We start from the raw sequence: 54,841 nt of genomic DNA on the forward strand, positions 1-54,841 counted from the left end.
CATGCCCCGGACTCCCGTGACCCGGGCCCTCATAAGCCGGGCGCAGGGCCGGTGCCAGGGCCGGGGGCAGACTCGGCGGAGCAAGGGCCGGCGACCGGGCTGGGTCCGGGGGCAAAAACATGGCCGGGGGCGTTGCCGGGCAGGGCACCGGGGCTGCTGCTGGCCACAGGGCAGGTGCTGCCCGTCTCCGGCGTGCACCGCCTGGCCCGCACCTCCACCCTGGTACGCCTGGTGATGAACGCCGACGGACAGGTGCTCGACATGGGCCGCAAAGTCAGACTGGCCACCTCGGCCCAACGCCGGGCGATCTTCGCCCGCTACGCCACCTGCTGGATCGACGGCTGCCCCCTGCCCGCCACCATGTGCCAGATCGACCACGCCGATAACTGGAGCACCGGCGGGCTCACGGACCTGAAGCTGCTCGGCCCGGCCTGCCAGTTCCACAACCGTGACCGCTACCAGCACCCCGAGCGCTACACCCGCCACACAACCGGCAAAGACCGCTGGACCTTCACCTACCACCACCCCACCAAAACGCGGTGGTCACGGGCATGAGCCCGGACGTGAGCCGCCGCAGGCTGGGGAGCGGCCCGGCGGCACATCGGAGCGCCCCAGCCGTTCTTGGAGTGATCAGACCTCTTCCCAGGGGCCGACGTCGTCCTCCTTCCACTCCAGACGGTCGACGACGCCGATCGCGCTGTCCACCGCGATCCCGTGCCCGGAGCCCGGGGCCTCCGCGGCCGGCCGGGCGAGGGTCATGTCAGCCGGCTGCCCGGCGAGAACCGAACGAACGGAGCAGGCCGGACGCGGCCAGATCCCGCAGACCCAGGGCTGCGGCGGCGCAGGCCACCGGGACGGCGGGCAGCACGTAGCGGTGGTCGAAGTCGAGCGCGGCGATCGGGCCGAGGAACAGGAAGGCGGCCGCCGTCCACGGCAGCAGCGCCGCGCGCCACCGGCCGATCGCGCCGATCCCGCCCAGCAGCAGGGCCACACCGAACAGCGGCCCGTGCAGCAGGCCCGGGTAGCGGTAGACGCCGAGGACAGACGCGTACGGCTCGACCGAAGACATACCGCGGATGGCGGGGTCGTACTCGGCCCGCACCTTGTCGATGAGCGGGAAGGAGGAAAGCGGCCAGGAGCCGACGGGAAACGACAGCGCGGGACGCATGCGTGCGGGGTGCCGCACAAGGGTGACCGCGAAGGCCAGCGAGGCGTCGTGCGCCACCTCGCGTAGGTAGTCGAGCGGCTGCGCCGCGATGGCGCGCAGCGCGAACCGGCGGGCCAGGTCGTTGTGGGAGAAGCGGTCGCCGGGCAGCAGATTGAGTGAGGCGCCGGGTGCCCACACATACTCGGACGCCGCGTCCACGACGGTGCCGTTCGGGCACAGCCTGGCCTCGTCGGCCGGCGGCCTGATGACCGAGCAGTCGGCGAACGTCATCGTCCGCGCCCAGAGCGCCACCCCGTCGGAGCCGCTGAGTGCGAAACGTCCATGATGGGCCTGATACCAGCCCGCGTAGGCCGCCAGCGGCAACGCCCCCGCGAGGGCGAGCGCGGCCACCTGGCGCACCCCGGCCCGGCGCACGACCAGATGCAGCAGGACCAGGCCGAGCAGCGGCACCGCGGCGGTCCGGGTGAGCCCGGCCAGCGCGAGCAGCGCCCCCGCGACGGCCGCCGTCCGTACGGACGGCTGTGCCCGCCACATGAAGACGGTCAGGGCCGCGACGACGAGGAAGATCAGCTGGGTGTCGGAGAGCACGGCGTGCTCAAGGCGGACGAAGGACGGGTCGAACAGCACGGGCAGCGTCGCCAAGGTGGCGCCCCACGCGGGCAGCCGGTGGCGGCGCAGCAGCGCGTAGATCATCACGGCGATGCCCAGGCCCATGGCGTGCTGCGCGCCGGCTACCAGTTCGACGCTGTGGACCGGCCACAAAAGCCGTAGGAAGAAGGAGTAGCCGGCGGGATGGAACGCCCCGTCCGGCTTCAGATGGACGGCGTTGTCAAGATAGGTGAACGAGTCGTACCAGTAGAGCTGCGCGGTGTCGTACCCCAGCATGACGAGCACGCGCAGGGCCGCCGCCACGGCGAGCACGGCGGCGAACAGGCCGTGTCCCCTGATCAGCACCCGTTTCGCGCGGGCGCCCCCGAGCGGCACCGTCCGTGGGGCCGGTGTCGAGGTGAGCATGGACGATCCCCCGGGTCCGGGCCGGGGCGGCTCCCCGGCGACGTCCGGACAGTCCAGCGAAAGATCGATAAACTCTCCGTCACCTGATTCGGTTACGTCCTGGTTATGCCGCTCCTGGCAGCCTGGGGCGGTTTCGACGGGTGAAGGGGGCTTCGATGCGGGTGCTGGTCGCGGAAGACGAGCGCATGCTCGCCGACTCGATCGCCGAGGGCCTGCGGGAGGAGGCGCTCGCGGTGGACGTCGCCTACGACGGTGACGCGGCGCTGGAGCGCGTACGTGTGAACGACTACGACGTGCTCATCCTCGACCGGGACCTGCCGGGAACCCATGGCGACGACGTGTGCCGGGCGGTGGTGACCGAGGCCGCGCAGGTGCGCGTGCTCATGCTGACCGCCGCGGCCGACGTGCGCTCCCGGGTGGAGGGGCTGTCGCTGGGCGCCGACGACTACCTGCCCAAGCCGTTCGCGTTCGAGGAACTGGTGGCGCGGGTGCACGCGCTCGGCCGCCGGGTGCGGCCGGCGGACCCGCCGATCCTGGAGCGGGCGGGCATCCGGCTCGACTGGGCGCACCGGCAGGCTTTCCGCGATGGGCGATACGTCCCGCTCGCCCGCAAGGAGTTCGGAGTGCTGGCCGAGCTGCTGCGCGCGGACGGCGCGGTGGTCTCCAGCGAGACGCTGCTGGAGAAGGTGTGGGACGAGCACATCGACCCGTTCACCAACACCGTGCGCACGACGATGATGAAGCTGCGCCGCAAGATCGGCGATCCGCCGGTCATCGAGACGGTCACGGGAGCGGGATATCGCATCCCATGACGAAGAACCTGCGGCTGCGGTTCGCGCTCGCCTGCGGCGCCGTCTTCCTCTTCGCCGGCGCCGTCCTGATCGGGGTCGTCGCCTTCGTCGTACGGCAGACCCTGGAGCCCCGCGCCGGGCTGGGGCGGCCCGCGTACATGAGCGTTTCGAGCGGAATCTACCCTCCGTACACAATCGGGTACTCGGTCGCCCAGGAACGGGCCGAGCAGGTCAGGCGGGTCTACCAGGCCGAGACGGTCAAGAACGTGCTCGTCGCGGGTGCGATCGCCCTCCTCCCCGGGGCCGGGCTCGCGGCGCTGCTCGGCTGGCGTGAAGCCCGATGGACGCTGCGGCCGATGCGGTCGGTGACGGCGAGCGCGCGGCGGATCGCGCAGAGCCACGACCTGACCGAGCGAATCGCGCACGACGGCCCGGACGACGAGGTCAAGGAGCTGGCCGACATCGTGGACACCGTGCTGGGCCGCCTCGCCCGCTCGTTCGACGGCCAGCGGCGCTTCGTCGCCAACGCCTCGCACGAGCTCCGCACTCCGCTGACCATCAACCGCACACTCGTGGACGTGGCGGTCCGCCGCGCCGACGCGAGCGAGGACGTCAAACGGCTCGGTGAGTCGCTCTTGCTGGTCAACGCCCGGCACGAACGGCTGATCGACGGCCTGCTCGCCCTGGCCGAGGGCGAGCAGAAGGTGCTCGACCGGCGGCCCTTCGACCTGACCGACGTGGCCGAGCACGTGCTCGACGCCGCCGCCGAGGAGGCCAAGGCCGCCCAGGTTACCGTGCACCGGCTGCTCGACCCCGCGCCGACGGCGGGCGAGCCGGTGCTGATCGAGCGGCTGGTGCAGAACCTCGTGGAGAACGCGATCCGGCACAACCATCCCGGCGGCGAGGTGTGGGTGTCGACCCGGCGCAGGGCCGACCGGGTGGAACTGGTGGTGGCCAACACCGGCCTGCCCGTGCCTCCGTACGAGATCGAGACGATCTTCGAGCCGTTCCGGCGGCTGCACGGCGACCGGCTGCGGTCCGAGCGCGGCAGCGGCCTCGGGCTGTCGATCGTGCGGGCCGTCGCCGACGCCCACGACGGCGTGGTCACCGCCACCCCGCGGGAGGAGGGCGGCCTCACCCTCGCGGTCGAGCTGCCCTGCGTTGAACCCTCCTAAGAGTCGAACCCTTCTAGGAAAGCGGCCGAGCCGCGCCGACCACGAAGGACTCCAGCCGGTGCAGCAGGGCGGCCATCTCACCCTTGGGCAGGCGGGTGGTGTCGGCGCTCAGCTCCACGCCGAGCGTGCCTTTCCAGCGCATCAGCGCCAGGCAGAAGTGACAGCTGCGCTGGTCCGTGCCGGGGAGCCATTCCAGCTCGGACTCCCCGTCGACGTCGCCGGCGCTGCCCGGGTCCTCGCCGGGGCGCAGGTCGTTGAAGCAGCACGACGGGAACACGGACACGCCCCGGTCGGCGCTCACTCGGTCGACCATCGCGTCGAAGGCCAGCGTGTCGAAGCGGGCGCGCCGGTACGACGCGAGAACCGCCGGATAAGCGCTCACGAGTGTCTCGGCGAAGCTTCCGCACGGCCCCAGGGTGAACAGTCCCAGCTGGTTCAAGCTGGTGACCAGGTCCCGGGTCCGGTCGTCGAAGCGGTTGTGCACGATCGGGGTGATCGCGCACACCTCGTGCCCTGTCAGCTCGCGTAGCTGCATGGTGACCGCCACCAGCAGGACCGTGGCGGTGCTGACGCCGGTGCGGCGGGCGAGCACCTGCGCGGCGTGGTTGAGCCGGGGCGACGACAACACGGCGCGCGCGTACCTCGGCGTCGAGCCCGCCGCGACCGCCTTCGGGAACATGCTGGACGGCACGGTCCGCAGGAGCGTCTCCCACTGCGCGATGGCCCGGTCCGAACGGGCCGACGCCGCCTTCTCCTCCCGGACCAGGTCGAGCAACTGCGACGACGGCGGTCGCGCGATCGCGCCGCGCAGCAGCAACATCCGCAGGTCGCGCACCACGACGTCGGCCGCGTGCCAGTCCGCGACGACATGACTGATCACGAGCACCACCTGCGTGACGGCGCCGTCGCAGACCACGAAGCCGGCGCGCAGCGGCTGCTCACCGTCGGCGAAGGATCGCCCGGCCAGGCGGGCGACGAGTTCCGCCGCGGCGTCATCCGCGTCGCCGCGTGCGGCGTCCACCAGCTCGATCGGCAGAGTGCCGGTCGCCTTCACCTCCTGGTACGGCCCGTCCACGCCGAGCCGTACGAGGGATCGCAAGGCGTCGTGCCGGCCCACCACCTCGGCCAGGGCGGCCGCCACGTCGCCGGGACCGCGCGGGCCGCCCGCGCGCGGGACGTCGAGCAACCGGGGCACGTTGAAGTAGTGCGCGTCGTCCTGCCCCACACCGTCGATGGCTCTCCAGATGGCCCGCTGTCCCCAGGCGAGATCCGCCGTTCCGGAGCGGTTGGCCGCGAAGTCCACCGAAAGCCGCATGACTCTCCTTCGACTGCACGTCTGAATCAGCAAATGCCGGTCCGCGGAGGAACGTGGTGCCGGGCGGCCGTGGTGCTGGGAGGCCGTGGGAACGCTCCCATGGAAGGCTAGGTACCGCCTCAGGCCGGGTCAAGATCTCCCCGTTCCGTTCGTCTCGGCCCAATGCGGCGCGACGGGGTCACCGGCCGATTCGCGCACGTGGCGGAAGGGGCCTTCGAACGCTCCACCTGGATTTTGACAACCTGGAAACCGCTTCGTCCGGCCTCGGCGACGCTCTCCGCCGAATCCGCCGCGCCCGGGCGCGGACAGCGACCGGCCGCTCTCCGGCGTTCACCGAAGCGTTCCGAGTACGAGACCGCTGGTGGGCACCCCGGTGCCCGCGGTCACGATCACGTTGCGCACTCCTTCCGGCTGGTTGACGCTGGTGCCCCGCACCAGGCGGACGGCCTCGGCGATGCCGTTCATGCCGTGCAGGTACGCCTCGCCGAGCTGCCCACCGTGCGTGTTGAACGGCAGCCGCCCGCCGAGCTCCAGGTTGCCTTCGGCGATGAAGTCCTTCGCCTCGCCGGGGGCGCAGAAGCCCAGCTCCTCCAGTTGCGGCAGCACCAGCGGGGTGAAGTGGTCGTACAGGATCGCCGCGTCCATGTCGGCGGGGCCGAGGCCGCTCTGCGCGTACAGCTGCCGCCCGACCAGTCCCATCTCGGGAATGCCGGTGATGCGGGGACGGTAGTAGCTGGTCATCATGTGCTGGTCGTCGCCGGAGCCCTGGGCCGCGCCGAGGATGACGGCGGGCGGGTGCGGCAGGTCGCGCGCCCGCTCGGCCGAGACCACGACCAGCGCCTGCCCGCCGTCGGTCTCCTGGCAGCAGTCCAGCAGGTGCAGCGGCTCGGCGATCCAGCGCGACGCCTGGTGGTCCGCCAGCGTGATGGGCCGCTGGTAGAACCAGGCCGCCGGGTTGGTCGCGGCGTGTCTGCGGTCCACCACGGCCACCCGGCCGAAGTCCTCGCTCGTCGCGCCGTACTCGTGCATGTAGCGGCGGGCGAACATCGCCACCCACTGCGCGGGCGTCGACAGGCCGAACGGTGTGAGCCACGCGTAGGCGGCGCTGTCTGCTCCCGTCCCCATCGGCTGGCCGGCCTGGCCGAGGCCGTAGCGCACCCCGGACCGCTCGTTGAACGCCCGATAGCACACGACCACGTCGGCGACGCCGGTCGCGACGGCCATCGCCGCCTGCTGGACCGTGCCGCAGGCCGCGCCGCCGCCGTGCGGGATGCGTGAGAAGAACGTCAGGTCGCCCATGCCGGTGTCGCGGGCGACGTGGATCTCGGCGTTGGTGTCGGCGGTGAACGTCACCATCCCGTCCACGTCGGACGGCTTCAGCCCCGCGTCGGCGATGGCCGCGAGCACCGCCTCGCAGGCGAGCCGGAGCTCGCTGCGGCCGGAGTCCTTGGAGAACTCGGTGGCCCCGATGCCCGCGATCGCCGCCACACCGGAAAGACGGGTCATGTCGCCTCCTTTGCGAGGAGCCGGACGACGGCGGTGCCGGTGACGTGGGCGCCCAGGCCGTTCTCGCCGCGTACGGCGATCTCGACCCGGTGGTCCTCGTCGTGCTTGGCGGTGACCCTGCCGGTCAGCGTCATCGTGTCGCCGGGATAGTTGGGCACTCCGAGCCTGATCCTGATGGCCGTGACGACGGCGGCCGGGCCCGCCCATTCGGTGACGTACCGGTCGACCAGGCCGTTGGTGGTGAGGATGTTCATGAAGATGTCCTTCGACCCGCGCTCGACCGCGAGGCCGGGGTCGTGGTGGACGTCCTGGTAGTCGCGGCTCGCGACAGCGGTCGCCACGATGAGCGTGCGGGTCAGCGGGATCGGCAGCACGGGCAGCTCCTCCCCCACCACCACCTCCTCGTACGGCCGGCTTGTCATGTCCATCAGTCGTCCTCCTGCGGGCGGAACACCGGAAGTGACAGGTCGGGGTCGGCGTCCAGCCAGTCGAGGACGACGGGCATGCCGATCTCGGCCTCACCGGGTTCCACGCCGACCAGATCGGTGACGAGCCGCGTGCCCTCGTCGAGCTCCACGACCGCGACGATCAGCGGATACTCGAACGCCGGGTGGCGGGGGTGATGGTTGACCACGAAGCTGTAGACCTGCCCGCGGCCGGACGCCTCGGCGGCGTCCCATTCGAACGAGCCGCAGTGCGGACAGCACGGGCCGGGCGGGTGGCGCAGCGTCGCACACCCGGCGCAGCGCTGGATCAGCAGCCGGTGCTCACGTGCCGCCTCGAACCAGAACGCGTTGTCCCGGTTGATCGCCGGCCGCGGCCGCAGCGCTTTCGGGACCGGCCTTTCCGGAGAAGATGCCTTCGGGCGGAACCACAGCAGACGCCAGCGCTGCACGGCGACGACCTCACCGTCCTGGTCGGTGTAGGTGCGGACCGTGGTCACGAACCGCCCGACGCCCAGCGCGGTGCTCTTGTCCGGGGAGATCGACTCCACGACCTCCCGGACGCTCACGCGGTCGCCGACCACCAGCTCCCGGTGGAACTCGAACTCCGAGTCGGTCGCCACCACCGAGGTGTAGCCGTCCTTTTCGAGCAGCGCGTGCAGCTCCTCCGCGCCCGGGGCCGCCCCAGTTTCCGCGACGGTGTCCTCAACGGTGCCCGCAACGGTCGCGGCGTATCCCCGCATCGTCCACGCCTGCGTCATCGACGCGGGCGCGACGATCCCGGGACGGCCGGTCGCGCGGGCGGCGGCGTCGTCCAGGTAGACGGGGTTGCGGTCGCCCATCGCCTCGGTCCAGTGCCGGATCATCGGCACGTTGACCGGGTCGGGCCCCTCCCGCAGCGGGACGATCTCCCGCCCGGCGAACTTCTCGTAATCGCTCATCGGCGACCAGTCCGTGGAAGGCCGAGGCCCCGGGTGGCGACCATGTCCCGCAGCACCGCGTACACGCCGTCGAAGGCGGTGACGACGAGCTCGTCGGTCACCGGGCTCTCGCGGCTCAGCCCTTCGCAGGTGGCCGCCTTGATGCGGTTGCGCAGGGTCACGGGCCCGGGCTTCACCGGGGCGAGCACGTCCGGAGCCGTCCTGGGCGCTTGTCGAGTCAATGGGGGATCCTCCACTCCGGTCTTCACGCTGTCCAGACGTTAGTCAGCGGGACCCGCCGGCGATCCGGCGAATCCCGCTGATCGGGAGGAATCCTTCGGGCCCTCCGCGTGGCTACCCGGGTTGCCGTATCAGCTTCGACCTGACTTCGGCGGCCCGCGGGTGGCCGAGCGCGTCGAAGACGACCAGCGCCTGTTCCCAACGGTGGAGCGCCTCGTCGTGCCGGCCGAGTGCCTGCAGCGCGCCGCCCAGCCCGTCGAGGGTCATCGCCGCGGCGAGACGGTCGCCGGCTTCCTCGTGAACCGCCAGCGACTGCTCGAACCGTCCGACGGCGGCGTCCCATGCACCGGCCGAGGCCTGCCCCAACCCCGACTCGTACAACGCCCAGCCCTGTACGGCCCGGTTGCCGATCGCCAGGTGGAGGTCGGCCGCCTTCTCGAGGATCTCGGTGGCTTCACTCCAGCGGCCGCGTCCCAGTTCGACCCGGCCGAGGTTCCGCAGCGCGTGCGCGATCCCCCATTCGCTGCCGATCTCACGGAACACGCGGAGGGCCTCGCCCACGGTGGTCTCGGCATCCTCCCACCGGTGCAGTTCCAGGTACGTGAGCCCGAGATTGTTCAGGGCGATTCCCTCACCGAACCTGTCGCCCTCCCTCCGGTTGGCCGAGGCGGCGGCCGCACAGTGTTCGAGCGCCTCCTCCAGCAGCCCCACCTCCTGGCAGGCGAGGCCGAGGTTGTTGAGGATCCACCCGTCGGCGACGCCCCCGGCGTTCCGGGACGAGGCCGCGGCGAGCCGGTGGATCTGCAGCAGGTCCGGACAGCGGTTGCGCAGGTAGTAGTACTCACCGGAGGCGGCGGCGAGTTGCCAGGCGAGGTCGTCCATGCCGAGACGGGCGGCCTGGCCTGTGGCACGGATCAGGTTGTCGGCCTCACGGTCGCACCAGGCGAAGGCGGCCCTGGTGTCGGGGAAGCCGGGGAAAGCGACACCGGTTCGCATGCTCAGCGGCACCCGGCGACGCTCGGGGGCGAACACCCGGTCGGCCGCATCGGCTCACGATGGTGGCCAGGGCTCATCCCCGCCATCAGCACCTCCTATGCGGGTGAACCGGGCGGCAGGAACACGTCCTGGGTGCGCTGCCCGTCCAGAAGCGGAGGCGTCCGGTAGTCGGCGACGTCGCGCAGGTCGACCTGCCCGTCCCGGAAGCGGGCACCGGCGAACGTGATGTCGCTTCCGCGGAAGGCCGCTCCGGTGAAGGCCACCAGGCAACCGCAGAAGACGGCGTTGAACGAGAGCGCTCCCCCGGTGAACCGCGCATCGGTGAAGCTGACTTCACCGCTCTCGAACTCGGCGTCGTCGAAGTTCACCGCCCCCGCCGTGACGTGTGCACCCTCGAAGCTGACCATGCAGTCCGCGAACCGGGCGTCCTGGAAGGAGACCACCGCACCGGCGAACACGGTTCCGCGGAACGACACCACCCCGGAACGGAACTGGGCGTTGCGAAAGCTCACCCTGCCGGCGGTGAATCGCGCGTCCTCGAACTCCCCGCCGTCGAAGACGGCGCCGGTGAAATCGAAATCGTGCCCCTGCCAGGAAGGCCCGGCACCTTCCCGCAGCCGGGCGGAGATGATGCGGGTGATCGAGTGCCTCAATTGCCGTTCACCGTGCCACGCCCTCCGTTCCGGCAGCGCGTCCGGCGGGTCGGGAACGTAATAGAGGCGCAGGTAGGCGCACAGGACGTCGATGCAGTTCTGGCGCCCCCGCGGCCAGTCGTCGGCGAGCGACGCCAGGGCGTACACGCCGGCGAGGCGGACGGCCGGAGCGTCGGCCCCGAGCTGCTCCGCGGCCTTGGCCAGGCGCTCGACGTTGAGCCTGGTCTGCTCCCGGAGCTCCGCGCGCTCATTTAGCCACTGCTTCCGGTAGGCCCCACCACCAGCGCGATCACGCCGCCGACCCCGCCCACCACGGTAAGAGCCACCCTGGTCAACTCGAGCTTGTCCGTCGACGGCAGCCCTGACCGGCCCGACCACGGCGGCGTCCCGAGGCTCCACCAGAGCCCGACTCCTGTGACCAGCGCGCCACATATTCCCAACGCCAGCCAGAGAAAGACCTGCCGCCCAAGCCGCATGCGGGGGCGAGGCTCCGCATCCACTGCCAACGGCGTCTCCGAGAATGACGGGGGAATCGTCATCGTACTCTTCAACGGCGCAATTCTCATAATGGGAACCGTTTTTCGGACCGCCGCAACAGAGGCCGCCAGACAAATGACCTGAGCGGCTCAAGCCTCACTTAATTCCCACTTCGCGACAATAGCCATAGTTCGGCATTCAGTGCTCTTGCGACGCCTGCGCGCCCGTCGTCCCCGAGGCATGGGCCCGGCGACGGGGGGTAGCTCGGGTAGCCAGGCCGATCACGCCGACAGCGGGGGACGCCCATGACGCGAGTGAGCGAGAACCGGACCGCGGACATGACCGGCCGGGCCGCGGGCCACCCGTCCGTGTCGATGGCGCTGGGGGCGCTGTTCGTGTCGGCCTCGGCCGTGCTCATCCACCTGTCGGGCACCTCACCGGGGACGGCCTCGTTCTACCGCTGCCTGCTGGCCCTGCCCGCACTGGTTCCCCTCGCGGCGCTGGAGCGCGGGCGGAAGGGCGGACGGGAGAACGGGCGGGAGAACGCGGCGCCGGCGCGGCGGCGGGTCGTCACCCTGGCCGCGGGCGTTCTGTTCGCCGGCGACATGCTGTTGTGGACGGCGGCGATCGGTGAGGTCGGCGCCGGGCTCTCCACCGTGCTCGTCAACGTTCAGGTGGTGATGGTGCCGCTGCTCGCCCTGCTGGTGGATCACGAGCCGCCGCCCCGCCGGTTCGTCGTGTCCCTGCCCTTCCTTCTGCTCGGCGTGGTCCTGGCGAGCGGTGTGGCCGAGGGCGGCGCCGGCGGGAGCCGGCCGCTCCCCGGGACCGTTCACGCCGTGCTCGCGGCCGTGTGCTACTCGGGCTTCCTGTTCCTGCTGCGGCGGGGAGGGCAGGACGGGCGGGCGGTGCGGTCCTATCTGTGGGTGACCGTCGCCGCCGCCGTCACGTCCCTGGTCGCGGGCGCCCTTTGGCAGGGCGTCGATCTGGCTCCGGGCTGGACGGCCGTCGGCTGGCTGGCCCTGGTCGCGGTCTTCGGGCAGGTGCTCGGCTGGCTCCTCGTCGCCGTCGCCGCTCCCCATCTCGCGAGCCACGTCGGGGCGATCCTGCTGCTGCTCACGCCCGTCGGGGCACTCGTCCTCGGCTGGGCCGTCCTCGGCGAGCGCCCCTCCCTCCTGCAACTGGCGGGCTGCGCCGTGATCCTCGCGAGCGGCGCCTTCGCCACCACCCGTTCCCGCCGCGAGTCGTGAGACGGGCGGCCCGGCGGCAGACGCACCGCCGGGCCCGATCGTCACCGCGTCGTGTTCACTGAACGGCGAAGCGCTGGGCGGCGGTGCCGTTGCAGTCGTAGATCTGCAGGCGGGTGCCGTTCCCGGTGGCTCCGCCGGGGGCGTCGACGCACCGGCCCGACTGGGGGTTGCGGATCGACCCGTCGGACAGCCGCACCCAGTTCTGCGCGCCCGTGTTGTTGCAGTCGTACAGCTGCAACGGCGTGCCGTTGGCGGTGCCGCCCGACTGCACGTCGAGGCAGCGGCCGAGGGTGCGCAGCGTCTGCCCGCTCCAGGTCCAGCGCTGGTCCTTCGCGTAGGACTGACAGTCCCACAGTTGCACCGGCGCGCCGTTGCCTCCGGTGTCGTCGCCCGCGACGTCGACGCACTTGCCGCCGGGACCGACGATGTTCGTGCCGCCCGTGCCGCCCGGGCCGCCCGTGCCTCCGCCGAAACTCCCGATCGTCATGCCGGCCGACGACGGGTTGGGCTGGTCGATCACCGGGGCGAACCCGCCGACGTCGTCATAGGAGAAACCGTAGGCCAGGCCGTTCAGCGAGTTGGCGTGAATCGTCTTGCTGAACAGGTTCGACGCCGGCTGCCCGTAGAACTTCGCCGCATCGGTCGTCGGCTGGGTGTCGTACATGGCCCGGCCGGAGGTCGACAGCGTCGCGCGGTTGAGCGCGGCGCACACCCGCGCGCCGACCGCGAGGATGGCCGCCTGGTCGGGCTGGTTCGGTGGTTGCATGCCGCCGGAGCAGGCGAAGACGTCGCTCGTGGCCGGTTTGGTGAGCGTGCCGATGACGGCGCCGGACGCGTTCCTGAACGTCCAGTTCGTGCCGTTGGTCGTGCCGGTGAAGGTGCCCAGCGACGTCTGCACGGTCAGCGCGTGCGTCGCGTAGTAGGACCACACCGCGCTCACGTAGGAGTCGAGGTACGTCGCGGGGAACAGGCCCTTGGCGATCGCGTGCACGGGCGCGAGCACGCGCAGCGGGAGGCCGTCGGAGGCCCGCGTCGTCGTCAGGCCCGACCACGGCGATCCCAGGGCGGCGAACGCGTTGAGTATGCCGGTGCGGTCGCCGGGGATGCCCTGTGTCTGGGTGGTGCCGGAGGCGTCGGTGACGCTGACCGTCACCGGGACGCTGAACATGTCGACCGTCGTCGAGTTGATGAAGATGCCGGTGCCGCCGTTGCTCGTACGCGCGAACTCCGTCCAGTCGTAGAGGATGCCGGCGTTCGGGTCGCTGTCGACCCAGGGCGCCGGTTCGACCAGGCCGTTCGTGGTCAGGAAGAACCGCAGCTTTGCGCCCATCGACACATAGACGCGGCCGCCGGACAGGTTCGGCGGCAGCGTGATGGTCGCGCTGGCGCCGTTGCCCGGCCCGGGGATCGCGATGTCCGGCGCCGGGACGGGCCCGTTGGGGATCGACGAGGGGAAGGAGTACGCGCGCCACGTTCCGGAGGCGTCCACGTATCCCTGCCGGCCGGTGGCCGAGTTCCGGGCGACGACGTAGACGTACGTCGCGTCGGCGCGGCCGGAGTTGTTGGTGATTGTGAAGGGCAACTGCGCGACGGCGGCGTCCGCCGCCCGCTGCCCGGCGGCGAGTACGACCGCCTGGGCCAGCAACACGACGGCGAGCAGTGCCCGCCGCCACAGCCGGAACGACATGTGCATGCCTCGGCTCCTCTGGGGGGTGCGGAGATGAGCCTGAGAGCGCTCTCAGTAAAGTATCTTTACTGTTGACTGACCGCCCGTCAATACCCGCCGGCAGGCGACGGCCGCGTCAGCGGTCCGGGCCGGCGGGGCCGGACGCGCCGCTCGCCGGTCCATCCGATCGGCCCGCTTCCTCAGATCCGTTCGATGACGGTGGCCGCGGCGTGCGCGCCGCCCGCGCACATGGTGACGAGAGCGGTCGAGCCGCCGGTGCGCTCCAGCTCGCACAACGCCTGCGTGATCAGGCGGGAGCCGGTGGAGCCGACGGCGTGGCCGAGCGCGATCGCGCCGCCGTTCACGTTGACCTTGTCCAAGTCGGCGTCGAGCTCCCGCGCCCAGGAGAGCACGACCGAGGCGAACGCCTCGTTGATCTCGACGAGGTCGACGTCGGACAGCTTCATGCCCGCCTTCTTCAGCACGTGCCGGGTCGCGTCGATCGGGCCGTCGAGGTGGTAGTAGGGATCGGAGCCGACCATGCAGGAGGCGACGATGCGCGCCCGCGGTCGCAGGCCGAGATCGCGCGCCCTGCCGGCGCTCATCAGCAGCACGCCGGCCGCGCCGTCGCTGATCTGGGAGGAGTTGCCCGCGGTGTGGACGCCTCCCGGCAGCACCGGCCGCAACCTCGCCAGCGCTTCCCCGCTGGTCTCGCGCAGCCCCTGGTCCCTGGTGACGACGGCGGTCTCCCCCGTCGGGCCCTCGGGTCCCGTCACGGGCGCCTCGACCGCGAGGACCTGTCCCTCGAACCTGCCCTCCGCCCACGCCTTCGCGGCGCGCCGCTGGGAGCGCAGGCCGAGCGCGTCGGCGTCCTCGCGGGTGATTCCGCGCCGCCGCGCGATCCGTTCCGCGGCGGTGAACTGGTCGGGCATGTCCAGCGACCACGACGGCGGGAAGGGGCTGCCCGCCTCCGGGGTGATCGCCGCGCCGAGAAAGACCCGGCTCATCGCCTCGACGCCGCACCCGATGCCGACATCGATCGCGCCCGCCGCGATCAGTCCGGCCACCAGGTGGACCGCCTGCTGGCCGGACCCGCACGCGCAGTCGATCGACGTGCAGGCCGTGCCGTACGGCAGGCCGGCGTGCAGCCATGCCTGACGGGCGACGTTGTTGGCCTGCTCCCCCGCCTGAGTGACGCAGCCGCCGATCACCTGCTCGATCACCTCGGGGGCGAGGCCGTTGCGCTCGATCAGGCCCCGGTGCACCACGCCGAGCAGTTCGGCCGGATGAAGCCCGGACAGGGCGCCGTCGCGCTTGCCGACCGGTGTGCGCACCGCGTCGACGATGACGGCCCCAGTGACAGCCCCAGTGACGGTCGCGGCCATCGGTCCTCCCGACTCGAACAGGGATGCCACGTTCGGCGCCATGAGGAGAGACTAGAAATCGTTTCTGTGGCAGACAATGGTCCTGTCCCGCTCAGCGGTCTTCCGCGAACCGAGCCCGAACGCCGCGAAGACGCTCAGGATCACCAGGAACGCGACGATCTCCGCAGCCACGGAAGGAATGCTAATGAGTGCGGGAGGCGGCGTTCGAGCGGGGCGCGAGCAGCAGCCGGCAGGCGATCCGGATGTCGCTTTCCGTGTCGGGGACCGACACCCGGCCGTTCAGGCCCGACTGCAGCACGCCGTACCAGCACTGCATGAGGAGCCGGATCAGCGTGACGTCCACGACGGTGGGTTCGGCGATGCCGAGCGTCCGCAGGACGATCCGCCGGAACTTCATGTCGATGCGGCCGGCGTCGGCCACCGCGGCGGCGTTGGCCGAGTTCGCGCACTGCAGCATCGCCGTCGCCAGCGTCGGACGGCTCAGCAGCTGCCTGCTGGCCAGCACGAGCACGTCGGCGACGGCGTCCTCCGGCGCGGTGCCCGGCTTCGGGCGCGGGACGCTCTCGTCGAACCGGTCGATCTGCTCGGCCATGACGGCCGTGAACAGGTGGATCTTCGAGGGGAAGTACCGGTACAGCGTGGCGATCGCCACCCCGGCCTCCTTGGCCACCTCGTGCATCTGGACGCGCTCGAGGCCCTTCTCCGACCCCAGCCGCGCGGCGGCCCGCAGGATGCGCAGGTGCCGGGCGCGCTGTTCCGGCGAGCTGGGCTCCGCCGGCGCCCGCACCTCGGCGATTCTCGGCACCTCTCCCCCCGATCCTCACGTGTCGCAACGAAGATACACAGCTCCGCGCGGCGGCCTGCCACTGGTCCATACCACTGAGCGGGACGGCCGGGCCGGGGCATGGGTGACGCCTCAGATGAGGTTGTCCTCGACGGTCAGGCCGAACTCGCCCTTGCCGTACATCGCGAGGGCCCGCTCGACGTCGTTGGCCACGTGGACGCTGCCGGCGTGGGCATCCCGCCAGGCCCGCTCGATCGGGTTGCCCCGGCTGAGGGAGTTGCCCCCGGCCGTCTTGAACAGGATGTCGATCGCCTCGAGCGCCCGCTCGGTGGCGCGGACCTGGTCCCGGCGGGCCCGCAGCCGCAGCTCCACCGGAATCGTCTCGCCCCGCACCGCGTGCTCGTACACCTCGCGGATGTTGCGGTCGGTCTGCAGGATCGCGGCATCGATCTCCGACGCCGCCCGGGCCACCGCCACCTGCGCGAACTGGTCCTCGGTGAACCGGCCGCCGTCCAGGCTGAGCCGTACGCGGTCGCGCATCGCGGTCACGTACGACCGGTAGCAGCCGGCGGCCATCCCGATGACCGGGGCGGTGATCGTGGTGGTGAACACGGCGCCGAACGGGATGCGGTAGAGCGGCCCGGTGTTCACCTTCTGGCCGGGGCCGCGCAGCTGCGCCATCTCGTGGTTGCGCATCACGCGGTGCGCGGGCACGAAGGCGTCCTCGACGAGGATGTCGTTGCTGCCCGTGCCGCGCAGCCCGATGACGTCCCACACGTCGTCGATCAGGTAGTCGGAGCGGGGCACCAGCACGGTCATGAAGTCCACCGGCCTGCCCCGGTCGCCGAGGACCAGGCCGCCCACCATGGCCCACGACGCGTGCTCGCAGCCGGAGGAGAACCGCCATCTGCCGGACAGGCGGTAGCCGCCCCCGGCGGGGACGAGCCGCCCGACCGGCGCGTACGACGAGGAGATCAGCGCGTCCTGGTCGCTCCCCCACACCTCGTCCTGGGCGGCCTCGTCGAACAGGGCGAGCTGCCAGGGGTGCACGCCGAGCACGGCGACCGTCCAGCCGGTGGACCCGCACACCGCCGAGAGCTCCCTGACCACCTCGTAGAAGCTCACCGGGTCGCTCTCCGCGCCGCCGTACCTCTTGGGCTGCAGCATCCGGAAAACCCCGGCCCGAACCAGCTCCCCGATCGACTCCGCCGGGACCCGCCGGTCCTCGTCCGTGGACCGGGCCCGTTCGGCGATCTTCGGCAACAGCGCCCGAACCGCGTCCAGGACCTCGTTGCTCATCTGGGAGTCCTCCGTGTCACGCTCGTCGGTCAGATGCCGTCAATGATGGTGCGTGGAGCCGGCGGCCGCATGTCAGGGCACTCGCGGCCGATGGAACCCGCCCTCAGATCTTCAGGCGGGCGGCGACGCCGTCGAGGACGCTGTCCAGCCCCAGCTCGAACTGCCAGTCGTCGTCGTCCTTCCTCACGCCCTCGCGGATGTAGCGCTCGAACGCGGGATAGCGGCCCGACTCCAGCAGCCACCTCATCCGTGACGAATAGAGGCCGCGCAGGTCGTCCATCTTCTCCGCGCCCTCCTTGCGCATGAGCCGGGCCATCCTGATGCGGGCGGTGGTCGCCCCGGTGACGAACGCCGTGACCGTGCCGACGACGGTCATCGCCGTGTCGGCGTCGAGGCCGAGGCCGTCGAGCGACGCGAGCAGGCGGTCGGTCCGCGCGACGAAATTGGGCGTCAGCGGCCCCGCCTGGGCCGTGGTCTCCACCAGCCAGGGGTGGCGCAGCATGAGGGCCCGCAGCCGCAGCGCGGACACCCGCAGGACCTCCCGCCAGTCGCGGCCCTCCGCGGCCCGCGCCTCCTCGGCGTAGACCGCGTCCACCATCAGCTCGATCACGTCGTCCTTGCCGCGCACATAGCGGTACAGGCCCATGGTGGCGACGCCGAGCCGCTCGGCCAGCCGGCGCATCGAGACGGCGTCGAGCCCCTCCGCGTCGGCGATCTCCACGGCCGCCGCGGCGATCTGCGTGTGGGTCAGCGCCGCGCGGGGAGGCCGGGCGGGGCGCTCCATCCGCTGCCAGATGGACTCGTGGACGCCGTCCCATGCGTCGCCCGCAGTGTCGCCCCCGGTGTGGTCCGCTCTCTTCCCGGCCATCGTCGTGCTCCTCCCGGTTCCGTGTGTACATCGTACTTGGACTTGTACACCGTACGCAGCAACGCGTACGGTGTACTCGTTGCGTACGACGTACTCACCTTGTGGAGGAGACCATGTCCGGAGAAGACCGGCTCAGTGTCGCGATGATCATCGGCAGTGTCCGGGACGGGAGGGTCGCGCCCCTCGTGGCGAACTGGTTGGCCGGCCAGGCCGAGCGCCGCGACGACGTCGCGCTCGACGTGATCGACCTGGCCGAGACCCGGCTCCCCGACGGGCTGCGCGGGCACTTCGGCGGCGAGAAGCCGGAGGAGGTCACGGGGCTCCAGCCCCGGGTGGAGGCCGCCGACGCCTTCGTCGTCGTGACCCCGGAGTACAACCGCAGCTTCCCCGCATCGCTCAAACTGATGATCGACAGCTACCACCGGGAGTGGGCGGCCAAGCCCATCGGATTCGTCTGCTACGGCGGCATGTCCAGCGGCCTGCGGGCCGTCGAGCAGCTCCGGCTGGTCTTCGCCGAGCTGCACGCGGTGACGATCCGCGACTCGGTCGCCTTCCAGAGCCCCTGGACGCTGTTCGACCCGGAGGGGAACTGGCCGAAGGACCCCGCGGGCCCCGAAGGCGCCGCCAAGGTCATGCTCGACGAGCTCGTCTGGTTCGGCCGGGCCCTGCGCGAGGCGCGGGCGGCCCGGCCGTACGGGGGCTGAGATGGGCTCCCTGATCCGCTCCGCCCTGCGGCCCCGCCGAGGCGCGGTCGCACTGATCGGCGTGCTCCAGATCGCGCAGGCGCTCGCCGCCCTCCTGCTGCCCACGATCAACGCCACGCTCATCGACGACGGCGTGCTGCGCGGCGACACCGGGCTGATCGTGCGTCTGGGCGGCCTCATGGCGGCCGGGACGCTGGCACAGGTCCTGTGCTCGGCCGTGGTGGGAGTCCTCGCCGCCAGGACCGCCGCCGCCGTCGGCCAGGACCTCCGTGCGGCCGTCTACGCGAAGGTCCAGTCGTTCTCCTCCCGGGAGGTGGCCCGCTTCGGCGTGCCGTCCCTGATCACCCGCACCGTCGGCGACGTGCAGCAGGTGCAGACGCTGGTCTTCATGGGACTGACCGGCCTGGCCGCGACGCCGATGATCTTCCTCGGCGGGGTGGTCATGGCGCTGCGGCAGGACCTGCGCCTGTCCACGCTGCTGCTGGTCGCGCTGCCCGCGCTGTCGGTCGTCCTGTGGGCGATCCTGCGCCGGCTCACCCCGCTGGCACAGGCGACGCAGCGCGGCGTCGACCAGGTCAACCGGCTCGTCCGCGAGCAGATCGCCGGCGTCCGGGTCGTCCGGGCGTTCGCCGCCGAGGAGCGCGAACGCGCCAGGTTCGCCGAGGCCAACGACGGATTGCTGGACGCGTCCGTACGCGCGGCGCGACTGGCTGCCGTGATGTACCCCGCCGGAATGCTGATCGGCAACCTCTGCGGCGTGGCGGTCGTCTGGTACGGCGGGCACCTCGTCGACGACGGGATCACCCATGTGGGCTCGCTGGTCGCGTTCCTCAACTACCTGGCCGTGATCCTGGGCTCCGCCCTGCTCGCGACCTTCACCGTCCTGGCCGCGCCGCGGGCCCGGGTCTCCGCCCTCCGGGTGAGCGAGGTGCTGGAGACCGGGACGGAACCGCTCGGCGACGATCCGACCTGGCGAGGCCGGTCTTGGCAGGGCGAGGTGGAGATCCGCGACGCGCACCTGCGCTATCCGGGCGCCGAGGAGCCGGTGCTGCGCGGCGTGAACCTCGTCGTCCGGCCCGGCGAGACCGTCGCGATCGTCGGCTCCACCGGCTCGGGCAAGACGACCCTGCTGAACCTCGTCGCCCGGCTGCTCGGCCCGACCGGCGGGCAGGTGCTCCTGGACGGGACGGACCTCGCGTCGCTGCCACCGGAGGAACCGGCCGGCGTCGTCGGTCTGGTGCCGCAGCGGCCGTACCTGTTCTCCGGGACCATCGCCGCGAATCTCAGGTACGGCAGGCCCGAGGCGACGGACGCGGAGCTGTGGCAGGCGCTGGAGGTCGCGCAGGCGCGCGACTTCGTCGAGGCGCTGCCGGAGGGTTTGGAGACGCCGCTCGGGCAGGGGGGCACGTCGTTGTCCGGCGGCCAGCGCCAGCGTCTGACGGTGGCGCGGGCCCTGGCCGCCCGGCCCCGGGTGCTGCTGCTCGACGACCCGTTCTCGGCGCTCGACCCGGTCACCGAGCGGGCGCTCACCGGCGCGCTGGCCCGGGAGACCCGCGACGTCGCCGTCCTCCTGGTCGCCCAGCGGATCTCCTCGGTTCGGCACGCCGACCGGGTGGTGGTGCTCGACGAGGGCCGGGTCGCCGGGGCCGGCACCCACGAGGAGTTGCTGGTCTCCTGCCCCGCCTACCGCGACATCGTGTCCTCCCAGACAGGCCTGGAGGTGGCCGCATGACAGCCCGGAAACGAGGCGTCGTCCGGCGCCTGCTGGAAGACGCCCGCCCGGAACTCCCGCTCGCCGTGGCCGCCCTGGTCTGCGCGACCGGGGCCGTGGCCCTGACCGTGACGGTCCCCCGGCTGCTCGGCGCGGCCACCGACGTGGTGCTGTCCACCGCGAGCGGGCGCCAGGGGGTGGACTTCGCCGCGACCGGCCGGATCCTGCTGGCCGCCCTCGCCTGCTATCTGGCGGCGTTCGGCCTCTCCTTCGTCCAGCAGCGGGCGACCGCGACCGTCGTGCAGCGGCTGGTCTTCCGGCTGCGGGAGCGGACCCAGGCCAAGCTCGCGCGGCTGCCGCTCGCCTACTTCGACGGGCGGCAGCGGGGCGAGGTGCTCTCGCGCGCCGGCAACGACGTCGACAACGTCGGCCAGACGCTGCAGCAGGTGCTCGGCGTGGCGGTCACCGCGCTGCTCACGCTCGTCGGCGTGCTCGCGATGATGGTGTGGACCTCGCCGCTGCTCGCCCTGGTCTCGGTCGTCATGGTGCCGCTCTCCGTCGTGGCCGCCAGGGTGGTCGGCAGGCGGGCGCAGCCGAGGTTCGCCGAGCAGTTCGCCGCCACGGGCCGGCTGAGCGCCCACGTCGAGGAGACCTACACCGGGCACGCCCTGGTCAGGGTCTTCGGCCGGCGGCGCCAGGCCGTACGGGAGTTCGGCGAGCGCAACGACGCGGTGTTCCGCGCGGGGTTCCGGGCGCAGCTGCTGTCCAGCCTGATCGGGCCGTCGATGTCGCTCGTCATGAACCTCAACTACGTGCTCGTCGCGGTGATCGGCGGCCTGCGGGTGGCGGCCGGCGCGCTGTCGGTCGGCGACGTGCAGGCGTTCATCCAGTACTGCCTGCAGTTCGGGCAGCCGGTCAACCAGGTCACGTCGATGTCCACGCTCCTGCAGTCGGTGCTCGCCTCGGCCGGGCGGATCTTCGAGCTGCTCGACGAGGACGAGGAGGAGCCCGTCGCCGACCCCGTCCGCCTGCCGGCCGCGACCACCGGGCGGGTGGTCTTCGAGAACGTCTCGTTCCGGTACGCGCCGGACCGCCCCCTCATCGAGGGCCTGTCCCTGGTCGCGGAGCCGGGGCAGACCGTCGCGATCGTCGGCCCGACCGGCGCGGGCAAGACCACACTGATCAACCTGCTCATGCGCTTCTACGACGTCACGGGCGGGCGCATCACGGTGGACGGGGTGGACATCGCGCGGGTGCCCCGGCAGGAGCTGCGCAGCAGGATCGGCATGGTGCTGCAGGACACCTGGCTGCGGCACGGCACGATCGCCGACAACATCGCGTACGGCGCCGGCGACGTGCCGCGGGAGCGGATCGTCGAGGTGGCCAGGGCCACCGGCGTCGACCACCTCGTGCGCACGCTGCCCGACGGGTACGACACGGTGATCGACGACGACGGCGAGGGGCTGAGCGCCGGCGAGCGCCAGCTCGTCACCATCGCCCGCGCGTTCCTGGCCGATCCCCCGATCCTGGTGCTCGACGAGGCCACCAGCGCGCTCGACACCCGCACCGAGGTGCTGGTGCAGCGGGCCATGACCTCGCTGCGGGCCGGGCGCACCGGTTTCGTCATCGCCCACCGGCTGTCGACCATCAGGAACGCCGACCTGATCCTCGTGATGGACGAGGGGCGGATCGTCGAGCAGGGCACGCACGACGAGCTGCTGGCGGCGGGAGGCGCGTACGCCCGGCTCCACCGCGCGCAACTGTCCGGTGCTCAACTGCCCGGCACTCAACTGCCCGGCACTCAACTGTCCGGTGCTCAACTGCCCGGTGCTCGGCTCTCCGGATCCCGCTGACGGCCGCCGCCCATCGTGACGGCGGCCCGGGACAGGAGACCGGGCGCAGGAAGCCGGGCACCGGTCCGCCCCCGCCCTCCCGCTCGGTGGAAGTCCCGGCGGGCAGGCCCGGGGGCGGAGCGGCGCAGGCGTCAGCGGGCCTCGTGGCGCCGCTGGCAGGTGATGCAGTAGCGGGCCATGGGCCGGATCTTCAACCGGCCGAACGGGATGACCGCGGCGCAGTCGGCGCACCGGCCGTAGCTCCCCTCGTCGATCCGCTCCAGCGCCTTGCGCAGCTCGGCGACCGCCCGCTCGGTGGCGGCGACGTCGGCGAGCAGGGCGAGCTTGGCGGTGTCCTCGTTGCCGCCGCCGACGTCGGCCCGCAGGTCGCGCAGCTGCACCTCACGCCACTGGAGCTGCTCCTGCAGGTCCGCGCGCATCGCCTGCATCTGCGGCTGGCTGATGGCGGTGAACTCGTCACTGGTGGTCATCGTCGACGTCCTTTCGTCCGATGGCAGACATGCCGGGGGTGCGGTGCCGGACCGTGGACAGCAGGCAGGCCAGCCCTCTGACGGTCGCGTTTGCGGGATCGGGTGCGGGGCTGACGGTGATCCGCAGCTCCGCGCAGAGCTTGCGGGCCAGCTCCGGGTCGTGGGCGCCGCCGCCCGTGATCAGCAGGCCCTGCTGCCTGGCGATGCCCCGCAGGGCGGCGGGAACGCGCGCGATCAGGTCGGCGACCATCGCCACGACGCGTTCCCGCGCGTACGGCGGGCAGCCGGCGCCCTCCGCCGGGTCGCCCGCGGCCACCTGTACGGCGCCCGCGTCGGCGATCTCTCCGGAGCGGATGACGACCGCCTCGGCGATCCCCGCCCCCAGGTCGAGCAGGAGCCGGGGCCTCGGATCGGCGATGTCCAGGCCGCAGCCGACCGCCGCGGCCAGCGGCTCCTCGACGATCGTCACCCGGCAGCGGGCGGCGCTGTTGACGGCCGCGTACGCGGCTCGCCGGTCCAGTCGCGAGGCCGCGACGGGCACGCCGAGCAGAACGCGTTCCAGGGGCGGGTGCCGCTCGGTCACGACGTCGAGCAGCGCCGTGCGGACCAGCCGGGCGCATCCCGGCATGTCGGCCACCATGCCGTGCCGCACCGGCCACCGGCGCGCCCCCGGTTCGCCACACGCCGACGGCCGCTCCTTGACCGCCGTGCTGCCGGGCAGCAGCAGCCGGGTCCGCGCGGTGCCGAGGTCGAGAGCCAGGGCCGGTTCCCTGCCTCTCCTCACGTTGACACCGGTCATGCCGGTCATGACCGTCATGCCGTCATCCGGGCTTCGCCGGCGCAGGCCGCGCACTGCTGCACGTGCGGCGCGAGCCGGAGCCGGTCGAGCGGCAGGAACGCCTCGCATCGGGTGCAGGTGCCGTACAGGCCCCGGTCCATCCGCTCCAGCGCCGCCTCGATCGCGGCGACGTCGAGACGCGCCTGCCGTACGCGCGCGGCGGACGGGCGTGCCACGACGGACGACGCCACGTCGTACGGATCGCGCGTCCGGGCCAGCTCGGCCCGGGCGGCGTGGAGCCGCTCCTCGAGGAGCATGCGCAGCTCGGACAGCTGCGCGGTGTACCGCCGGCACTCCTCCATGAGGAGGCGCGGCGACCTGATCTCTGCCATAAGCGGCATCACTCCAGGTGAAGGATGAGTCGGCGCGCGAGCGTGCGCGCCTCGACGCACCGGTGCCGGTGCACGAGATGAGTACGCGGGCGGGCCCGCGTGGCGGCGGCCGGGGGCTCCGCTCGGAGCGCGGCGTCACGACGACCCGCTCCCCACGGGGACACGCCGACGGCGCCGTGCCGACGGGCACGGCGGGACAGCGGTGTGGCGGGGTGCGGGTGTGCGTGAGCGGGTGCGCGGACGTAGGCACGCGTCACCGGTCCCGGTCGCCCGGCGCGCCGATCCGGCATGGCCGGACATGGATCAGGCGCGCGACGACGAGGGCCGTGACGGTGCCGCGGTTCCCGCGGGCTCCGAGCGGGCTTTGGTCAGCGGACCTGTGGTGGACTGCGTGAGCCGGCGGTGCGGTGCCCGGTCTGCTGCGGGCTGAGGACGATGTCCTCGTGGGCCCGGGCGGGCACCGGTGCGTAGACGGGAGCCACCGTGACCGCCGCGTTGCGCGGCCGCAACGGGAACGGCAGGTGCTCGGGACCGGCGCCGCCGGTGGGCAGGGTCGCCGACTGCGGCGTCCACGCTCCCATCGTCCACAGCTCGGTGGCGCCCTGCGGCGTGCGCTGAGCGGGATCGCCGCCGTACCAGGCGGGGGTGGATGCGACCAGTGCGAGGGCGAGCATCAGCAGGCCCACCACCAACGTGAAGGCGGTGGACCCGCACATGCCACGTCGTGAGGTCGCCATGAGACCGACCATAACCCACCTTCGCGAAACGGTCATCTGCGTTTCCCGCTGCCCGTTTGTGACGTTCGGTGCGCGCCCGATTCCCGGCATTCGTGATGCGTACCCCGTTTTCCGGCGCCGTTCCCGTACGCCCGGGTGCGTTTCCCCTTCCCTCCCGTACGGCATGTCCCTACCGGCAGGGGATGCGGCACGGCATGCGCCACGCGCGCGCGGAAGCCGCTACGGTGGCCCGCAAGACCGGGTCGCGTGGGAGGGAGGGATCGTGCGACGCAGGCTGACCGCCGCGCTGCTGCTCCTGCTGCACGCGATCTTCCTGACCGCGGCCGGCGTGCCCGCGTCCGCGCTGGAGACGCCGCATCGCGTGGCCGCACCGCACAGCGCCTTCCCACACGGCGCCTTCCCACACGGCGCCGGCCCGCACCTCGCTCCGGTCCGTCCGGCGGCCGGGACACGCGGTGTGCGCCAGGCGGCCGGCGCCTGGTCCCCGGCGCGTGACGGCGCCCGGCTCACGGACGTCCGGGCCTGCGCTCCGGCGCACGCCACGCGGCCCGCGAACGGCGACCCGTCCCGCGTCCAGGCGGGCGCGGGCGGCCCCGGCGTGTCCGGCGGGCCGGTCGTGCTGCCCAATCCGTCGGCGCCGCGCGGCGGCACCCGGGTCACCCGGGCCGGGCCGCGCCACGACGGCCCGCCCGCCCAGTGCCCGCGCCGGGCCGCTACGGCCCGCGCTCCTCCCTCCACGGCGTACTGAGACCTTTTCCCAGTTCGTCACGCCTGTGGAGGCTTCATGTCCCGTGCGCCCCTGTGGCGCGCGGTGGCGGCGCTCGCCGTCATCGCGACCTCACTGCTGCTCGCCCTCACCATGGCCCCGCGCCTCGGCCTCGACCTGCGCGGTGGCACCCAGCTCGTCTTCGAGACGAAGGACTCCCCCACGGTCAAGGCGGACGCCGGCGCCACCGACCGTGCCCTCGACGTGCTCCGGCGCAGGGCGGACGCCCTCGGAGTCGTCGATCCCACCCTGGTCCGCTCCGGCGAGAAGCGGATCATCGTCGAACTGCCCGGTGTGCTCGACCCGCGCGAGGCCGCGAAGGTCATCGGCAAGACCGCGCAGCTCAACTTCCATTCCGTGCTCGGTCCCGCGGAGGACGGAGACAAGGACGCGATCGCCGACGAGAGCGGCCAGAAGCTGAAGCTCGGCCCGGTCGCGCTCAGCGGTGCCGGCGTCACGGACGCCGCCGCGCGCACCGACCCCCAGATGGGCCCCGGCTGGTTCGTCACGATCGACTTCAGGGAGCCCGGTCCCTGGCGTGAGCTGACCGGAAAGGCGGCCTGCGCGCCGGTCGGCGACCACAAGCGCCGCGTCGCCATCGTCCTCGACAACGAGGTCATCTCCTCGCCGCAAGTAGCGGAAACGGTGGCCTGCGAGGCCGGGATTCCCGGCGGCACCACGCAGATCACCGGGTCGTTCACGGCCCAGGAGGCCCAGAACCTCGCGGTGCTGGTCAAGGGTGGCTCGCTTCCGGTGCCGCTCGAGCTGGTCGAGCAGCGGACGGTCGGCCCGACCCTCGGCGCGGACGCCATCGCGGCGAGCGCCAAGGCGGGCGTCGTCGGGGTGATCCTGACCGCGGTGTTCATCGGCGTCGTCTACCGGCTGGTGGGCGTGCTGGCCGCGGTCGCGCTCGCCTGCTACGGCCTGATCTCGTACGCCGGGCTCGTGGCCATGGGAGCCACGCTCACGCTGCCCGGCCTGGCCGGGTTCGTCCTGGCGATCGGCATGGCGGTGGACGCCAACGTGCTGGTCTTCGAACGGGCCAGGGAGGAGTATGGCGAGGCGCCACGCCGGGGCCTCAAGGCGGCCCTCGACCGTGGCTTCAAGAACGCCTGGAGCGCGATCGCCGACTCCAACATCACCACCCTGCTCGCCGCCGGGCTCCTGTTCTGGCTGGCGTCCGGGCCGGTGAAGGGCTTCGGCGTGACGCTGGCCATCGGCGTGCTCGCCTCGCTGGTCTCGGCGATGCTGATCACCCGGGTGCTCACCTCCGCCCTCATCGGCAGGATCGGCCCGCGGGCGTCCGGCCTCGGCTCGATCGGCCGGGTCAGGACCTGGCTGACCCGGCGTGACCCGGACCTGATGCGGGGCAGGCGGCTGTGGCTCGCCGTCGCGGCCGGGCTGCTCGTGCTGGCGGGTGCCGGGCTGGTCGCCCGTGGCCTCAACTACGGCGTCGAGTTCACCGGCGGCCGGATCGTCGAGTTCGGCACGAGCAGGCCCGTCGACGTCGCGACGGCCAGGCAGGCGGTTGCGGACGCCGGGTTCCCCTCGGCCGTCGTGCAGCGGTCGGACGACGCGATCTCGGTGCGTACCGGGCAGATCAGCGCCGACGACGTGGTCCGCATGGAGGAGGCGCTGGACCGGCGCGTGGGTGAGGTCACCAAGCAGCGCGACGAGCTCATCGGGCCGAGCCTCGGCGAGGAACTGCGCCGCAACGCGCTCATCGCGCTCGCCGTCGCGCTCGCGGCGCAGCTCGTCTACCTGGCGCTACGGTTCCGGTGGACGTTCGGCACGGCGGCCGTGGCGGCGCTGTTCGTGGACGCGGCCGTCGTCGTCGGCGCGTTCGCCTGGCTCGGCAAGCCGATCGACGGCGTCTTCCTGGCCGCGATGCTCACGATCATCGGCTATTCGGTCAACGACAAGGTCGTGCTCTTCGACCGGGTGCGCGAGCTGTGGCCGGTGCGGCGCGGGGAGCCGTTCCACCGGGTGGTGAACGCCGCGATCCTGCAGACCGTGCCGCGCACCGTCAACACCGGGCTCGGGGCGCTGTTCATCCTGGCGGCGCTGGCGGTGTTCGGCGGCGACTCGCTGCGCGACTTCGCCGTCGCCCTGCTGATCGGCATCGTCGTCGGCACGCTGTCGTCGTCGTTCGTGGCCGGGCCGGTGGCGATCGCGCTGGAGAGGCGCAGCTCGCAGCCGCCGCCCGCTCCCGCCGCCCCGCGCCGCAGGCCCGTCACTCGTGACGGATCGGGCGCGGTCGTCTGAGCCGCGAGTCGTGGCCCCGGGACGTGCCCGGGGCCACGAGAGCGGATCAGCGCCGGATCAGCGCCGGCCGAGTGCGCGCAGCTCAGCGGGCGTCAGCGCGGAGACGTTCTGGTCGATGGGCGAGTCGGTGTACTGATGGATCGCCCAGGACTTCCAGTCGGCGGGCGGCGTGATGTCGCCCGGGGCCTTGCTGTAGTGGGCCACCCACAGCGGGTACTGGCCGAGGCCGCCGCCGTACTCGTTCGCGAAGTTCCAGCCGCTGTAGAACATCGGCCTGGTCCCGGTCTTGGCCGTCACGTACTCCAGCCAGGTCTTGGCCCACTTGTTGACATGTGCGACCGACTCGCCGTCGGTGGTCTCCAGGTCGAGCACCAGGATGTCACCGGGCTTGCTCGGCTGCGCGTTCACCACCTCGAGGAAGTGGTCGGCCTCGGCGACGGGGTCGTTGGAGGGATGGCCGTAGTGGTAGACACCGCGGACGATGCCCTTCTTCTCCAGCTCCCGCCAGTGGCGGGGGAAGGACGAGTCGGTCCACGAGGTTCCCTCGGTGGCCTTGATGAAGCCGAACTGCGCGCGGCTGTTCACCCAGTCGTGGTCGGCCTCGTAGCCGGAGACGTCCTGGCCGTACGTGTGCGGGTTGGCGTAGGCCGGGGCGGACAGGACGACGGCCGCCGTGACGGTGGCCGAGGCGGCCGAGACCGCGAGGGTCGCCGCCGCGAGGGCGGAGCGCAGGCGCCGGCGGGAGGGCCGGCGGCCGAGGGAGAGCCGATGGGTGGGCATACGGGGTTGACTCCTTGCTTCCATGCCGCCTACCGGGTTAGCTGACGGGTTCGGGCAGGAAGTGCCCTACGGACGCATCTGGGGGCTGCGCCCGATTCACCCCAGGAAATGGGTCCCCGGCTCCGCAGGACGCGGATTCGGCGGCCGCGCGATCATCCTGATCGCGTGGACCGGGCAACGACACGGCAACGGACACGAGAAGGCGGAGACCGCCGGTACCCATTGCCGTGGCACCTAAAGGTACACACCGCACCAGAATGGTGTAAACAGGACAAAAGGCGTCTTTACCTGCGCGCGAGTTGCCGCGGCGAGATGGCGTCGGCGCACCCTCGGGCCCGTCAGTCCGGGGTAAGGATCACGGCTACCGACGGTAAGTAGTCAATCAATTGCCCTGCGTGAAAGAGTCCGTCTCCGGAGGGATCACCCTCCTCCTCCCTCCCGAACCTGGGGAGGGGATCGCGACGAACGACGGGAGTGGTCTTGTGCTTCTCCTCGAGGCGGGCGGTGTGAGAGGCATCCCTCATCACGTGGCGTGTGTCATGGACGGGAACGGCCGGTGGGCCGCGCAGCGGTCGCTGCCCCGCACCGCGGGGCATCGGGCGGCGGAGGCCGCCGTGATCGACGTCATCGAGGCAGCGCACACGGCCGGCGTCGAGTGGTTGAGCCTGTACGCCTTCTCAACGGAGAACTGGCGGCGCCCGGCCCCCGAGGTCGACGTCCTGCTGCGCCTGGTGCGGCGCGCCATACGCAAACACGCCTTGTCACTGCACACACGCGGGATCCGATGCCGGTTCCTCGGGGTCACAGACCCGCGGATCCCGCCCGCGCTGGCGCGGGACATCGCCGACCTGACGGCGCTGACCCACGACAACCGGCGGATGACGTTGACGGTCGCGTTCGATCACGGCGGTCGTCGCGACATCATCGAGGCCGCCCGGTCGCTGATCCGCGACGGGGTGCCGCCCGAGCAGGTCACCGAGGAGAGTTTCGCCCGTCGCCTGCCCCACCCCGACATGCCGGAGGTGGACCTGGTCATCCGCACCTCCGGAGAGCAGCGGATTTCCAACTTCATGCTGTGGCAGGTGGCGTACGCCGAATGGGTCTTCCCCCGGGTGCTGTGGCCCGACTTCCGGGCCGAGCACTTCTGGGAGTGCCTGGAGGCCTACCGGCGGCGCGAGCGCCGGTACGGCGGCGTACAGGCACCGGCCCCTATGGGAAAGGGATGTCGATGAGCGACGCAGCAGCAGCCGGAACCGACGCCGATCCGCTCGGCCCGGGATCGATGCTCCACCGGTTGACCCGGCAGGCACGCTGGGGGCTGGTGGCGACCCGGGCCATCGTCCTGGAGGCCGCGCACCCGCAGATCGGCGCGGCGTTGATCACCAACTCGACTTTCGTCGCGCACCCGTGGCGGCGGCTGCGCAACACCGTGCTCAGCACGCAGCGGATCGTCGACCCCGACATTCAGGTGCGGCAGCGGGAGGCGGCCCGGCTCAACCGCCTGCACGCCCGCATCACCGGTGTCGACGCGGAGGGCCGCCCGTTCAACGCCGCCGACTCCGAGGCGCGCGCCTGGGTGGTGGCGACGCTGTTCGAGTCCACGGTCACGATGTGCCGGCTGAGCGGCGAGTCCCTCGACGGCCCCGCCCTGGACCGGCTGTACGCCGAGTTCCGGGCGTTCCTCGCCCTGATGGACCCCTACGGGGGCAAGCTGCCGCCCACCCTGCGGGAGTTCTGGCGCTACTACGCGCGCTTCGTGGAAGAGCGGCTGGAGAACACCGAAGCGGTCCACGTCATCCTCGACCGCCTGTTCGCGCAGGTGCCCGCTCCCCCTCTGCTACGGGACCGGCCGGCCGTGTGGGCGGCGGGCAGGGCGCTCGCCGGGCCCACGGCCAGCGCCGTCGTCGTGGCGTCGCTGCCCGAGTCGCTCCGCGCGCGACTGGGGCTCGCCGAGGTGCCGGGCACACGCACGCTGATGCACGCCGCCTACCTGTCCACGCATCTCGCGACGCGGCTGCTGCCGGAGTCGTGGACACGGCTCGACACGGTCATGACGATGCTTGATCCGGCCTACGCGCCTCAGCGGGGCGGCGACGCGCTCACAGGGCTACCCACGTTGGAAGGGCTACGCCGTGGCGTGGCGAAAGCGGGGGCGCTCCTGCGCCTCCTCACGCCCGATCGGGAGACGGAGGCCACCGGCGACTCGGCACAGCGCTCCGCCGCGCGGTTCTTCTCCGAGGTCCTCGACCAGACCGGCGACGGTCACCTCGACTGGCCCGACCTCGCCGCGATGGCGCGGGAGATCGCCACCCGCCTCGACCTGGACACCCAGGACGAGGACCGCCTGTTCGCCGCCTTCGCCGACTGGTGGCGCGAGCTGCAGAAAGAGCTCGACACCGACGGCGACGGACGCATCACCGGCCACGAGTACGCCGCGGCGGCGGCCGCCATGGCCGGTCCCGCCCTGGTCAGGATCGCCGAGGTCCTGTTCGACGTCACCGATAGGGACGACGACCAGGTCATCGACGCGCGGGAGTGCCGGGCTCTCTTCCGGACGGCCTTCGATCAGGACCCGGGCGGCGGCGACACCGGCGAGCGACTGACCCGTGGCGATTTCGTCCGCCGGTTCCTGAGCTTCATGGCCGGCCGCCGGCACTCCGGCGCCTACGACCAGTTGTTCGCCCAGTCCTGACGGCCTCGCCACGTTCCCCTCGCCGAATTCATCGAGCGCACCGGTCGGCCGTCTCGCCCCCCGGCGTCGCCGAGCATGCCGCCCAGGAAGATCCAGTCGCAGCGGCCGGTGTCCGACGACAACCGCCACCGGCCGTTGACGACGTGGCCCCCGTCGGCCGGCCGGGCGATGCCCATCGGTTCCGTGACCGGCGAGACCGGCGCGGGCAGGTCCGGTGACCTGCCCGGACGGCGAATCCGCCCGTACGCGCCTTCCGCTGACCGGGATCCCCCTGCGAGTCGCACACGAGGGGGTTTGTAAGTTCGTTACCTGAGGCATCGACACGTACGCGAGGTGAGTCCATGACCGCTGCACCCGCCGACCCCGAGTTCACCGGGGCGGCGCCGCCGACGCCGGCCGAATTCCGGCGCGCGCTGGGCATGTTCGCGAGCGGCGTGACCGTGGTCACGGGCCTCGACGACGGCGAACCGGTGGGCTTCGCCTGCCAGTCGTTCGCGTCGGTGTCCCTCGAACCGCCGCTGGTCCTGTTCTGTGCCGACCACAAAGGCCGCGCCTGGCCGCGGATCAGGAATTCCGGCCGCTTCTGCGTGAACGTCCTCGGCGAGGAGCAGGTGGACGTCTGCGGCCGGTTCGGCTCCAGCAATGGCCGGAAGTTCGACGGGCTCGACTGGGACCTGTCGCGATGGGGCACTCCCGCGCTGCGCGGGGTGCTGCTGCGCGTCCACGGCGAGGTGCGCGAGGTGCATGTGGCCGGGGACCACGACGTGGTCATCGGCCGTGTCCGCGAACTCGAACCCGTCGCCACCGAGCAGCGCCCGATGCTGTTCTACCGCGGCCGGTTCGGCGTGGAGCACGACGACCGGTTCTCCGCCCTCGGCCCGAACCTGTGGGGCTGGGGCGACCACTGGGGCTGAGCCCCGATCTCCCCTCGCCACGGCCTCTCCGGGTGACTCATCGCGCCTCTCTACCGGCCCGGTCGCGCTGCCCAGTGTGGACCTGCGCAGGAGCCGTGTCTACGCCATCCTCATCGACTCCCCGGAGGCCGAGGCCGCCGAGGCCGCGGCCTTCTGGTCCGCCGCCCTCGGCGTTCCCACCCGGGTCGATCCCGAGGAGCCGCAGTTCATCTCGCTGCACGAGGCGATTCCGGGGCTCGCCGTCGCCGTACAGCCCATCGACGGCGCCCCTCGCTACCACCTGGACATCGAGACCATGACATCGAGGCCGAGACCGCACGGCTGACCGCTTTCGGCGCCACGCGGGTGGCACGGTGGCTGGATTGCGCCGTGCTGCGCGTACCCGGCGGTCACCTGGTCTGCGTCCTTCCGGCGGCGAGCGATCCGGTAAGCGAAGGGGAACACGATAGGGCCGGATGCCGAATCTCGACAAAATCAGGTTATGACCGTTTGACTATTCTTCTTTCCTCTCGTCTTCCGCATCTGTAACTCCAGCTAATCACCTCCTCTCGTTGCCCAACCACCCGAGGGCATGAAATAATTCAAACACGCTTTTGAATTCACCGAGGGGGTGTGATGATTTCGTTCGACCAGGATCCCGGCCAACCTCGTCGTTCGAATGCTGAAGACGGCGACTGGTGGGATCGGCTGACCGCTCGTTCACCGTTGTGGTCGTCGGAGGGTTCGCTCGCCCGCGACGAATACGCCGCTAGTTATTTGTCGAACGTCGAGCGTGAGATGCGGGGTCCCGAAAGCCCCCGCGACGGTTCAGCCAATGGCGGTTCAGTCAATGACCGTTCGACCAATGGGGAGGACGACGCGGCCGCTGGTGGCCGCGCCGCGGGCGACGGTGCCGACGGCACCAGAGCCGACAAATCCGGACCCGGAAATGCTGCTGCGAGCACCGGGGCCGAAGTTGCCGGAGCCGACAGCGCTTTCAGGTCTGGCGCGGCGGATGCCGCCGGTGCTGTTGGTGACGATTCCGGGGCCGCTTCCGCGGCTGGTTCTGCTGGTGCCGCGGATTCTGCTTGTGCCGATGCTGATGCTGGTTCGGGTGGCCCCGGTGGTGCTGGGGATGCCGGTGGTGGTGCGGGCGGCGCTGGTAGGGGCGGCGGCAGTCGGGGCCGGTCGTCGTGGGTGTTGGTGGCCTCGTTGCGGGAGTCGTCGCAGGCGTTGGCGCTGGCGCCGTTTCCGGATGATGCCGGTGTCTGCCTGGCCGAGGCCGAGGACTTGATGTTCGCCCGCGATCGGATCACCTCGGCGTTGGCGGATCGGGTGGGGCGGGTGCATCGTGCGGGGCAGGCCAGGCAGCATGGGCATGCCTCCACGCGTAGCTGGTTGCGTACCGCGGGTGGGATGAGCGTGGCGGGGGCGGGCCGCCTGCTCACCCTGGGCGTGGAGCTGGCCCGGTTGCCGCGGGTGCGGGAGAAGTTCGCGGACGGTGAGCTGTCGGCGGGGGTGGTGGAGGCCATCTGTATGGCTACCGAGCACCTGATCGGTGAGCAGGCGGGGTTGGCCGAGCCGATTTTGGTGGAGTTGGCGGGCCGGGCGGGGCCGGCGGAGGTGGCCAGGGCGGGCCGGTATCTGCGGGCGGTGCTGGACCCTGATGGGGACGAGCGTGATGAGCGGGCCGATTACGGGCGGCGGTTTCTGCGGGTCCGCCCCGGTAAGGGGGGTGGGCTGGAGGGGGAGTTTTATCTGCCGCGTGAGGCGGCCGCCCGGTTGCGGGCGTTGCTGGACGCCTATGCCCGGCCCCGGGCGGAGGGTGATGACCGGCCGCTGCGGGTACGTCAGGCCGATGCGTTGATCGCGCTGCTGGAGCAGAAGATCGTCGCCGAGCTTCTGGTACTGGTCAACGCCGAGTCCCTCCCCACCGACCCGGTCACCGCCACCGACACCGAGGACACCGGCACCGCCACCGACCCCGACACCGACCCTGACCCGGCCACCGACCCGTCCAACGACCCGGTCCCCGGCCAGGGCGACCACGCCAACCACCCGGTCCCCGGCCAGGGCGACCAGGGCGACGACGCCAACCACCCCGAGGACGCCACCGCCGCCGAGGACAGCGAGAACTGCCAGGACATGGAGGACTTCGAGAACAACGGCACGAGCGACGCCGAGGACCCCGGCACCCGCCCGGAGACCCAGGACGCCGAAGACATCGTCATCGAGCCGGCCGAGTCCGTGGGGCCCGCCGAGGAGGCGGTGTGCTCTGCGTCGAGCGAGGCCCAAGGGGCGGACGCGGTCGCTGTGGGCGCCGGTGCTGCGGGCCTCGGTGACGCAGCCGGGTTCGGACAGTCGGAGGGCAACGAGTCGGAGAGCAAGCAGCAGGAAGGGACGCAGCCGGAGGAGGCGCGGCCGGAGGAGGCGCGATCGGAGGAGGCGCGGTCGGAGAGGGCGCGGTCGAGCGAGCCCCAGCACAGCGAACCACGACAGCGCACGCCACAGCAGAGCGAGCCACGACAGCGTGAGTCACAGCAGGGCGAGTCACGGCCGGGTAGGTCGCGCTGGGATGAGCGGCAACCGCCGGATCCTCCTTCGTGGGGCGCTTCTGCCCGTCATGCCCACGCCGGGCCTCGGCCTGCGGGGGGACACCGGCATGGGCTGGGCACACCCGACGCCCACGGCGACGTGCACGGAGGGCGGCACTCCCATGACCCGGACTGCCACGACCCGGGCCCTCATAAGCTGGGCCCTCGTAAGCCGGGCGCAGGGCCGGTGCCAGGGCCGGGGGCAGACTCGGCGGAGCAAGGGCCGGCGACAGGGCTGGGTCCGGGGGCAAAAACATGGCCGGGGGCGCTACTGGGCAGGGCGCCGGGGCTGCTGCTGGCCACCGGGCAGGTGCTGCCCGTCTCCGGCGTGCACCGCCTGGCCCGCACCTCCACCCTGGTGCGCCTGGTCATGAACGCCGACGGACAGGTCCTCGACATGGGCCGAAAAGTCAGGCTCGCCACCCCCGCCCAGCGGCGGGCGGTCTTCGCCCGCTACGCCACCTGCTGGATCGACGGCTGCCCCCTGCCCGCCACCATGTGCCAGATCGACCACGCCGACAACTGGAGCACCGGCGGCCTGACCGATCTGAAGCTGCTCGGCCCGGCCTGCCAGTTCCACAACCGTGACCGCTACCAGCATCCCGAGCGCTACACCCGCCACACAACCGGCAAAGACCGCTGGACCTTCACCTACCAACCGGCCCACGCGAGGCGCCTGCGGATGTAGATGCGGTCGGGCCGTTTGCGGCCAGTCACCCCAGTGCGTGGGCCGGGGACTCGTCTCCTGTCGCCGGTCCCATGGGCCCTCGTGCGGCTCAGTGGGAGGATTCCGCGGGGTGGTCCACAGCCGGTCGCCGTTCCGGCCGGCGGTGAGCAGGCGGTTTACCGGGCTCCGGTGACCATGTCCGGCACGCGGTGGACGGCCCGGGACCCGCCCTGTAACCCGAGATCGGGGAAGAGCGCGAGCGAGACCTGCCGCGCGGCCTCGACCACGAGCGGGGCCACCTTCTCCAGCGGCGTACGGTCGTCTCCCGCCAGGGAGATGCCGGCCACCGGTCCTTCGTGGCCACGAACGGCCGCGGCGACGCAGGAGATTCCGGGGAAGCACTCCCCCCGCTCGAAGGCGAGCCCTCGGCGCCGCCTGATCCGGTTGAGCTCCTGGTGCAGCGTGCCGATGTCGCCGATCGCCCGGCCGGTCAGGGGACTGGGCAGACGGCTGGGCAGACGGCTGGCCGGCCGGTTGATGTGCCCGTCGACGAGCGCCTCGGCCTGTTCGGGCTCCAGCCAGGCCAAGATGGCCTTGCCGAGAGCGGTGCAGTGGGCCGGGGCCCGGCCGCCGACGCGGGAGGGCACCGACAGGGCGAACCGCCCGCCGACCTTGTCCAGATAGAACACCTCGGCGCCGTCGAGCACGGCCAGATGGACGACCATCCCGGTCCTGATCTGCAGGTTGTGCAGCACCGGCGCGGCGGCCTCCCGGATCTCGCCGTGGCCGCCGTCCCGGCCGCCGAGGCCGAGCGCCCGCTTCCCGAGGCTGTAGCCGAACGACGTGTGGTCCAGCCAGTTCAGCCGTACGAGCTGATCGAGGATGCGATGAGCCGTCGACCGCGGGAGGTGAGTGCGGCGGGCCACGTCCTCGAGCGTGAGGCGGGTGGAGCGGCCGGTGAACGCGTCCAGGATCAGCGTCATCCGTTCGACCATCGACGGCGGCGGCTCGCGGCGAGCGGGCGCCGCCGCCTCCTGCTCGGCGTGGAGAGCGGTCATCACACCTCCCAAAACTGAAATGAATTCTTGCTTCGGAATGTAGCAACGCATCACGCCTCCGGGAAGAGACCAAGAGATCTTCCTTATGCGTGGACGACCTGGCCCCACCCGCGCCGTGACCGGTTCGTGACCTTGATAGCCTGCCTGCTTCGTGAGGCACGGGGATCGGGGGCCTGATGGAGGAAAGGCGGCGGTTACGACTCAACGCGCCGCTGGACACGGCCGGGATCGTCCTCGCCTCCGCCTTCTTCTCCCTGTCCCTCACGCCGTCGCTGCTGCCCCGCCCCTGGACGCTGCAGGGGATCATCGCGGGCGTGCTCACCGCCACCGGATACCTGGTGGGTGTGCTCGCCGCCACACTCGTACGCCCGGCCGCGGCACGGATGCCGGAGCGATGGCGCGAGGCGTGGCACCGGACGGGACGGCGGCGCGTCCGGCGCCTGGTCGCGACGTTCGGCTGCGGTCTCGGCGCGGCCTCGCTGGTCCTCGGTGTACGCGCGCAGCGCGACATCTACGTGCTGATGGGAATGGACCCGCCGGAGCGGCTCGGCTACCTGGGGGTGCCGCTGGTCGCGGCGGCCCTGTTCCTGGCCCTGCTGGCCACGGCCAGGGCGCTGCGGATCGCGGCGCGGGCGCTGGGCCGCCTCCTCGGGCGGTGGTTCCCCGCGACGGCCGCGCAGTTCGCCGCGGGGCTCGGAGTGGGTGTGCTGGCCGTCTTCCTGACCGACGGGATCGTCACTGAGGCCCTGCTCATGGGAGCCGACCGCAGCTTCGCCGCGATCAACAGCGAGACGACGCCCGGCGCCACCCGGCCGAGCGCGGCCACGCTGTCGGGCAGCCCTTCCTCGCTGGTCTCCTGGGCGTCCCTCGGCCTGGAGGGCCGCGCCTTCGTCGCGGATGCGCCGGGCGTGGGCGAGCTGAGCCGGTTCAGCGGGCGGCCCGCCGTCTCCCCGATCCGCGTCTACGCGGGGCTCGACTCCGCCGCGACCACCCGCGAACGGGCCGCCCTGGCCGTACGGGAGCTGGAGCGGACCGGCGCGTTCGGCCGCAAGGTCATCTGCGTGATCACGACGACCGGCACCGGCTGGGTGGACCCGCAGGCGGCCGCCGCCCTGGAGTTCATGTACGGCGGCGACACCGCGCTGGTCTCGATGCAGTACTCCTACCTGCCGAGCTGGCTGTCGTTCCTGGTCGACCGCGAGCGGGCCAAGGCGGCCGGGCGGGAGCTGTTCGACCAGGTGTACGCCCGCTGGTCGGCGCTGCCCGCCCGTCACCGGCCCAAGCTGCTGGTCTTCGGGGAGAGCCTGGGGGCGTTCGGCGCGGAGTCGGCGTTCGGCGGCGACAGCGACCTGCGGGAGCGCACCGACGGCGCGCTGTTCGTGGGACCGCCGGACAGCAGCGCGCTGTGGCGGCGGATCGTCGACGGCAGGGACCGGGGAAGCAGGGAGGCGCTGCCCGTCTACGGGGGCGGCGAGACCGTGCGCTTCGCCAACCGCCCCTCGGACCTGGACGTGCCCGCGTCACCGTGGAACGCGCCGCGAGTCGTCTACCTCCAGCATCCCTCCGACCCGATCGTGTGGTGGACGCCCCGGCTCGTCCTCACCCGGCCCGACTGGCTGGAGGAACGGCGCGGCGACGACGTGCTGCCCTGGATCCGGTGGTATCCCTTCGTGACGTTCTGGCAGATCACCGCCGACCTGGTGTTCTCCCTCGACGCACCGCCGGGACACGGCCACGACTACGACGGCGAGGTGGTCGCCGCCTGGGCACGGATCGCGCCGCCGGACGAGTGGGACGACGCACGGAAGGCGGCGCGGACCACGGCGCTGACCACGCTGCTCGCGCAACGCGCGGCGGGGTCAGGCGCCCGATGAACCGCCCAGTGGTGAACCGCGCAGTGAGTCGAGCCAGCCGAGCAGCCGGGCGCCCTCACGCGCCATGATCTCGGGGTCGCGCAGGGCGTTGGCCAGTAGCGACATGCCCTGGTAGGCGCCCACCAGGGTCAGGGCGAGGCCGTCGGGCTCGGGCAGGCCGAGCTCGCGGAACTGCCGCTCGGCCCAGTCGAGCAGCAGCCGGATCACTCTGCCCGCCTCCGCGTCCAGGCCGCCCTCGTCACGTTTGTCCAACTCGGTGGCGAGCGTGCCGGTGGGGCAACCCCACCGGGCCGCGACGTCGCGCTGGGAGACCCACGCCTCCACGAGCCCCTTGAGCCGCTCACGCGGGTCCGGCAGCAGCTCCAGCCGGGCGGTGAGCTCGCCGAGATGCCGGGCGTGCTCGGCGAGCGCGGCGGCGACCAGCTCGTCCTTGGTCTTGAAGTAGTAGTAGACGTTGCCCACCGGGACGTCCGCGGCGCGGGCGATGTCGGCGATGGTGGTGCGCTCGGCCCCCTGCCGGTGCAGAACCTGGGCGGCAGCGGCCATGAGCCGCTGCCGCTTGGCGCTCGCGGCCTTCACCCGGGCACTGGTCGAGTCAGTCACCTGACTGACTATAGACCCGCCTGGTGTCACCAGTTGGCCGGCAGGCCCGGTGTGGTCGGGGGCAGGGGGCGGTTCTTCGGGTGGATGACGTACACGATCCCGCCGCTGCCGGTGCTGCGCAGCCAGACGTTCTCGAAGTTGGCCCGCGGGTAGACGTGGCGGACCGCGTCGTCGTCGGGGGATGCGGGGTCGTTGGCGATCACGTCACCGTCGGCGGTGAAGCCGACGATGACCATGAGGTGGCCGTTGGTGCTGTACCCCGCGCCGGGCAGTTCCTCCGACTTGAACGACTGCGAGGTGACGACCGGGATGCCGGCCCGGACAAGCCGCTCCATCTCGGTCAGCGAACGGAGCCGGGTGACGAACCCCTCCAGCCCGTACCGCCCCGCGTAGGCGGTATTGAACGGCCAATTGCCCGCCCCCTCGTACGCGTAGTCGTAGGTGTATCTGGCGGCGTAGTCGACCTCGGGGTCGGGGTCGGAGGGGTCCACCCAGGCGGTGTCCTGCTTGCCGGGCCACTTGCCCCAGTAGCCGAGGACCATGGTGGTCGAGGTCGGGCTGCACCAGGCCTCTCCCCCGCCGTCCCACTCGGGGTAGTGGCCCTCGTGGACGTTCTGCGACCGCCGGGGCACGTTCAGCTCGACGCCCCAGGCGGTGCCGCCGGGGCTGACCGGGACGGTCGTGCGGTCGGGCACGGCCGAGGCCATCGCGCCGAGCGCGCGCACGACCGGCTGCACGGACGAGCCCGGCGTGCGGTACAGCGTGACACGCAGCTGGTAACCGGTGATCGCCTTGCCGGCCGCGGCCACGAACGTGTCCACCGAGACGGTGCCGTCCGCGTCCCGCTGCCCGGACAGTGAGGTGCGCCGGATGTCCTCGTCGCCGTACGCCCAGCGGCCGAGCACGTACCACTTCGTCTGCCCGGCGGCGTGGCGGCCGCGCATCTCGACCTGCAGCCAGCTCCCGGCGGGCACGTCGGCGTTCCAGCTGGCCACCAGCTCGGTGGCGGCGAACCCGACGGGCCGCTCGGGGCCGGTCCACCGGGCGTACTCCCAGGTCTTGGTGCCGAGCGCGTCGGTGTAGGAGATCGTGCCCACGGGGGCGCCGAAGGACAGGGTGGTGCCCGCCTTCACTCCCTCCCGCAGGCCCGGGCCGAAGTGGGCCCGCTGGTAGACGACGTCGACGGCGGACGACGGTGACGGCGGTGGCGGTTTGGCCACGGCCTCGGCTGCCGTGGCGGTGAGGGAGGAGGTCATCAGTAGGGCGGACAGGAACGCGGGCAGGAACACGCTCGGCACGCGCATGGCTCACCTCGGGGTCTCGTCGGCGCCCCCGACGGTAGAGACCGCGGCTCCTGCGCGCATCGGCAGGAATACGTATCCGTTGCCGGGGTTCGCACGGCGGGCCCGGCACGCGCTCCGCACTACGACCGGCGCCGTCAGGAGGCGGGGGTGTAGGGCGGGGCGACGCCCCAGCCCCACTGGGGGACGGGAGCCTGCTGCGAGGGGCGCGCGCCGGGCTGCGAGTTGGCGAAGGCCAGGCGCGTGCCCCACTCGATGTAGCTCGCGAAGGCGGCGCGGAACTCGGGGTCGGCGGGCAGGCCGACCTCGTCGGCGGCGTCCATGAGGAGGTTGACCCAGCGGCGGCGCTGGGGTTCGGTGATGGCCTTGCCGAGGTGCTGGAGCAGCATGTGGTGGTAGCCGCCCCGTTCACGCGTGTAGCGGGACGGGCCGCCGAAGACCTCGGCCAGCCACATCGCGACATACTTGGGGTGGCCCGGGTCCATGTGGGCGAAGAGGGGACCGATCAGGTCGTCCTTGAGGACCTGATCGTAGAACGTCTCGGTCAGCCGCTCGAACGCCTCGGTCCCGCCCGCCCAGTCGTACAGGCTGGGGACGGAGGAGCCGGCGCCGCGCACGGCGGTGGGCTCGTAGTGGCGCATCTCCTCGATCTGCCGGACGTACGGCTTGATCTCCCCGAAGAACGCCCCGAAGCGCTCACCGCCGCGGAAACCCCGCAGGTGGTCCTCGGCGGAGGTCCAGGTGATGCGCAGAACGTAACACTCGGGCTCTTCGACGCAGCGGGACAGCTCGTAGTCCACGCACTGCGGCGCGGCCGCCAGGGACTGCGCGGCGCGCCTGTAGGCCTTTTCGAACTCCCCGGCGTCCTGCCGCGCGATGCGGTAACGGATGTACTCGACGATCATGTGGACAGCGCCCCCGTGGCCGCGATGACGAATGGAAGATCACCGTAATACTGTAATCAGTGCAAGTCGACCCCGTGGGGTCTTGCTTGAAGGCACAGGTGGATGGCCCATATGACTGACGACGAGCTCATCGAGGCGGTCCGCGCGATCCCCGGTCTTCTCCCTCCCGCGTCGCCCGAGGCCATCGACGAGGTGGAACGGGTCATCGGGCACCCGCTGCCTCCGTTGCTCCGCCGTCTGTATCTCGAGGCCGCGAACGGAGGCTTCGGCCCGCGCACGGGGATACTGGGGGTGACCGGGAGCGAATACGAGCACCATTTGGAAGTGGCCGACATCGTCGACATGTATCCGGATACACGTGACGAGTGGCCCGGCATGTTGTGGTTGTTCGACTGGGGGTGCGGAATCTGGTCCGTCATGGATTTCCGGGATCCGGCGGGCCCGATGTGGATATGGGACCCGAATTTCGACGCGGAAGAGTCTCCGGATGAAGTCCCGTTGACTCCGCAGAACATGACCCTGGCCGAATGGCTCACAGAGTCACTCAGCGGCAACCTGGAAAAGGCTTTCGAGACCTCGGATCTCGTCGCCGTCGCCGAACGCCGCGCATCGTTCGACGTTTGTCCCGGCGAGCTGGAATACACCCCGCCGGAGTGCCTGCCGGACGATGAGATCATCGGGACGATGTCCGCGCTGCCCTGCCTCAGTTCACCCGCGCCTTCAGCGGCGGTCACCGAGGCGGAACGGGCGATGGGGCTTTCCCTGCCTCCGTTGCTTCGCCGGTTGTACCTGGAGGTGGCGAACGGAGGAGTGGGCCCGGGCCGGGGTATTCAGGGGGTGCCCACGCCAGACGCCTACCGGGCGCGCCAGATCGTCTTCTCCCACAGCGCATGGAGTTCCGGCCCGGATCCTTTCGTCCCTCCCGGTTTCGTCTGGCTCTGCAGTTGGGGGACCGCGATCTGGTCGCTCGTGGATTGCCGCGATCCCGCGGGCCCGATGTGGATATGGGACCCGATGGGTCCCCACCTGCGGCCGGATCAGGCATATGCCGGAGTGGACCCTTCCGCGTTGACGCCGCAGAACATGACGCTCGCCGAATGGCTGACCGAATGGCTGGCAGGATCGTTCACGAGGGATTTCCGGCCTTCCACTCTTCGCGCCGTGGCGGCGCGGCGGGGCGAGGCCGTGTCACGGCCGGGCCCGCCCCCTGGATGATCGCGCCACACGCCCGGGTGCGGGTCCAGATCGAGGCGCTCCCGCATCCCTCGCTGCGCCACTCCGAGCAGCTCGGCGGCGTGCAGCCCGACGAACCGTCCGCTCCGGCGCCCGACCGGCGTCCCGGCGCTCCCGGTCAGATCACGGCCGTTACCCGATAAGTCACACCAAACCTCTTAAATCACATACGTTCAGGCGCTTTGCCGATATTTTGCCAAATCTCGCCAGAAAGGCCCGAATAGTCATGGCACGCTGATTCGCATGTTCGCTCGGAAGCTTTCCCTTGGTGCCTCCATGGCCACTTTTGCCCTGGTCACGGGGGTTGCGGCGCCGGTTCTCGCCCCTCCCGCCCTGGCCGCTCCCGGCCTGACGCAGCACATTTCCACGCAGCACATTTCCACGCAGCACGGTCCTGCGCAGGCGTACGTAGCGCCGCATGTGCACGGGCGGGCCGTCTACCTGTGGGACGCCACGACCGGGCAGGACCTGCTGGACAAGAACGCCGCCGAGCGCATGCCGGTCGCCAGCCTCACCAAGATGATGACCGCGTACATCATCCTGCGGGAGGCGGACCTCGACGACGAGGTCAAGATCAAGCGTGAGGACCTCGAGTACGCCTGGAACAACGACGGCACCACGGCCGACCTCGAAGCCGGGGACACCCTGCCGGTCCGCGAACTGCTGTACGCCCTGTTGCTCCCCTCCGGCGCGGACGCCGCGCACGCCCTGGCCCGCGTGTACGGCCCCGGAGTGAAGGGCTTCGTGGACAAGATGAACGCCACCGCGCGCGAACTCGGATTGAAGGACACCCTCTACGTCAACGCCGACGGCCTCCCCACGTCCCACGGCGACGGGCACTCCACCGCCCGCGACCAGGCCAGGCTCGCGGAGATCGCCCTGCGGAACCCGATCTTCACAAAGATCACCTCGACGAGCCACCACTCGACCGAGGACGGCCGGTACGACTGGTACAACACCAACCACATGCTCGGCCTGCCGGGCGCGATCGGCGTGAAGACCGGGTCCACCAACGCCGCCGGGTTCTGCCTGGCGTTCGCGGCCGACCGGGACGGTCACCGGCTCATCGGGATCATCCTCGGCGAAGACGTCGCCAGCCGCCGGTGGAACACCGCCGAGAGGCTGCTCGACTGGGCGTCCGAGTCCGAGTCCGAGCGCTGAGCCGGCGTAGGGGGAGGCGGGCCCGCGCAATACCCCGGCGGGCCAGAAAACACGGTCTTTCCGGATCGGTCAATCCCGGTTAAGTTCCCGATCAGTGTCCAGCGGGGGCCCTGGCACCTGGACCGTCCGGACCGTCATTGGACCCGAAGGAGAGCCCAATGCGCGCCTCGCTCGGCATGCGGGCCGCCGTCGCCACCGCGGCGTCCGCCCTCGTGCTTCCCCTCCTGCCCGCCGCGCCGGCGAACGCCGACCCCGACCCCGCCCACATCGCGCAGACGGTGGTCGCGTCGGCGGTGAAGAAGCACCTGCGCAAACTGCAGGACATCGCGAACGCCAACGGCGGCACCCGCGCCGCCGGCACCCCCGGCTTCGCGGCCTCCCGCGACTACGTCGCCGGAGTGCTGAAGAAGGCCGGCTACACGGTGACCCTGCAGGAGTTCGACTTCCCGTTCTTCAAGGAGAACTCGGCGGCGGTCCTCCAGCGGACCGCGCCCTCCCCCAAGACGTACGCGCCCACCCCGCCGGACGGCAGCAGCGTCGGCGACTTCGCCACCATGACCTACTCCGGGTCGGGAGACGTCACCGGAGCCGTCCGGAACGTCGACCTCGTGCTGCCTCCCGGCCCCACGCCCAACACGTCGACCTCCGGCTGCGAGGCCGCCGACTTCGCCGGCTTCCCGGCGGGGGCCGTCGCGCTGGTCCAGCGTGGCACCTGCACCTTCCAGGTGAAGGCGGAGAACGCGCAGGCCGCGGGCGCGTCCGCGGTGATCCTCATGAACGAGGGTCAGCCCGGGCGCACCGACACCCTGCAGGGCACGCTGGGCGAGCCCACCGTGCACATTCCCGCAGTGGGCGTGAGCTTCGCGGTCGGCCAGGAACTGGCCGCCGCCGGGACGTCCGTACGGGTGAGGACCGACACCACGAGCGAGACCCGTAAGACCCACAACGTCATCGCCGACTCGCGGTGGGGCGACCCGAACAGGGTGGTGCAACTCGGGGCGCACCTGGACAGCGTGCCGGCGGGGCCCGGCATCAACGACAACGGCTCCGGCAGCGCCGCGATCCTGGAGGTCGCCGCCGCGTTCGGCAAGATCCCGACCAGGAACACGCTGCGCTTCTCCTTCTGGAGCGCGGAGGAGCTGGGCCTGCTCGGCTCCGAGCACTACGTCGCGAGCCTGTCCCCCGCCGACCTGGCGAGGATCAAGCTGTACCTGAACTTCGACATGGTCGCCTCCCCGAACTACGCCCTGAAGATCTACGACGGCGACGACTCCGACGCCACCGGCGCCGGCCCCGGTCCCGCGGGTTCCGACGAGATCGAGAAGCTCTTCGAGAAGTACTTCGACACGCTCCGTCAGGCCCACAACGGCACCGACTTCGACGGACGGTCGGACTACGGGCCGTTCATCGACGCCGGGATTCCGTCCGGCGGGACGTTCACCGGCGCCGAGGGCGTCAAGACGCCCGAGGAGCAGGCGTTGTTCGGCGGCACCGCCGGTGAGGCGTACGACTCCTGCTACCACCAGGCCTGCGACACCATCGCCAACATCAGCGACAAGGCTCTGGCGCTGAACACGGGCGCGATCGCCACCGCCGCCGCCGTCTACGCCTTCGGCCGGGACCTGCCCGGTCCGGACGCCCGCACCACCGCGGCCGCCGCCAGGACCGCCGTGGCCCACGCCGGCGAGGCGCACGGCACGCTCGCCCGGTGATCCGTACGCGGTGACACACACGCGGGCCCCGCCGGACGACGTCCGGCGGGGCCCGAAGCCCACCGCCTGCCGGGGGACGCGGTCAGCAGGGCCGTGACGCGTAGGGCCCAGCGGCGGATCCGGGCACATTTCATTCACCTGCGGCCACGAGAGGCCTGCTGCCCCTGCTCCGACTTCGCCAGGAACGGCGAGCGGCCGAGGATGACGATGCCCACCACGAGCGCCACCAGGCCGCCGACCTCGCCCGCGAGGGCCGGCGGATCGACGCGCAGACGCTCACCGAAGATCGCGACCCCCAGGACTATGCCGACGATCGGTTCGGTCGCGGTGGTGGCGGGCAGCGAGATCCGCAGCGGTGCGGCGTCGAACGCGCTCTGGTTGAGCAGGAGACCGGTCGCGGCGATGACGGGCACCAGATACACCTGCCATGAGGTGAACAGCGCCACCGGTCCCCGCGCAAGGGTCAGAAGGGCCCCGCGGGTCAGCGCGTCCTGGAGGCCGTACAACGCCCCCGCCGCCGCCGCGAGCAACATCGCCTTGGTCTGCAGGGGCATTCGCAGCGCCACCGCGACCATGCCCGCGGCCACCCCCGCCACGACCAGCACGGCCAGCCAGACCAGAGAGTTCGGCGCCGGCATCCCGCCGCCGTGGGGGCGCCCCGCCACGAGAAAGGCGGCGACGCCTCCGCTGACCAGCACCGCCCCCAGCCACTCCGCCGCGCCCAGGCGCTCCTGGTAGAACAGGGCCGCCGCGGTGAGGGCGAAGATGAGGCTGGTCGCCAGGAGCGGCTCCACGGAGGCGACGTCGGCACGCCGCAGGGCCAGCGCCCCGAGGACCTGCCCGCCGACCATCGTGGCGATCCCGGCCAGCCACACAGGCTTGCGTACCAGATCGAACAGCAGGCGCACGTGCAGCATCTCGCCCAGCGGTTCGGTGTACGCGACGTGCTGCTGCGCGACCCAGCCCAGCCCGAGCAGGGCCGCGGCCGCGAGGCCGAGAACCACCGTGACGATCACGGCCCCGCGCCGCCCCCCGGAGCCCCGGACATCATGATCGATCACTCCCCTCGGCGACCGGGTCGCGCATATGTATCCGGCCATCCCCGGTGACGGCGGCCTCATGTCCGCGATATTGTTTTTGGGCGGGCGTCCAAGTCGTTCGACCAAGGCAGTCGTACGAGACGTGAACGGAGCAGGTGGGAGATGACGGAGGCGTCCGCGGACCGGGGCAGGACCACACGGCAACGGCTACTCGCCGCCGCGGCGGCTCTGATCGCCGAGGCCGGTTGGAGCGGGGTCAGCACGCGGATGGTGGCCGAGCGGGCCGGAGTGGCCCCCGGAGTCGTGCACTATCACTTCGCGTCGCTGCCCGACCTTCTGATCGCGGCCTCGACGGGGGTCGCGCGCGCGATGCTGGGAGAGTTCACCGGGCGGCTGGCGGAGCAGCCCGGCCTCGAGACCGGCGTCGAGTGGCTGCTCGGTGAGCTGTCCCGATACACGGGGACCGACCCCGCCTCGCTGCTGATCGCCGAGATGTACCTGGCCGCCGCCCGGCTGCCCGAGCTCCGCGACCGGCTGCACGAGATCGTCGCCGACTCCCGCGCCCACGTCGCCGCCTGGCTGCGCGAGCACGGCCATCGCGGCGACGCCGAGGCGACCGCCGCGGTCCTCGTCGCGGCGGTGGACGGGCTGGTGCTGCACCGCGGCCTCGATCCCGCCCTCGACCTCACCGCTCTGGCCGGGCCGCTGCGGGCGATGGTGCGTACGGACGGACACGAAAAGGGTGGAGGAACATGAGAGCGATCGTCTGCGGCGCCGGGATAGCCGGAACGGCCCTGGCCTGGCATCTGGAGCGCGCGGGCTGGGACGTCCGGCTGGTCGAGCGCGCCCCGGCGTTCCGCGAGGGCGGATACATGATCGACTTCTACGGTCCCGGCCTGGAGGCGGCCGGGCGGATGGGGCTGCGCCCACGGCTGGAGGAGGTCCGCCACCCCGTCCACGAGATCGGCTACGTCGACGGCTCCGGACGGCAGACCAGCCGTCTCACCGTCAAGGCGGGATTCGCCGACGTGGTCAGCCTGCTGCGCGGCGACCTCGCTCGCGTGCTCGCCGAGCAGGTGCGCGCGCCGGTCCGGTACGGCACGACGGTCGCGGCCGTCACGCAGGACGACGGGGGTGTCGAGGTCGAACTGACCGACGGCACCCGGCACGAAGCAGATCTGCTCATCGGCGCCGACGGCGTGCACTCACGGGTCAGGGAGCTGGTCTTCGGTCCCGAGGAGCGCTTCGTCCGCTATCTCGATCACCACGTGGCGGCGTACGTGGTGGAGGACGAGGACCTCAGCCGGGAGGTCGGCGCGCGATACCGGATGCTGACCGTGCCGGGCCTGATGGCCGGAGCGTACGCGGTGGGCGGGGACCGGCTGGCCCTGCTGTTCCTGCGCCACGAGCCCGACCCCGCCGCTCCCGCCGATCCGGCCGCCTCGCTGCGCCGGCATTACGGGGGTCTCGGCTGGATCCTGCCCGAGGTGCTGGCCCGGTGCCCGCAGCCGCCCGAGCTGTACTACGACCAGGTGACGCAGGTCGACGCCCCTCGATGGAGCAGCGGCCGGGTGGTCCTGCTCGGCGACGCCTGTCAGGCGGTCTCCCTGTTCGCCGGGCACGGCGCGTCCCTCGCGATCGCCGCGGCATGGGTGCTCGCCGACGAGCTGCGCGAGGTCTCCCCCGGCGGCCTGCCCCCCGCCCTCGACCGGTACGCGGCACGCATGCGGCCGGTCGTCGCCGATGTCCAGGCCTTCGGCCGCCGCTTCCTCCCCTGGATGGCGCCGTCCAGCCGCCTGCGCATCACCGCCCGCGACTGGCTGCTGCGGCTCGCCTCCCTGCCGGGAGCCGACCGGCTGTTCATGGGCTCACTCAGCCCCGGCGGCCACCGCCTCATCACCTGACTCACTCGGCGACATCACGTACGGTGACGCATCGGTAACAGATTTTTATTCCGGATGCCGTGGTCCGGTAATCCGGGCGGGCTGAAGTGGCCGTCATGGAATCGGCGGCAAACACCAGCACACCGCGGATCGCCGGAGCCCACTACCCGGTCGCGGTCGTCGGCGGCGGCCAGGCCGGGCTGTCGGTCAGCCACTGCCTGGGCCGGCGCGACATCGAGCATGTCGTCATCGAGGCGCGGCGGGTCGGCCACGAGTGGCGCGAGCACCGCTGGGACTCCTTCTGCCTGGTGACCCCCAACTGGCAGTGCGATCTGCCGGGCTTCCCCTACCGCGGGCCCGACCCCGACGGTTTCATGGTCCGCGAGGAGATCGTCCGCTACCTGGAGGACTACGCCGCATCCTTCGGCCCTCCACTCGCCGAGGGTGTGCGCGTCAGCCGCTTGCGGAGGGCCGCGAGCGGGACGTTCGAGCTCGCGACCACCGCCGGGGATCTCACCGCCGACCAGGTCGTGGTGGCCACCGGCCCCTACCACGCGGCCGCCGTCCCCCGCCTGGCCGAGCGGCTGCCCGCGGGGATCACGCAGGTCCACTCCTCGCGGTACCGCCGTCCCGCGCAGCTTCCCGAGGGCGAGGTCCTCGTGATCGGCACCGGGCAGTCGGGCTGCCAGATCGCCGAGGACCTGCATCTGGCCGGGCGCCGTGTCCACCTCGCCGTCGGAAGCGCGCCCCGGGTCGCCCGCTTCTACCGGGGCAGGGACTGCGTCGCGTGGCTGCACGACATGGGCCACTACGCGAGGAGCATCGACGAGTTCTACGACGCGGACGCCGTACGCCTGCGGGCCAACCACTACGTCACCGGACGCGACGGCGGGCGCGACATCGACCTGCGGGCCTTCGCCCGCGACGGGATGCGCCTGTACGGCCGGCTGACCGGTGTGACCGGTGTGACGCTGGAGTTCGCCGCCGACCTGAACGACAACCTCGACCGGGCCGACGCGGTGGCCGAGGGGATCAAGGACGCCATCGACGCGTACATCTCCACGCACGGCATCGACGCCCCCCGAGAGCCCCGCTACGTGCCGGTGTGGGAACCGGGCGAGCCGGTACGCGCCCTCGACCTGGCCGCGGCCGGGATCACCTCGGTCGTCTGGGCGACCGGGTTCACCCGCGACCACCGCTGGATCGAGATCCCCGCCTTCGACGGCCGGGGCTATCCGATGCACTGGCGCGGCGTGACGAACTGTCCCGGGCTCTACTTCCTCGGGCTGCCCTGGCAGCACACCTGGGGCTCCGGGCGGTTCGAGGCGGTGGGCCGGGACGCCGAGTTCCTGGCCGGTCACATCGAGGCGTCCCGGCGGCTGGCCGACGTCTGCGGCGCGCTGACCGGCGCGCCGGCCGAGCTCTCGCCCGCGCTGCCGGTCGGGTGAGTCCCATGACCCGCGACATGGTCTTCGACGCTCACCGCCACATCGGCGTGCTGCCCGCCCATCCCTTCTACGGCGGTCCCGCGGTGAATCCCGACGTCACCGCGCGGGCCACGGTCACGCGGCTGATCGCCGACCTCGACGCGGAGGGCACGGAGCGTGCGCTGGTGCTGCCCAACTACGGCGTGCCCGACCCGGCGGTCGCCTTCGCGCTCAACGACCTCGTCCTGGAGGCCGCGCAGGCAGACGACCGGATTCGCGCGGGGCTGTGGGTCTCGCCGCTGCCCCGCGACGAGGAGCGCACCGCCCGCGCCCTCGCCCTGGCGGGCGAGCGGGGTGTCCGGGCGCTCAAGCTCAGCTTCCTGCTCGGCGGGCGGCCCACCGACCCCGCCTGCCGTCCCGGCCTCGACCGGATCTTCGCGGCGGCCGGACGCCACGGCCTGGTCGTCCACGTGCACACCTCGCCGGGCGCCGCCTCGGACGTCGACGAGGTCGGACACCTGGTCGAGTGGTACGCCGACCGCGTGCCGGTGCACCTCGTGCACTTCGGCGGCGGGATGAGCGGCCACATCAAGCTGGCCGGCTCCCGGTTCTTCGACTGGATCGCGGCCGGCAAACGCGTCTACACCGACCTGTCCTGGGCCATCGGCTTCGCGCCCTACTGGCTGGCCACGGAGATCGAGCGGCGCGGGCTCGGCCACGACCGCGTGCTGTTCGCCAGCGACCAGCCGTGGGGCGACTTCGCGGGCGAGCACGCCCGGATGCGCGCCGCGGCCGGGGACGGCGAGCTGGGCGCGCTCGTCTTCCGCGGCACCTTCGCCTCCCTCTACGACTGACCCCGCTCACTTCCTGCCGACACAAGGAGAGACACATGTCCGTCGACATGACCGACCTCGAGAAGAAGAGCATCGAGGAGATCCCCCACCCGTCCCTGCCCGAGGGTTCCAGCATCTACGGCACGACCAAGGTGTTCCCCGACTACAAGGCCGAGAACGGCGAGTCGTACTTCACGCTCGTCCACGGCATCGCGCACGAGTCGTCGGTCAGTTTCGTGGCCGTGCTGCAGGCCACCCGGGCGCTGCGCAAGGGCTTCGAGACCGCCATCTACTTCTACGGCCCCGGCTCGCTGAACTGCCTGGCCACCCGTGGCTTCCCGACGACCGGCAACTCGGCGTTCCCTGGAGAGCACAACATAAACAACCAGCTCAAGACGTTCATCGCCGAGGGCGGCAAGGTCTACTGCTGCCGGTTCGGCCTGTCCCTGCACGGCGCCCGCGAGGAGGACCTCATCGAGGGCGTGATCCCGACCCACCCGCTGGACGTGCAGGACGCGCTGATCCACTACGCCCGCAAGGGCGCCATCATCAACTCCACCTACCAGCTGTAGTGCCGTGACCGTCGATTTGCGGATCATGACCCGCGCCGAGCTGGCCCTGCGCGGCGTGGCCTTCGACACGCCCGTACGGCGGCCGGACGGCGCGGGGCCCAGCGGCGACGGCCACGTCCTCGTCGACGGCGCCGGCGCGGCGCTGCCCATCGATCCCGGCAGCCCCTACACCGTTCGCGACGGCACGGTCTGGCTCGGCGAGCAGGACACCGGGGTCTCCCTGGTGCCCGTGCGGCGGCCGAGGTTCTACGACCTGACCACCGCCGACGGCGTGCCGTACGAGAAGATCGCCCGGCTGCACGGCGCGGACGTGCTGGCCACGACCGTCGTGCAGACGTGCGTGAGGTACGGCGAGGCCGACCGCTGCCGTTTCTGCACCATCGAGGAGTCGCTGCGGTCGGGCGCGACGGTCGCCGCGAAGACGCCCGCCCAGCTCGCCGAGGTGGCGGAGGCGGCGGTGCGGCTCGACGGCGTGCGGCAGATGGTGATGACCACCGGCACGACCACCGGGCCCGATCGCGGCGCGCGCACTCTGGCACGGTGCGTGCGCGCCGTGCTGGACGCCGTGCCGCGTCTGCCGATCCAGGTGCAGTGCGAGCCGCCGGGCGACCTGGCCTGGATCGGCGCGCTGCGCGAGGCCGGGGCCACCGCGATCGGCATCCACGTGGAGTCGCTGGACGAGGAGGTCCGGCGGCGGTGGATGCCGGGCAAGTCGTCGGTGCCGCTCGCCGACTACGAGGCCGCCTGGGACGAGGCGGTCCGGGTGTTCGGGCGCAACCGCGTCTCGACGTATCTGCTGGTGGGGCTGGGCGAGGACCCCGACGAGCTGATCGCGGGCGCGGGCCGCCTCATCCGGCGCGGCGTCTATCCCTTCGTGGTCCCGTTCCGCCCGATGCGGGGCACCCTCGCGGCCCGCGACGGGATCGGCGCCCCCGGCGCCGGCCTGCTGACATACGTCACCGAGGGTGTGGCGGCGCTGCTGCGGGCGGCCGGCATGCGCGGCGCGGACCAGGGGGCGGGCTGCGCCGCCTGCGGGGCGTGCGGCGTGCTGAGCGCGGCGGGCGGGTGAGGGCCGATGCACCTCGACGGCGACACGGCGCCGGACATCCTCGCGCTGCTCGGTGACCGCAGCACGCTGGCGCGGCGGCCGCCTGTCCGGATCGAGCAGGCCGCTGACGCCGCGACCCTCCGGGCCTACCGGCGGCTGCGGCACGAGGCGTTCGTCCGGGAGCAGAGGTTGTTCGGCGAGCACGACCTCGACGACAGGGACGACGATCCCCGCACGATCACGCTGGTGGCCAGGGACGCGGCGGGCACGGTCGTCGGCGGCGTGCGGCTCGGTCCGGCCTGCGACGGCCCCGACATCGGCTGGTGGACGGGCGGGCGCCTGGTCGTCACGCCCGCCGCGCGCGGCGCGGGGGCGACGGGAAGCACCGGCGCGGCCCTGGTGCGGGCCGCGTGCGCCCGCGCCGAGGCGGAGGGCGTGCTGCGGTTCGAGGCGACCGTGCAGGTCAGGGCCGAGGCGTTCTTCCGCCGTCTGGGCTGGACTCGGGTGCGGACGGTGACGGTCGCGGGCGCGCCGCACGTGCTGATGCGTCACCCGATCGGCAGGGTCGCGGCCCACGCGGCGGCGGCCAAGTCGGCGCTCGGCCCGCTGCTCGCCGCCCTGCCGGGCGGTCCGGCGCGGCTGGGCGGGCCGGGCTTCGTCGGTGACGACGGCGCGCCGGTGCCCGGCAGCGATCTCGTCGCCGCCTGCGACGCGATCGTGCCGTCCATGGTCGAGCGCGACCCGGAGTGGGCCGGCTGGTGCGCCGTCCTGGTCAACCTCAACGACCTCGCCGCGATGGGCGCCGCCCCGGCCGGGCTGCTCGACGCGCTCGCCGCGCCCGACGCCGCGCACGCCGCCCGGGTGATCGACGGCCTCGCGCGGGCCGCCTGCGCGTACGGGGTGCCGGTGCTGGGCGGGCACACGCAACTCGGGGTGCCGGCCGCGCTGTCGGTCACGGCCCTCGGCCACGCCGCGCGTCCCGTGCCCGGCGGCGGCGGACGCCCCGGCCACGCCGTGCGCCTCACGGCGGACCTCGGCGGCGGCTGGCGGACCGGCTACCGAGGCCGCCAATGGGACTCGGCCACCTCCCGGCGCACCGACGAGCTGCGCGCGATGCTCGGCGCGGTCGCGGCCGGTCGCCCCGCCGCCGCCAAGGACGTGTCGATGGCGGGGATCGCCGGCACGCTCGGCATGCTGGCCGAGGCGAGCGGCTGCGCGGCCGTGCTGGACGTGGCCGCGGTGCCGCGCCCGGCCGCCGCCTCCATGGGCGACTGGCTCACCTGCTTTCCCGGCTTCGCGATGCTCACGACGGACCGGCCGGGCGCGCCTGCGCCGCCGCCGGGGCCGGCCGCATCGGCGGTGTGCGGGGAGTTGACCACCGGCGGCGGCGTCTCGCTGCGCTGGCCCGACGGACAGGTCACGGAGGCCGTCGGCGGCCCGGTGACCGGATTGGGGACCGCGTGAGCGCCCTTCGCATGGCGGCGGTGTCCGCCGGTTTCGGCCGCGACCTCGACGAGGACTTCGCGATCGCGGAACACCTGATCAAGGAGGCGCGCGACGCGAGCGTGCGGCTCCTCGCGCTGCCCGAGGCGTGCCTCGGCGGCTACCTGATCAGCCTCGACGGCGGCGCCGCGGACGCCGGGCCGCCCCCGCTCGCCGTGAACGGCCCCGAGATCCGGCGGCTGGCCGCGCTGGCCGGAGACCTGGTCGTGGTCGCGGGCTACTGCGAGGACGGCGGCGACGCCCGCTACAACAGCGTGGTGTGCGTCAGCGGCGACGGCGTGCTGGGCAACCACCGCAAGGTCCACCAGCCGCTCGGCGAGAACGCCAGCTACGCCTCGGGCGACGGTTTCCGTGCCATCGACACGCCCGTCGGCAGGATCGGCATGATGATCTGCTACGACAAGGCGTTCCCCGAGTCCGCCCGCGCGCTGGCCCTCGACGGCGCACAGATCGGGGTGTGCGTGTCGGCGTGGCCGGGCTCGCGGACGAACGCGGCGCCGGACCTGGAGCGTGACCGCTGGAAGCGGCGCTTCGACCTGTTCGACCGGGCGCGGGCGCTGGAGAACCAGATCGTGTGGCTGTCGGCCAACCAGGCGGGCACGTTCGGGTCGCTGCGCTTCGTCGGCAGCGCGAAGATCGTGGACCCCGGCGGTGAGATCGTCTCGGCGACGGGTGTCGGGCCGGGCATGGCCGTCGCCGAGATCGACGTGCCGCGGGCGCTGGAGACCGCGCGCCGGTCGATGGGCCACCTGCGCGACCGCCGGCCGGAGACGTACGGGACGGCCGGGCAGGCCGGACACGCGGGGCAGGCGGCGTGAGCGTCCTGCGGATCGCCGCGGCGGCCGCCCATTTCGGCCGCGACCTCACCTTCGACCTCGCCCGCATCGCCAAACTGATCGACGACGCCCGCGCCGCGGGCGCCCGGCTGCTCGTGCTGCCCGACGCCGCGCTCGGCGGCTACCTCGCCGACCTGCGTAGGCCGGACCCCGACGCGCTGCCGCCCGCCCTGAAGCCGGACGACCCGGTCATCGCGCGGGTGGCGGCGCTGGCCGCCGAGATGGTGGTGTGCGTCGGATTCTGCGAGGACGGCGGCGACGTCCGCTACAACACGGCTGTGTGCGTCAGCGGCGACGGGGTGCTCGGCCTGCACCGCAAGGTGCACCTGCCCGCGGGCGAGACCGCGGCCTACCGCCCGGGCGACCGGTTCGACGCCTTCGACACCCCGGCCGGGCGGATCGGCATGCTGATCGACTACGACAAGACCTTCCCGGAGTCGGCCCGCAGCCTCGCGCTCGACGGCGCGCAGATCCTGGCCTGCCTGTCGGCCTGGCCCGCCAGCGTCACCAACCGCGCGCCGCGGATGGCCCAGGACCGGCAGTCGCGGCTCTTCGACCTGTACGACCAGGCGCGGGCCGCGGAGAACCAGGTCGTGCTCGCCT

54 protein-coding genes and 1 riboswitch (1 of these 55 cut by a window edge) are annotated in these 54,841 nt (G+C 72.1%); of the genes, 28 read left to right on the plus strand and 26 right to left on the minus strand.

All coding sequences use genetic code 11. From position 1 onward, the window contains the following. Positions 1-132 precede the first annotated feature (132 nt). Positions 133-555 carry a DUF222 domain-containing protein gene (locus AB0O28_RS36415; RefSeq protein WP_363647141.1) on the plus strand — a complete coding sequence of 141 codons (423 nt, stop codon included), beginning with the start codon at positions 133-135 and terminating at the stop codon, positions 553-555. A gap of 75 nt (positions 556-630) precedes the next feature. Here the strand turns inward: AB0O28_RS36415 and AB0O28_RS36420 are convergent, their stop codons facing one another. Beyond that, a complete protein-coding gene (locus AB0O28_RS36420; RefSeq protein ID WP_363647142.1) occupies positions 631-759 on the minus strand; it encodes a hypothetical protein in 129 nt (42 codons plus the stop codon). Position 760: 1 nt separating this feature from the next. Next, positions 761-2,182 (minus strand): phospholipid carrier-dependent glycosyltransferase, encoded by a 1,422-nt coding sequence (locus AB0O28_RS36425; protein ID WP_363647143.1) that lies wholly within the window; start codon positions 2,180-2,182, stop codon positions 761-763. 155 nt (positions 2,183-2,337) lie between these two features. On the opposite strand from AB0O28_RS36425, the gene AB0O28_RS36430 reads away from it, so the two are divergent. Further along, entirely contained in the window at positions 2,338-2,994 is a 657-nt protein-coding gene (locus AB0O28_RS36430; RefSeq protein ID WP_363647144.1) for a response regulator transcription factor, read from the plus strand. Further along, positions 2,991-4,148, plus strand: coding sequence for a HAMP domain-containing sensor histidine kinase (locus AB0O28_RS36435; RefSeq protein ID WP_363647145.1), 1,158 nt, complete (start codon positions 2,991-2,993; stop codon positions 4,146-4,148). The genes AB0O28_RS36430 and AB0O28_RS36435 overlap by 4 nt, the downstream gene beginning before the upstream one ends. Positions 4,149-4,161: 13 nt before the next feature. On the opposite strand, the gene AB0O28_RS36440 is transcribed toward AB0O28_RS36435, so the two are convergent. The 7 genes from AB0O28_RS36440 to AB0O28_RS36470 form a co-directional block, all read right to left on the minus strand. Next, positions 4,162-5,463: a condensation domain-containing protein gene (locus AB0O28_RS36440; RefSeq protein WP_363647146.1), complete on the minus strand. Its 1,302-nt coding sequence runs from the start codon at positions 5,461-5,463 to the stop codon at positions 4,162-4,164. Between the two features lie 330 nt (positions 5,464-5,793). Then, complete coding sequence (locus AB0O28_RS36445; protein WP_363647147.1) at positions 5,794-6,969, minus strand: lipid-transfer protein; 1,176 nt, start codon at positions 6,967-6,969, stop codon at positions 5,794-5,796. Next, a complete protein-coding gene (locus AB0O28_RS36450; RefSeq protein WP_363647148.1) occupies positions 6,966-7,397 on the minus strand; it encodes a MaoC family dehydratase in 432 nt (143 codons plus the stop codon). Before AB0O28_RS36450 ends, AB0O28_RS36445 begins: the two co-directional genes overlap by 4 nt. Then, positions 7,397-8,353, minus strand: coding sequence for a MaoC family dehydratase N-terminal domain-containing protein (locus AB0O28_RS36455; protein ID WP_363647149.1), 957 nt, complete (start codon positions 8,351-8,353; stop codon positions 7,397-7,399). The genes AB0O28_RS36450 and AB0O28_RS36455 overlap by 1 nt, the downstream gene beginning before the upstream one ends. Continuing rightward, positions 8,350-8,574, minus strand: a complete 225-nt coding sequence (locus tag AB0O28_RS36460; RefSeq protein WP_363647150.1) for a hypothetical protein — start codon at positions 8,572-8,574, stop codon at positions 8,350-8,352. Before AB0O28_RS36460 ends, AB0O28_RS36455 begins: the two co-directional genes overlap by 4 nt. A 112-nt stretch (positions 8,575-8,686) precedes the next feature. Further along, on the minus strand, positions 8,687-9,568 hold the full coding sequence (locus tag AB0O28_RS36465; protein ID WP_363647151.1) for a tetratricopeptide repeat protein: 882 nt from the start codon (positions 9,566-9,568) through the stop codon (positions 8,687-8,689). Positions 9,569-9,663: 95 nt separating this feature from the next. Beyond that, on the minus strand, positions 9,664-10,620 hold the full coding sequence (locus tag AB0O28_RS36470) for a hypothetical protein (RefSeq protein WP_363647152.1): 957 nt from the start codon (positions 10,618-10,620) through the stop codon (positions 9,664-9,666). 383 nt (positions 10,621-11,003) lie between these two features. Here AB0O28_RS36470 and AB0O28_RS36475 point away from each other — a divergent pair, with 383 nt between their 5' ends. Next, entirely contained in the window at positions 11,004-11,945 is a 942-nt protein-coding gene (locus tag AB0O28_RS36475; protein ID WP_363647153.1) for a DMT family transporter, read from the plus strand. 55 nt (positions 11,946-12,000) lie between these two features. On the opposite strand, the gene AB0O28_RS36480 is transcribed toward AB0O28_RS36475, so the two are convergent. From AB0O28_RS36480 to AB0O28_RS36500, 5 genes are all read right to left on the minus strand, one after another. Next, positions 12,001-13,638, minus strand: coding sequence for a beta-1,3-glucanase family protein (locus tag AB0O28_RS36480; RefSeq protein WP_363647154.1), 1,638 nt, complete (start codon positions 13,636-13,638; stop codon positions 12,001-12,003). Between the two features lie 173 nt (positions 13,639-13,811). After that, positions 13,812-14,996 carry a steroid 3-ketoacyl-CoA thiolase gene (locus AB0O28_RS36485; protein ID WP_363647203.1) on the minus strand — a complete coding sequence of 395 codons (1,185 nt, stop codon included), beginning with the start codon at positions 14,994-14,996 and terminating at the stop codon, positions 13,812-13,814. A gap of 181 nt (positions 14,997-15,177) precedes the next feature. Beyond that, positions 15,178-15,801, minus strand: a complete 624-nt coding sequence (locus AB0O28_RS36490; protein ID WP_363647155.1) for a TetR family transcriptional regulator — start codon at positions 15,799-15,801, stop codon at positions 15,178-15,180. Between the two features lie 111 nt (positions 15,802-15,912). Then, positions 15,913-17,079 carry a 3-hydroxy-9,10-secoandrosta-1,3,5(10)-triene-9,17-dione monooxygenase oxygenase subunit gene (gene hsaA, locus AB0O28_RS36495; protein WP_363647156.1) on the minus strand — a complete coding sequence of 389 codons (1,167 nt, stop codon included), beginning with the start codon at positions 17,077-17,079 and terminating at the stop codon, positions 15,913-15,915. A gap of 103 nt (positions 17,080-17,182) precedes the next feature. Continuing rightward, positions 17,183-17,947, minus strand: a complete 765-nt coding sequence (locus tag AB0O28_RS36500; protein ID WP_363647157.1) for a TetR/AcrR family transcriptional regulator — start codon at positions 17,945-17,947, stop codon at positions 17,183-17,185. A gap of 113 nt (positions 17,948-18,060) precedes the next feature. Here AB0O28_RS36500 and AB0O28_RS36505 point away from each other — a divergent pair, with 113 nt between their 5' ends. The 3 genes from AB0O28_RS36505 to AB0O28_RS36515 are packed head-to-tail and all read left to right on the plus strand — an operon-like array spanning position 18,061 to position 22,215. Continuing rightward, the gene (locus AB0O28_RS36505) at positions 18,061-18,651 is read left to right on the plus strand and encodes an NAD(P)H-dependent oxidoreductase (protein ID WP_363647158.1); all 591 of its coding nucleotides are present in this window, start codon (positions 18,061-18,063) and stop codon (positions 18,649-18,651) included. Between the two features lies 1 nt (position 18,652). Next, complete coding sequence (locus AB0O28_RS36510) at positions 18,653-20,383, plus strand: ABC transporter ATP-binding protein (RefSeq protein WP_363647159.1); 1,731 nt, start codon at positions 18,653-18,655, stop codon at positions 20,381-20,383. Then, positions 20,380-22,215, plus strand: coding sequence for an ABC transporter transmembrane domain-containing protein (locus tag AB0O28_RS36515; protein ID WP_363647160.1), 1,836 nt, complete (start codon positions 20,380-20,382; stop codon positions 22,213-22,215). The genes AB0O28_RS36510 and AB0O28_RS36515 overlap by 4 nt, the downstream gene beginning before the upstream one ends. Positions 22,216-22,346: 131 nt before the next feature. On the opposite strand, the gene AB0O28_RS36520 is transcribed toward AB0O28_RS36515, so the two are convergent. From AB0O28_RS36520 to AB0O28_RS36535, 4 genes are all read right to left on the minus strand, one after another. Beyond that, positions 22,347-22,685: a TraR/DksA C4-type zinc finger protein gene (locus tag AB0O28_RS36520; RefSeq protein ID WP_363647161.1), complete on the minus strand. Its 339-nt coding sequence runs from the start codon at positions 22,683-22,685 to the stop codon at positions 22,347-22,349. Then, entirely contained in the window at positions 22,672-23,502 is an 831-nt protein-coding gene (locus AB0O28_RS36525) for a rod shape-determining protein (RefSeq protein WP_363647162.1), read from the minus strand. Before AB0O28_RS36525 ends, AB0O28_RS36520 begins: the two co-directional genes overlap by 14 nt. Further along, complete coding sequence (locus tag AB0O28_RS36530) at positions 23,499-23,864, minus strand: TraR/DksA C4-type zinc finger protein (RefSeq protein ID WP_363647163.1); 366 nt, start codon at positions 23,862-23,864, stop codon at positions 23,499-23,501. The genes AB0O28_RS36525 and AB0O28_RS36530 overlap by 4 nt, the downstream gene beginning before the upstream one ends. 359 nt (positions 23,865-24,223) lie before the next feature. Next, a complete protein-coding gene (locus AB0O28_RS36535; protein ID WP_363647164.1) occupies positions 24,224-24,592 on the minus strand; it encodes a hypothetical protein in 369 nt (122 codons plus the stop codon). A gap of 262 nt (positions 24,593-24,854) precedes the next feature. Between AB0O28_RS36535 and AB0O28_RS36540 the strand changes: the two genes are divergently transcribed. Both AB0O28_RS36540 and secD read left to right on the plus strand, forming a co-directional pair. Continuing rightward, positions 24,855-25,340, plus strand: coding sequence for a hypothetical protein (locus AB0O28_RS36540; protein WP_363647165.1), 486 nt, complete (start codon positions 24,855-24,857; stop codon positions 25,338-25,340). 36 nt (positions 25,341-25,376) lie between these two features. Next, positions 25,377-27,623: a protein translocase subunit SecD gene (gene secD / locus AB0O28_RS36545; RefSeq protein WP_363647166.1), complete on the plus strand. Its 2,247-nt coding sequence runs from the start codon at positions 25,377-25,379 to the stop codon at positions 27,621-27,623. Between the two features lie 57 nt (positions 27,624-27,680). Here the strand turns inward: secD and AB0O28_RS36550 are convergent, their stop codons facing one another. Further along, on the minus strand, positions 27,681-28,403 hold the full coding sequence (locus tag AB0O28_RS36550) for a GH25 family lysozyme (RefSeq protein ID WP_363647167.1): 723 nt from the start codon (positions 28,401-28,403) through the stop codon (positions 27,681-27,683). Between the two features lie 11 nt (positions 28,404-28,414). Further along, positions 28,415-28,556: riboswitch (cyclic di-AMP (ydaO/yuaA leader) on the minus strand. Positions 28,557-28,930: 374 nt separating this feature from the next. Between AB0O28_RS36550 and uppS the strand changes: the two genes are divergently transcribed. Together uppS and AB0O28_RS36560 are read left to right on the plus strand one after the other, a co-directional pair. After that, positions 28,931-29,635 (plus strand): polyprenyl diphosphate synthase, encoded by a 705-nt coding sequence (uppS, locus tag AB0O28_RS36555; protein ID WP_363647204.1) that lies wholly within the window; start codon positions 28,931-28,933, stop codon positions 29,633-29,635. Continuing rightward, positions 29,632-31,095, plus strand: a complete 1,464-nt coding sequence (locus AB0O28_RS36560) for an oxygenase MpaB family protein (protein WP_363647168.1) — start codon at positions 29,632-29,634, stop codon at positions 31,093-31,095. The genes uppS and AB0O28_RS36560 overlap by 4 nt, the downstream gene beginning before the upstream one ends. Here the strand turns inward: AB0O28_RS36560 and AB0O28_RS36565 are convergent. Further along, on the minus strand, positions 31,068-31,271 hold the full coding sequence (locus AB0O28_RS36565) for a hypothetical protein (protein WP_363647169.1): 204 nt from the start codon (positions 31,269-31,271) through the stop codon (positions 31,068-31,070). The genes AB0O28_RS36560 and AB0O28_RS36565 overlap by 28 nt on opposite strands. Positions 31,272-31,436: 165 nt before the next feature. On the opposite strand from AB0O28_RS36565, the gene AB0O28_RS36570 reads away from it, so the two are divergent. Next, entirely contained in the window at positions 31,437-32,009 is a 573-nt protein-coding gene (locus tag AB0O28_RS36570; RefSeq protein ID WP_363647170.1) for a flavin reductase family protein, read from the plus strand. A 76-nt stretch (positions 32,010-32,085) separates the two neighbouring features. Next, entirely contained in the window at positions 32,086-32,334 is a 249-nt protein-coding gene (locus tag AB0O28_RS36575; protein WP_363647171.1) for a VOC family protein, read from the plus strand. Positions 32,335-32,831: 497 nt separating this feature from the next. Here the strand turns inward: AB0O28_RS36575 and AB0O28_RS36580 are convergent, their stop codons facing one another. Next, positions 32,832-33,362, minus strand: coding sequence for a hypothetical protein (locus AB0O28_RS36580; protein ID WP_363647207.1), 531 nt, complete (start codon positions 33,360-33,362; stop codon positions 32,832-32,834). On the opposite strand from AB0O28_RS36580, the gene AB0O28_RS36585 reads away from it, so the two are divergent. After that, the gene (locus AB0O28_RS36585; protein ID WP_363647205.1) at positions 33,282-35,270 is read left to right on the plus strand and encodes a DUF222 domain-containing protein; all 1,989 of its coding nucleotides are present in this window, start codon (positions 33,282-33,284) and stop codon (positions 35,268-35,270) included. The two genes, AB0O28_RS36580 and AB0O28_RS36585, sit on opposite strands and share 81 nt — an antisense overlap. Positions 35,271-35,425: 155 nt before the next feature. Here AB0O28_RS36585 and AB0O28_RS36590 read toward each other — a convergent pair whose 3' ends face one another. Then, positions 35,426-36,307 carry an IclR family transcriptional regulator gene (locus AB0O28_RS36590; protein WP_363647172.1) on the minus strand — a complete coding sequence of 294 codons (882 nt, stop codon included), beginning with the start codon at positions 36,305-36,307 and terminating at the stop codon, positions 35,426-35,428. Positions 36,308-36,483: 176 nt separating this feature from the next. Here AB0O28_RS36590 and AB0O28_RS36595 point away from each other — a divergent pair, with 176 nt between their 5' ends. Continuing rightward, positions 36,484-38,181 (plus strand): alpha/beta hydrolase, encoded by a 1,698-nt coding sequence (locus AB0O28_RS36595; RefSeq protein WP_363647173.1) that lies wholly within the window; start codon positions 36,484-36,486, stop codon positions 38,179-38,181. Here the strand turns inward: AB0O28_RS36595 and AB0O28_RS36600 are convergent. From AB0O28_RS36600 to AB0O28_RS36610, 3 genes are all read right to left on the minus strand, one after another. After that, entirely contained in the window at positions 38,167-38,784 is a 618-nt protein-coding gene (locus AB0O28_RS36600) for a TetR/AcrR family transcriptional regulator (protein WP_363647174.1), read from the minus strand. The two genes, AB0O28_RS36595 and AB0O28_RS36600, sit on opposite strands and share 15 nt — an antisense overlap. Before the next feature lie 26 nt (positions 38,785-38,810). Next, a complete protein-coding gene (locus AB0O28_RS36605; protein WP_363647175.1) occupies positions 38,811-40,088 on the minus strand; it encodes a C39 family peptidase in 1,278 nt (425 codons plus the stop codon). Positions 40,089-40,222: 134 nt separating this feature from the next. Next, positions 40,223-40,990 (minus strand): antibiotic biosynthesis monooxygenase, encoded by a 768-nt coding sequence (locus tag AB0O28_RS36610; protein WP_363647176.1) that lies wholly within the window; start codon positions 40,988-40,990, stop codon positions 40,223-40,225. Positions 40,991-41,101: 111 nt separating this feature from the next. Between AB0O28_RS36610 and AB0O28_RS36615 the strand changes: the two genes are divergently transcribed. The 4 genes from AB0O28_RS36615 to AB0O28_RS36630 all read left to right on the plus strand — a co-directional run bounded on the left by AB0O28_RS36615 (position 41,102) and on the right by AB0O28_RS36630 (position 45,096). Beyond that, positions 41,102-42,205: an SMI1/KNR4 family protein gene (locus AB0O28_RS36615; RefSeq protein WP_363647177.1), complete on the plus strand. Its 1,104-nt coding sequence runs from the start codon at positions 41,102-41,104 to the stop codon at positions 42,203-42,205. Continuing rightward, entirely contained in the window at positions 42,202-42,366 is a 165-nt protein-coding gene (locus AB0O28_RS36620; RefSeq protein ID WP_363647178.1) for a hypothetical protein, read from the plus strand. The genes AB0O28_RS36615 and AB0O28_RS36620 overlap by 4 nt, the downstream gene beginning before the upstream one ends. A 133-nt stretch (positions 42,367-42,499) precedes the next feature. After that, on the plus strand, positions 42,500-43,384 hold the full coding sequence (locus AB0O28_RS36625; protein WP_363647179.1) for a D-alanyl-D-alanine carboxypeptidase family protein: 885 nt from the start codon (positions 42,500-42,502) through the stop codon (positions 43,382-43,384). Between the two features lie 158 nt (positions 43,385-43,542). Beyond that, on the plus strand, positions 43,543-45,096 hold the full coding sequence (locus AB0O28_RS36630) for a M28 family metallopeptidase (protein WP_363647180.1): 1,554 nt from the start codon (positions 43,543-43,545) through the stop codon (positions 45,094-45,096). Between the two features lie 134 nt (positions 45,097-45,230). Here AB0O28_RS36630 and AB0O28_RS36635 read toward each other — a convergent pair whose 3' ends face one another. Next, positions 45,231-46,112 (minus strand): DMT family transporter, encoded by an 882-nt coding sequence (locus AB0O28_RS36635; protein ID WP_363647181.1) that lies wholly within the window; start codon positions 46,110-46,112, stop codon positions 45,231-45,233. A 186-nt stretch (positions 46,113-46,298) separates the two neighbouring features. On the opposite strand from AB0O28_RS36635, the gene AB0O28_RS36640 reads away from it, so the two are divergent. The 9 genes from AB0O28_RS36640 to AB0O28_RS36680 all read left to right on the plus strand — a co-directional run. Beyond that, positions 46,299-46,892, plus strand: a complete 594-nt coding sequence (locus AB0O28_RS36640; RefSeq protein WP_363647182.1) for a TetR/AcrR family transcriptional regulator — start codon at positions 46,299-46,301, stop codon at positions 46,890-46,892. After that, positions 46,889-48,040, plus strand: coding sequence for an FAD-dependent oxidoreductase (locus AB0O28_RS36645; protein WP_363647183.1), 1,152 nt, complete (start codon positions 46,889-46,891; stop codon positions 48,038-48,040). The genes AB0O28_RS36640 and AB0O28_RS36645 overlap by 4 nt, the downstream gene beginning before the upstream one ends. A 95-nt stretch (positions 48,041-48,135) precedes the next feature. Continuing rightward, positions 48,136-49,467 carry an MSMEG_0569 family flavin-dependent oxidoreductase gene (locus tag AB0O28_RS36650; protein WP_363647184.1) on the plus strand — a complete coding sequence of 444 codons (1,332 nt, stop codon included), beginning with the start codon at positions 48,136-48,138 and terminating at the stop codon, positions 49,465-49,467. Positions 49,468-49,472: 5 nt separating this feature from the next. Next, a complete protein-coding gene (locus tag AB0O28_RS36655; protein ID WP_363647185.1) occupies positions 49,473-50,300 on the plus strand; it encodes an amidohydrolase family protein in 828 nt (275 codons plus the stop codon). A gap of 35 nt (positions 50,301-50,335) precedes the next feature. Continuing rightward, positions 50,336-50,851 (plus strand): MSMEG_0572/Sll0783 family nitrogen starvation response protein, encoded by a 516-nt coding sequence (locus AB0O28_RS36660; protein ID WP_142562294.1) that lies wholly within the window; start codon positions 50,336-50,338, stop codon positions 50,849-50,851. Between the two features lie 4 nt (positions 50,852-50,855). Beyond that, positions 50,856-51,920 (plus strand): MSMEG_0568 family radical SAM protein, encoded by a 1,065-nt coding sequence (locus AB0O28_RS36665; RefSeq protein ID WP_363647186.1) that lies wholly within the window; start codon positions 50,856-50,858, stop codon positions 51,918-51,920. A gap of 6 nt (positions 51,921-51,926) precedes the next feature. Further along, positions 51,927-53,363, plus strand: a complete 1,437-nt coding sequence (locus tag AB0O28_RS36670; RefSeq protein WP_363647187.1) for an MSMEG_0567/sll0787 family protein — start codon at positions 51,927-51,929, stop codon at positions 53,361-53,363. Then, positions 53,360-54,220, plus strand: a complete 861-nt coding sequence (locus tag AB0O28_RS36675) for a carbon-nitrogen hydrolase family protein (RefSeq protein WP_363647188.1) — start codon at positions 53,360-53,362, stop codon at positions 54,218-54,220. Before AB0O28_RS36670 ends, AB0O28_RS36675 begins: the two co-directional genes overlap by 4 nt. Continuing rightward, a protein-coding gene (locus AB0O28_RS36680) for a carbon-nitrogen hydrolase family protein (protein ID WP_363647189.1) crosses the window boundary here: on the plus strand, positions 54,217-54,841 show its 5' portion. The gene runs 224 nt beyond the window's last position; only the first 625 of its 849 coding nucleotides appear in the window; its start codon is at positions 54,217-54,219; its stop codon lies beyond the right edge, outside the window. The genes AB0O28_RS36675 and AB0O28_RS36680 overlap by 4 nt, the downstream gene beginning before the upstream one ends.

The organism is Microbispora sp. NPDC088329 (assembly GCF_040685655.1).
In the GTDB taxonomy this organism is placed as follows: domain Bacteria; phylum Actinomycetota; class Actinomycetes; order Streptosporangiales; family Streptosporangiaceae; genus Microbispora.

Coding starts and splice junctions, on each gene's coding strand:
- AB0O28_RS36420 (WP_363647142.1), bottom strand. CDS start 759: ATGACCCTCGCCCGGCCGGCCGCGGAGGCCCCGGGCTCCGGGCACGGG.
- AB0O28_RS36425 (WP_363647143.1), bottom strand. CDS start 2,182: ATGCTCACCTCGACACCGGCCCCACGGACGGTGCCGCTCGGGGGCGCC.
- AB0O28_RS36430 (WP_363647144.1), top strand. CDS start 2,338: ATGCGGGTGCTGGTCGCGGAAGACGAGCGCATGCTCGCCGACTCGATC.
- AB0O28_RS36435 (WP_363647145.1), top strand. CDS start 2,991: ATGACGAAGAACCTGCGGCTGCGGTTCGCGCTCGCCTGCGGCGCCGTC.
- AB0O28_RS36440 (WP_363647146.1), bottom strand. CDS start 5,463: ATGCGGCTTTCGGTGGACTTCGCGGCCAACCGCTCCGGAACGGCGGAT.
- AB0O28_RS36445 (WP_363647147.1), bottom strand. CDS start 6,969: ATGACCCGTCTTTCCGGTGTGGCGGCGATCGCGGGCATCGGGGCCACC.
- AB0O28_RS36450 (WP_363647148.1), bottom strand. CDS start 7,397: ATGGACATGACAAGCCGGCCGTACGAGGAGGTGGTGGTGGGGGAGGAG.
- AB0O28_RS36455 (WP_363647149.1), bottom strand. CDS start 8,353: ATGAGCGATTACGAGAAGTTCGCCGGGCGGGAGATCGTCCCGCTGCGG.
- AB0O28_RS36465 (WP_363647151.1), bottom strand. CDS start 9,568: ATGCGAACCGGTGTCGCTTTCCCCGGCTTCCCCGACACCAGGGCCGCC.
- AB0O28_RS36475 (WP_363647153.1), top strand. CDS start 11,004: ATGACGCGAGTGAGCGAGAACCGGACCGCGGACATGACCGGCCGGGCC.
- AB0O28_RS36480 (WP_363647154.1), bottom strand. CDS start 13,638: ATGCACATGTCGTTCCGGCTGTGGCGGCGGGCACTGCTCGCCGTCGTG.
- AB0O28_RS36485 (WP_363647203.1), bottom strand. CDS start 14,996: ATGGCCGCGACCGTCACTGGGGCTGTCACTGGGGCCGTCATCGTCGAC.
- hsaA (WP_363647156.1), bottom strand. CDS start 17,079: ATGAGCAACGAGGTCCTGGACGCGGTTCGGGCGCTGTTGCCGAAGATC.
- AB0O28_RS36500 (WP_363647157.1), bottom strand. CDS start 17,947: ATGGCCGGGAAGAGAGCGGACCACACCGGGGGCGACACTGCGGGCGAC.
- AB0O28_RS36505 (WP_363647158.1), top strand. CDS start 18,061: ATGTCCGGAGAAGACCGGCTCAGTGTCGCGATGATCATCGGCAGTGTC.
- AB0O28_RS36510 (WP_363647159.1), top strand. CDS start 18,653: ATGGGCTCCCTGATCCGCTCCGCCCTGCGGCCCCGCCGAGGCGCGGTC.
- AB0O28_RS36515 (WP_363647160.1), top strand. CDS start 20,380: ATGACAGCCCGGAAACGAGGCGTCGTCCGGCGCCTGCTGGAAGACGCC.
- AB0O28_RS36520 (WP_363647161.1), bottom strand. CDS start 22,685: ATGACCACCAGTGACGAGTTCACCGCCATCAGCCAGCCGCAGATGCAG.
- AB0O28_RS36525 (WP_363647162.1), bottom strand. CDS start 23,502: ATGACGGTCATGACCGGCATGACCGGTGTCAACGTGAGGAGAGGCAGG.
- AB0O28_RS36530 (WP_363647163.1), bottom strand. CDS start 23,864: ATGCCGCTTATGGCAGAGATCAGGTCGCCGCGCCTCCTCATGGAGGAG.
- AB0O28_RS36535 (WP_363647164.1), bottom strand. CDS start 24,592: ATGGCGACCTCACGACGTGGCATGTGCGGGTCCACCGCCTTCACGTTG.
- secD (WP_363647166.1), top strand. CDS start 25,377: ATGTCCCGTGCGCCCCTGTGGCGCGCGGTGGCGGCGCTCGCCGTCATC.
- AB0O28_RS36550 (WP_363647167.1), bottom strand. CDS start 28,403: ATGCCCACCCATCGGCTCTCCCTCGGCCGCCGGCCCTCCCGCCGGCGC.
- AB0O28_RS36560 (WP_363647168.1), top strand. CDS start 29,632: ATGAGCGACGCAGCAGCAGCCGGAACCGACGCCGATCCGCTCGGCCCG.
- AB0O28_RS36565 (WP_363647169.1), bottom strand. CDS start 31,271: ATGGGCATCGCCCGGCCGGCCGACGGGGGCCACGTCGTCAACGGCCGG.
- AB0O28_RS36570 (WP_363647170.1), top strand. CDS start 31,437: ATGACCGCTGCACCCGCCGACCCCGAGTTCACCGGGGCGGCGCCGCCG.
- AB0O28_RS36585 (WP_363647205.1), top strand. CDS start 33,282: ATGTTCGCCCGCGATCGGATCACCTCGGCGTTGGCGGATCGGGTGGGG.
- AB0O28_RS36580 (WP_363647207.1), bottom strand. CDS start 33,362: ATGCTGCCTGGCCTGCCCCGCACGATGCACCCGCCCCACCCGATCCGC.
- AB0O28_RS36590 (WP_363647172.1), bottom strand. CDS start 36,307: ATGACCGCTCTCCACGCCGAGCAGGAGGCGGCGGCGCCCGCTCGCCGC.
- AB0O28_RS36595 (WP_363647173.1), top strand. CDS start 36,484: ATGGAGGAAAGGCGGCGGTTACGACTCAACGCGCCGCTGGACACGGCC.
- AB0O28_RS36605 (WP_363647175.1), bottom strand. CDS start 40,088: ATGCGCGTGCCGAGCGTGTTCCTGCCCGCGTTCCTGTCCGCCCTACTG.
- AB0O28_RS36610 (WP_363647176.1), bottom strand. CDS start 40,990: ATGATCGTCGAGTACATCCGTTACCGCATCGCGCGGCAGGACGCCGGG.
- AB0O28_RS36615 (WP_363647177.1), top strand. CDS start 41,102: ATGACTGACGACGAGCTCATCGAGGCGGTCCGCGCGATCCCCGGTCTT.
- AB0O28_RS36620 (WP_363647178.1), top strand. CDS start 42,202: ATGATCGCGCCACACGCCCGGGTGCGGGTCCAGATCGAGGCGCTCCCG.
- AB0O28_RS36625 (WP_363647179.1), top strand. CDS start 42,500: ATGGCCACTTTTGCCCTGGTCACGGGGGTTGCGGCGCCGGTTCTCGCC.
- AB0O28_RS36630 (WP_363647180.1), top strand. CDS start 43,543: ATGCGCGCCTCGCTCGGCATGCGGGCCGCCGTCGCCACCGCGGCGTCC.
- AB0O28_RS36640 (WP_363647182.1), top strand. CDS start 46,299: ATGACGGAGGCGTCCGCGGACCGGGGCAGGACCACACGGCAACGGCTA.
- AB0O28_RS36645 (WP_363647183.1), top strand. CDS start 46,889: ATGAGAGCGATCGTCTGCGGCGCCGGGATAGCCGGAACGGCCCTGGCC.
- AB0O28_RS36650 (WP_363647184.1), top strand. CDS start 48,136: ATGGAATCGGCGGCAAACACCAGCACACCGCGGATCGCCGGAGCCCAC.
- AB0O28_RS36655 (WP_363647185.1), top strand. CDS start 49,473: ATGACCCGCGACATGGTCTTCGACGCTCACCGCCACATCGGCGTGCTG.
- AB0O28_RS36660 (WP_142562294.1), top strand. CDS start 50,336: ATGTCCGTCGACATGACCGACCTCGAGAAGAAGAGCATCGAGGAGATC.
- AB0O28_RS36670 (WP_363647187.1), top strand. CDS start 51,927: ATGCACCTCGACGGCGACACGGCGCCGGACATCCTCGCGCTGCTCGGT.